The 55,212-nt window shown below is 60.7% G+C and carries 57 protein-coding genes (1 of these 57 only partly in view); 30 read left to right on the forward strand and 27 right to left on the reverse strand.

The window, feature by feature from the left end; translation table 11 throughout:
• From AB9L16_RS15445 to AB9L16_RS15455, 3 genes are all read left to right on the forward strand, one after another.
• Positions 1-209 carry the final stretch of an ABC transporter permease subunit gene (locus AB9L16_RS15445; RefSeq protein WP_024013334.1) on the forward strand. 706 nt of this gene lie to the left of the window's left edge, so the window shows 209 of its 915 coding nt (coding positions 707-915); the start codon falls outside the window, past its left edge; the stop codon is at positions 207-209.
• Complete coding sequence (locus tag AB9L16_RS15450) at positions 206-1,078, forward strand: ABC transporter permease subunit (RefSeq protein WP_150634995.1); 873 nt, start codon at positions 206-208, stop codon at positions 1,076-1,078. Before AB9L16_RS15445 ends, AB9L16_RS15450 begins: the two co-directional genes overlap by 4 nt.
• 195 nt (positions 1,079-1,273) lie before the next feature.
• Positions 1,274-2,371, forward strand: coding sequence for a polyamine ABC transporter substrate-binding protein (locus tag AB9L16_RS15455; protein ID WP_375122347.1), 1,098 nt, complete (start codon positions 1,274-1,276; stop codon positions 2,369-2,371).
• A 244-nt stretch (positions 2,372-2,615) separates the two neighbouring features.
• Here the strand turns inward: AB9L16_RS15455 and thpR are convergent, their stop codons facing one another.
• Positions 2,616-3,155 carry an RNA 2',3'-cyclic phosphodiesterase gene (gene thpR / locus AB9L16_RS15460; RefSeq protein ID WP_375122348.1) on the reverse strand — a complete coding sequence of 180 codons (540 nt, stop codon included), beginning with the start codon at positions 3,153-3,155 and terminating at the stop codon, positions 2,616-2,618.
• A 107-nt stretch (positions 3,156-3,262) separates the two neighbouring features.
• Here thpR and AB9L16_RS15465 point away from each other — a divergent pair, with 107 nt between their 5' ends.
• The gene (locus AB9L16_RS15465; protein WP_024013337.1) at positions 3,263-3,457 is read left to right on the forward strand and encodes a hypothetical protein; all 195 of its coding nucleotides are present in this window, start codon (positions 3,263-3,265) and stop codon (positions 3,455-3,457) included.
• A gap of 124 nt (positions 3,458-3,581) precedes the next feature.
• Here the strand turns inward: AB9L16_RS15465 and AB9L16_RS15470 are convergent, their stop codons facing one another.
• Positions 3,582-4,724 carry an HlyD family secretion protein gene (locus tag AB9L16_RS15470; protein WP_375122349.1) on the reverse strand — a complete coding sequence of 381 codons (1,143 nt, stop codon included), beginning with the start codon at positions 4,722-4,724 and terminating at the stop codon, positions 3,582-3,584.
• Positions 4,721-6,376: an MFS transporter gene (locus AB9L16_RS15475; protein ID WP_056789076.1), complete on the reverse strand. Its 1,656-nt coding sequence runs from the start codon at positions 6,374-6,376 to the stop codon at positions 4,721-4,723. The genes AB9L16_RS15470 and AB9L16_RS15475 overlap by 4 nt, the downstream gene beginning before the upstream one ends.
• 309 nt (positions 6,377-6,685) lie before the next feature.
• Between AB9L16_RS15475 and AB9L16_RS15480 the strand changes: the two genes are divergently transcribed.
• From AB9L16_RS15480 to AB9L16_RS15505, 6 genes are all read left to right on the forward strand, one after another.
• Entirely contained in the window at positions 6,686-7,981 is a 1,296-nt protein-coding gene (locus tag AB9L16_RS15480) for an OprD family porin (protein ID WP_016775185.1), read from the forward strand.
• A 272-nt stretch (positions 7,982-8,253) separates the two neighbouring features.
• Positions 8,254-9,078 (forward strand): NAD(P)-dependent oxidoreductase, encoded by an 825-nt coding sequence (locus AB9L16_RS15485; RefSeq protein WP_236168613.1) that lies wholly within the window; start codon positions 8,254-8,256, stop codon positions 9,076-9,078.
• 44 nt (positions 9,079-9,122) lie between these two features.
• On the forward strand, positions 9,123-10,016 hold the full coding sequence (locus tag AB9L16_RS15490) for an SMP-30/gluconolactonase/LRE family protein (protein WP_252884424.1): 894 nt from the start codon (positions 9,123-9,125) through the stop codon (positions 10,014-10,016).
• 61 nt (positions 10,017-10,077) lie between these two features.
• The gene (locus AB9L16_RS15495; RefSeq protein WP_375122350.1) at positions 10,078-11,049 is read left to right on the forward strand and encodes a TRAP transporter substrate-binding protein; all 972 of its coding nucleotides are present in this window, start codon (positions 10,078-10,080) and stop codon (positions 11,047-11,049) included.
• A 75-nt stretch (positions 11,050-11,124) separates the two neighbouring features.
• Positions 11,125-11,652, forward strand: a complete 528-nt coding sequence (locus AB9L16_RS15500; protein ID WP_056789065.1) for a TRAP transporter small permease — start codon at positions 11,125-11,127, stop codon at positions 11,650-11,652.
• Positions 11,652-12,932: a TRAP transporter large permease gene (locus AB9L16_RS15505; RefSeq protein WP_016775191.1), complete on the forward strand. Its 1,281-nt coding sequence runs from the start codon at positions 11,652-11,654 to the stop codon at positions 12,930-12,932. The genes AB9L16_RS15500 and AB9L16_RS15505 overlap by 1 nt, the downstream gene beginning before the upstream one ends.
• Positions 12,933-13,017: 85 nt before the next feature.
• Here AB9L16_RS15505 and AB9L16_RS15510 read toward each other — a convergent pair whose 3' ends face one another.
• The 3 genes from AB9L16_RS15510 to AB9L16_RS15520 form a co-directional block, all read right to left on the reverse strand.
• Positions 13,018-13,818, reverse strand: a complete 801-nt coding sequence (locus AB9L16_RS15510) for a sulfite exporter TauE/SafE family protein (RefSeq protein WP_236168611.1) — start codon at positions 13,816-13,818, stop codon at positions 13,018-13,020.
• Positions 13,819-13,828: 10 nt separating this feature from the next.
• Entirely contained in the window at positions 13,829-15,073 is a 1,245-nt protein-coding gene (locus AB9L16_RS15515; protein ID WP_375122351.1) for an FAD-dependent oxidoreductase, read from the reverse strand.
• A 166-nt stretch (positions 15,074-15,239) separates the two neighbouring features.
• Complete coding sequence (locus AB9L16_RS15520; protein ID WP_016775194.1) at positions 15,240-15,581, reverse strand: helix-turn-helix transcriptional regulator; 342 nt, start codon at positions 15,579-15,581, stop codon at positions 15,240-15,242.
• Positions 15,582-15,673: 92 nt separating this feature from the next.
• Between AB9L16_RS15520 and AB9L16_RS15525 the strand changes: the two genes are divergently transcribed.
• Positions 15,674-16,537 carry an MBL fold metallo-hydrolase gene (locus AB9L16_RS15525; RefSeq protein ID WP_375122352.1) on the forward strand — a complete coding sequence of 288 codons (864 nt, stop codon included), beginning with the start codon at positions 15,674-15,676 and terminating at the stop codon, positions 16,535-16,537.
• A gap of 87 nt (positions 16,538-16,624) precedes the next feature.
• On the opposite strand, the gene bkdR is transcribed toward AB9L16_RS15525, so the two are convergent.
• On the reverse strand, positions 16,625-17,113 hold the full coding sequence (bkdR, locus tag AB9L16_RS15530) for a Bkd operon transcriptional regulator BkdR (RefSeq protein ID WP_039762201.1): 489 nt from the start codon (positions 17,111-17,113) through the stop codon (positions 16,625-16,627).
• A 185-nt stretch (positions 17,114-17,298) separates the two neighbouring features.
• Here bkdR and AB9L16_RS15535 point away from each other — a divergent pair, with 185 nt between their 5' ends.
• From AB9L16_RS15535 to AB9L16_RS15555, 5 genes are all read left to right on the forward strand, one after another.
• Positions 17,299-18,534 carry a 3-methyl-2-oxobutanoate dehydrogenase (2-methylpropanoyl-transferring) subunit alpha gene (locus AB9L16_RS15535; protein WP_095182010.1) on the forward strand — a complete coding sequence of 412 codons (1,236 nt, stop codon included), beginning with the start codon at positions 17,299-17,301 and terminating at the stop codon, positions 18,532-18,534.
• A gap of 1 nt (position 18,535) precedes the next feature.
• The gene (locus AB9L16_RS15540; RefSeq protein WP_003224000.1) at positions 18,536-19,594 is read left to right on the forward strand and encodes an alpha-ketoacid dehydrogenase subunit beta; all 1,059 of its coding nucleotides are present in this window, start codon (positions 18,536-18,538) and stop codon (positions 19,592-19,594) included.
• On the forward strand, positions 19,595-20,869 hold the full coding sequence (locus AB9L16_RS15545) for a dihydrolipoamide acetyltransferase family protein (protein WP_095182011.1): 1,275 nt from the start codon (positions 19,595-19,597) through the stop codon (positions 20,867-20,869). It abuts the gene before it with no gap.
• A 6-nt stretch (positions 20,870-20,875) separates the two neighbouring features.
• The gene (gene lpdA / locus AB9L16_RS15550) at positions 20,876-22,249 is read left to right on the forward strand and encodes a dihydrolipoyl dehydrogenase (RefSeq protein WP_375122353.1); all 1,374 of its coding nucleotides are present in this window, start codon (positions 20,876-20,878) and stop codon (positions 22,247-22,249) included.
• A 245-nt stretch (positions 22,250-22,494) separates the two neighbouring features.
• Positions 22,495-23,514 carry a branched-chain amino acid aminotransferase gene (locus tag AB9L16_RS15555; RefSeq protein WP_016775201.1) on the forward strand — a complete coding sequence of 340 codons (1,020 nt, stop codon included), beginning with the start codon at positions 22,495-22,497 and terminating at the stop codon, positions 23,512-23,514.
• 185 nt (positions 23,515-23,699) lie between these two features.
• Here AB9L16_RS15555 and AB9L16_RS15560 read toward each other — a convergent pair whose 3' ends face one another.
• From AB9L16_RS15560 to AB9L16_RS15575, 4 genes are all read right to left on the reverse strand, one after another.
• Positions 23,700-24,602 (reverse strand): TIGR03915 family putative DNA repair protein, encoded by a 903-nt coding sequence (locus AB9L16_RS15560; protein ID WP_375122354.1) that lies wholly within the window; start codon positions 24,600-24,602, stop codon positions 23,700-23,702.
• Positions 24,599-25,819, reverse strand: coding sequence for a putative DNA modification/repair radical SAM protein (locus AB9L16_RS15565; protein WP_024013352.1), 1,221 nt, complete (start codon positions 25,817-25,819; stop codon positions 24,599-24,601). The genes AB9L16_RS15560 and AB9L16_RS15565 overlap by 4 nt, the downstream gene beginning before the upstream one ends.
• 167 nt (positions 25,820-25,986) lie before the next feature.
• Positions 25,987-27,306, reverse strand: coding sequence for an Nramp family divalent metal transporter (locus tag AB9L16_RS15570; RefSeq protein ID WP_236168605.1), 1,320 nt, complete (start codon positions 27,304-27,306; stop codon positions 25,987-25,989).
• 80 nt (positions 27,307-27,386) lie between these two features.
• Positions 27,387-27,923: a chalcone isomerase family protein gene (locus tag AB9L16_RS15575; RefSeq protein ID WP_095182013.1), complete on the reverse strand. Its 537-nt coding sequence runs from the start codon at positions 27,921-27,923 to the stop codon at positions 27,387-27,389.
• A 146-nt stretch (positions 27,924-28,069) separates the two neighbouring features.
• Between AB9L16_RS15575 and AB9L16_RS15580 the strand changes: the two genes are divergently transcribed.
• On the forward strand, positions 28,070-28,843 hold the full coding sequence (locus AB9L16_RS15580; RefSeq protein ID WP_041476998.1) for a hypothetical protein: 774 nt from the start codon (positions 28,070-28,072) through the stop codon (positions 28,841-28,843).
• 84 nt (positions 28,844-28,927) lie between these two features.
• Entirely contained in the window at positions 28,928-29,485 is a 558-nt protein-coding gene (locus AB9L16_RS15585; protein WP_252884433.1) for a hypothetical protein, read from the forward strand.
• On the opposite strand, the gene AB9L16_RS15590 is transcribed toward AB9L16_RS15585, so the two are convergent.
• The 3 genes from AB9L16_RS15590 to AB9L16_RS15600 all read right to left on the reverse strand — a co-directional run bounded on the left by AB9L16_RS15590 (position 29,475) and on the right by AB9L16_RS15600 (position 32,490).
• Positions 29,475-30,191 carry an alpha/beta hydrolase gene (locus AB9L16_RS15590; RefSeq protein ID WP_375122355.1) on the reverse strand — a complete coding sequence of 239 codons (717 nt, stop codon included), beginning with the start codon at positions 30,189-30,191 and terminating at the stop codon, positions 29,475-29,477. The genes AB9L16_RS15585 and AB9L16_RS15590 overlap by 11 nt on opposite strands.
• 206 nt (positions 30,192-30,397) lie before the next feature.
• The gene (locus AB9L16_RS15595; protein ID WP_375122356.1) at positions 30,398-31,510 is read right to left on the reverse strand and encodes a succinylglutamate desuccinylase/aspartoacylase family protein; all 1,113 of its coding nucleotides are present in this window, start codon (positions 31,508-31,510) and stop codon (positions 30,398-30,400) included.
• A 200-nt stretch (positions 31,511-31,710) separates the two neighbouring features.
• Entirely contained in the window at positions 31,711-32,490 is a 780-nt protein-coding gene (locus AB9L16_RS15600) for an ABC transporter substrate-binding protein (protein WP_375122357.1), read from the reverse strand.
• 26 nt (positions 32,491-32,516) lie between these two features.
• Here AB9L16_RS15600 and AB9L16_RS15605 point away from each other — a divergent pair, with 26 nt between their 5' ends.
• Positions 32,517-32,762 (forward strand): hypothetical protein, encoded by a 246-nt coding sequence (locus tag AB9L16_RS15605; protein WP_095182018.1) that lies wholly within the window; start codon positions 32,517-32,519, stop codon positions 32,760-32,762.
• 61 nt (positions 32,763-32,823) lie between these two features.
• Here the strand turns inward: AB9L16_RS15605 and AB9L16_RS15610 are convergent, their stop codons facing one another.
• Entirely contained in the window at positions 32,824-33,252 is a 429-nt protein-coding gene (locus AB9L16_RS15610; protein ID WP_041477005.1) for a rhodanese-like domain-containing protein, read from the reverse strand.
• 101 nt (positions 33,253-33,353) lie between these two features.
• Here AB9L16_RS15610 and ftrA point away from each other — a divergent pair, with 101 nt between their 5' ends.
• The 3 genes from ftrA to AB9L16_RS15625 all read left to right on the forward strand — a co-directional run bounded on the left by ftrA (position 33,354) and on the right by AB9L16_RS15625 (position 35,170).
• A complete protein-coding gene (ftrA, locus tag AB9L16_RS15615) occupies positions 33,354-34,343 on the forward strand; it encodes a transcriptional regulator FtrA (protein ID WP_150634978.1) in 990 nt (329 codons plus the stop codon).
• Positions 34,344-34,534: 191 nt separating this feature from the next.
• Complete coding sequence (locus tag AB9L16_RS15620; protein ID WP_095182021.1) at positions 34,535-34,858, forward strand: type II toxin-antitoxin system RelE/ParE family toxin; 324 nt, start codon at positions 34,535-34,537, stop codon at positions 34,856-34,858.
• A 3-nt stretch (positions 34,859-34,861) separates the two neighbouring features.
• Positions 34,862-35,170 (forward strand): helix-turn-helix domain-containing protein, encoded by a 309-nt coding sequence (locus AB9L16_RS15625; protein WP_016775213.1) that lies wholly within the window; start codon positions 34,862-34,864, stop codon positions 35,168-35,170.
• A gap of 133 nt (positions 35,171-35,303) precedes the next feature.
• Here AB9L16_RS15625 and AB9L16_RS15630 read toward each other — a convergent pair whose 3' ends face one another.
• Positions 35,304-35,642, reverse strand: a complete 339-nt coding sequence (locus AB9L16_RS15630; protein ID WP_041477007.1) for an FKBP-type peptidyl-prolyl cis-trans isomerase — start codon at positions 35,640-35,642, stop codon at positions 35,304-35,306.
• 131 nt (positions 35,643-35,773) lie between these two features.
• On the opposite strand from AB9L16_RS15630, the gene AB9L16_RS15635 reads away from it, so the two are divergent.
• Entirely contained in the window at positions 35,774-36,820 is a 1,047-nt protein-coding gene (locus tag AB9L16_RS15635) for a M4 family metallopeptidase (protein ID WP_375122358.1), read from the forward strand.
• A gap of 14 nt (positions 36,821-36,834) precedes the next feature.
• A complete protein-coding gene (locus tag AB9L16_RS15640; protein WP_041477010.1) occupies positions 36,835-37,146 on the forward strand; it encodes a protealysin inhibitor emfourin in 312 nt (103 codons plus the stop codon).
• Positions 37,147-37,167: 21 nt separating this feature from the next.
• Here AB9L16_RS15640 and AB9L16_RS15645 read toward each other — a convergent pair whose 3' ends face one another.
• A complete protein-coding gene (locus AB9L16_RS15645; RefSeq protein WP_056789015.1) occupies positions 37,168-37,476 on the reverse strand; it encodes an RcnB family protein in 309 nt (102 codons plus the stop codon).
• 889 nt (positions 37,477-38,365) lie between these two features.
• Here AB9L16_RS15645 and AB9L16_RS15650 point away from each other — a divergent pair.
• Both AB9L16_RS15650 and AB9L16_RS15655 read left to right on the forward strand, forming a co-directional pair.
• Complete coding sequence (locus tag AB9L16_RS15650; protein WP_016775219.1) at positions 38,366-39,658, forward strand: MFS transporter; 1,293 nt, start codon at positions 38,366-38,368, stop codon at positions 39,656-39,658.
• Positions 39,659-39,670: 12 nt separating this feature from the next.
• Positions 39,671-40,441 (forward strand): substrate-binding domain-containing protein, encoded by a 771-nt coding sequence (locus AB9L16_RS15655; protein WP_375122359.1) that lies wholly within the window; start codon positions 39,671-39,673, stop codon positions 40,439-40,441.
• Here the strand turns inward: AB9L16_RS15655 and AB9L16_RS15660 are convergent.
• Positions 40,431-41,345, reverse strand: coding sequence for a LysR family transcriptional regulator (locus AB9L16_RS15660; protein WP_016775221.1), 915 nt, complete (start codon positions 41,343-41,345; stop codon positions 40,431-40,433). The two genes, AB9L16_RS15655 and AB9L16_RS15660, sit on opposite strands and share 11 nt — an antisense overlap.
• A 249-nt stretch (positions 41,346-41,594) precedes the next feature.
• Here AB9L16_RS15660 and AB9L16_RS15665 point away from each other — a divergent pair, with 249 nt between their 5' ends.
• On the forward strand, positions 41,595-43,403 hold the full coding sequence (locus tag AB9L16_RS15665; RefSeq protein ID WP_024013370.1) for a monovalent cation:proton antiporter-2 (CPA2) family protein: 1,809 nt from the start codon (positions 41,595-41,597) through the stop codon (positions 43,401-43,403).
• A 121-nt stretch (positions 43,404-43,524) separates the two neighbouring features.
• Here AB9L16_RS15665 and hcnC read toward each other — a convergent pair whose 3' ends face one another.
• The 4 genes from hcnC to AB9L16_RS15685 all read right to left on the reverse strand — a co-directional run bounded on the left by hcnC (position 43,525) and on the right by AB9L16_RS15685 (position 47,846).
• On the reverse strand, positions 43,525-44,784 hold the full coding sequence (gene hcnC, locus AB9L16_RS15670) for a cyanide-forming glycine dehydrogenase subunit HcnC (protein ID WP_056789007.1): 1,260 nt from the start codon (positions 44,782-44,784) through the stop codon (positions 43,525-43,527).
• Positions 44,777-46,186, reverse strand: a complete 1,410-nt coding sequence (gene hcnB / locus AB9L16_RS15675; protein ID WP_375122360.1) for a cyanide-forming glycine dehydrogenase subunit HcnB — start codon at positions 46,184-46,186, stop codon at positions 44,777-44,779. Before hcnB ends, hcnC begins: the two co-directional genes overlap by 8 nt.
• Entirely contained in the window at positions 46,183-46,497 is a 315-nt protein-coding gene (locus tag AB9L16_RS15680; RefSeq protein WP_056789002.1) for a (2Fe-2S)-binding protein, read from the reverse strand. Before AB9L16_RS15680 ends, hcnB begins: the two co-directional genes overlap by 4 nt.
• Positions 46,498-46,916: 419 nt before the next feature.
• Positions 46,917-47,846: a hypothetical protein gene (locus tag AB9L16_RS15685; RefSeq protein ID WP_375122361.1), complete on the reverse strand. Its 930-nt coding sequence runs from the start codon at positions 47,844-47,846 to the stop codon at positions 46,917-46,919.
• A gap of 307 nt (positions 47,847-48,153) precedes the next feature.
• Here AB9L16_RS15685 and AB9L16_RS15690 point away from each other — a divergent pair, with 307 nt between their 5' ends.
• On the forward strand, positions 48,154-48,837 hold the full coding sequence (locus AB9L16_RS15690; protein ID WP_016775228.1) for a response regulator transcription factor: 684 nt from the start codon (positions 48,154-48,156) through the stop codon (positions 48,835-48,837).
• Positions 48,815-50,209, forward strand: a complete 1,395-nt coding sequence (locus AB9L16_RS15695; protein ID WP_041477024.1) for a HAMP domain-containing sensor histidine kinase — start codon at positions 48,815-48,817, stop codon at positions 50,207-50,209. The genes AB9L16_RS15690 and AB9L16_RS15695 overlap by 23 nt, the downstream gene beginning before the upstream one ends.
• Positions 50,210-50,340: 131 nt before the next feature.
• Here AB9L16_RS15695 and AB9L16_RS15700 read toward each other — a convergent pair whose 3' ends face one another.
• The 4 genes from AB9L16_RS15700 to AB9L16_RS15715 form a co-directional block, all read right to left on the reverse strand.
• On the reverse strand, positions 50,341-50,751 hold the full coding sequence (locus AB9L16_RS15700) for an SRPBCC family protein (RefSeq protein ID WP_375122362.1): 411 nt from the start codon (positions 50,749-50,751) through the stop codon (positions 50,341-50,343).
• A 21-nt stretch (positions 50,752-50,772) separates the two neighbouring features.
• Positions 50,773-51,570 (reverse strand): SDR family NAD(P)-dependent oxidoreductase, encoded by a 798-nt coding sequence (locus AB9L16_RS15705; RefSeq protein WP_095182032.1) that lies wholly within the window; start codon positions 51,568-51,570, stop codon positions 50,773-50,775.
• 351 nt (positions 51,571-51,921) lie between these two features.
• Positions 51,922-52,590, reverse strand: a complete 669-nt coding sequence (locus AB9L16_RS15710) for an HAD-IA family hydrolase (protein WP_375122363.1) — start codon at positions 52,588-52,590, stop codon at positions 51,922-51,924.
• Positions 52,591-52,646: 56 nt separating this feature from the next.
• A complete protein-coding gene (locus AB9L16_RS15715) occupies positions 52,647-53,060 on the reverse strand; it encodes a response regulator (RefSeq protein WP_056788985.1) in 414 nt (137 codons plus the stop codon).
• Between the two features lie 198 nt (positions 53,061-53,258).
• On the opposite strand from AB9L16_RS15715, the gene AB9L16_RS15720 reads away from it, so the two are divergent.
• Positions 53,259-54,200, forward strand: a complete 942-nt coding sequence (locus tag AB9L16_RS15720; protein WP_375122364.1) for a class I SAM-dependent methyltransferase — start codon at positions 53,259-53,261, stop codon at positions 54,198-54,200.
• 122 nt (positions 54,201-54,322) lie between these two features.
• Here AB9L16_RS15720 and AB9L16_RS15725 read toward each other — a convergent pair whose 3' ends face one another.
• Positions 54,323-55,102 (reverse strand): helix-turn-helix transcriptional regulator, encoded by a 780-nt coding sequence (locus tag AB9L16_RS15725; RefSeq protein ID WP_056788979.1) that lies wholly within the window; start codon positions 55,100-55,102, stop codon positions 54,323-54,325.
• Positions 55,103-55,212: the final 110 nt, after the last annotated feature.

The raw sequence follows: 55,212 nt of genomic DNA on the forward strand, positions 1-55,212 counted from the left end.
TCATTCCGGTGGTCGGCGAGTTCGTGATTCCGGAACTGCTGGGTGGCCCGGAGACGCTGATGATCGGTCGCGTGCTGTGGCAGGAGTTCTTCAATAACCGCGACTGGCCGGTGGCTTCCGCGCTAGCGGTGGTGATGCTGTTGATCCTGATTGTGCCGATTCTGCTGTTCAACCGCAGCCAGGCCAAAGAGATGGAGGCACGGGGATGAAACGCTTCAATTTTTCCAAGTTCATGCTGATCTTCGGCTTGATGTTCATTTATCTGCCGATGCTGATTCTGGTGATCTACTCGTTCAACGCCTCGAAGCTGGTGACGGTGTGGGGTGGCTGGTCAGTGAAGTGGTATGTCGGCCTGCTCGACAACACGCAACTGATGGGCTCGGTGCTGCGCTCGCTGGAGATCGCCTGCTACACCGCGATTGCCGCTGTGGCACTGGGGACGCTGGCGGCGTTCGTGCTGACGCGGGTGACGCGCTTCAAGGGCCGCACGCTGTTCGGCGGCCTGGTGACCGCGCCGTTGGTGATGCCGGAAGTGATCACCGGTCTGTCGCTGTTGCTGCTGTTCGTGGCGATGGCGCAACTGATCGGCTGGCCGCAGGAGCGCGGCATCGTCACCATCTGGATCGCCCACACCACGTTTTGTGCAGCCTATGTCGCGGTGGTAGTCTCCGCGCGCCTTCGCGAGCTGGATCTGTCGATCGAAGAAGCGGCGATGGACCTCGGCGCCAAACCATTCAAAGTGTTTTTCCTGATCACCATTCCCATGATCGCGCCGTCACTGGCCGCCGGCGGAATGATGTCGTTTGCCTTGTCGCTGGACGATCTGGTGCTGGCGAGTTTCGTTTCCGGGCCGGGCTCGACGACGCTGCCGATGGAAGTGTTCTCGGCGGTGCGTCTGGGTGTGAAACCCGAGATCAACGCCGTGGCCAGCCTGATTCTACTGGCGGTATCGCTGGTGACTTTCCTCGTCTGGTATTTCGGCCGCAAGGCAGAGGCGAACCGCAAACGGGCGATTCAGGAAGCGATGGATCAGACGGCGAGCGAGTCGTGGCAACAGCCGGCAACGGCGACTGCCTGAGCAACACCGATGAACAACTGTGGCGAGGGGATTTATCCCCGTTGGGCTGCGAAGCGGCCCCTGCAGTTCTACCTGAAGACTCCGTATTCAGGTTTTGCGACTGCTACGCAGCCGAGCGGGGATAAATCCCCTCGCCACAAGGTTCAAGTGCACCGAGCTTTTGTGTTTTTGAATAAGAAGAAGGGAGTTGTACCGATGAAAATGTTTGGCAGGACTCTGCTGACACTGTCCTTAATGGGCGCAATGGTCATGGGCGCCCAGGCCAACGACAAGGTGCTGCGTGTTTACAACTGGTCCGATTACATCGCGCCGGACACCGTGAAGAAATTCGAAGACGAGACCGGCATTCGCGTGACCTACGACGTCTTCGACAGCAACGAAACCCTTGAAGCGCGCCTGCTCGCAGGCAAATCCGGCTATGACATCGTCGTGCCGTCGAACAGTTTCCTGGCCAAGCAGATCAAAGCCGGCGTCTACCAGCCGCTGGACAAGTCGAAGCTGCCGAACTGGAAGAATCTCAACCCGGTATTGCTGAAAAACGCTTCCGCCAGTGATACGGACAACGCGCATGCGTTCCCGTACATGTGGGGCTCGATCGGCATCGGTTTCAACCCGGCGAAGGTCAAGGAAGTGCTCGGCGCCAACGCCCCGACCAACTCCTGGGACTTGCTGTTCAAACCGGAGAACGCGAAAAAACTCAAAGCCTGCGGCATCAGCTTCCTCGATTCGCCGACCGAGATGCTCCCGGCCGCCCTGCACTACCTGGGCTATCCGGTGAACGACAAGGACAAGGCGCACATCGCCGAAGCCGAAGCGCTGTTCATGAAAATCCGCCCTTACGTGGCGTACTTTCATTCCTCGAAGTACATCTCCGATCTGGCTAACGGCAACATCTGCGTGGCGGTCGGTTACTCCGGCGACGTCCTGCAGGCCAAGGCCCGCGCGGTGGAATCGGGCAACAACGTGGTGATCGACTACAGCATTCCCAAGGAAGGCGCCGGCAGTTTCTACGACATGGTCGCCATCCCCCGTGATGCGGCGAACGTCGACAACGCCTACCTGTTCATGGATTTCCTGATGCGCCCGGACATCATCGCCGAAGTCACCAACAGCATCGGCTACAGCAACGCCAACGCAGCGGCCACGCCACTGGTGGACGAAGCGATCCGCAACGAACCGGGCTCGTATCCGTCGCAAGCGGTGATGGCGACTTTGTATGCAGTGCCGGATCAGCCGATTGCCACACAGCGGATCATGACGCGCGGCTGGACGCGGGTGAAGCTTGGTAAATAAAAACACCGATGATCAAAATGTGGGAGCGAGCCTGCTCGCGAAGGCGTCGTGTCAGGCGATTGAGATGCCGCATGTGCCGACCCTTTCGCGAGCAGGCTCGCTCCCACAATGAAGCAATGCAGTGCTGAAAATTTTCCGTTCACGCAGCGCCTTACCACCGCTGCACCCTGCTCTGAACGGCCTCACCCGGCTCCCTCGGCTCGGGTGAATTTGCAGGCGCCTTCGGGCGCCTTTTTTTGTCCGTTCAGATCAGCGGCCAGTCCTGCACAACTCGATAGCGGCCCTTGTGCGATTCGAATAAGCCGAAGCGTTCAGGGCGCAGGAAAAACTCCGGCGGCGTGCGCGCTTCCGGCTCCGGCGCGCGGTACTCGCGGGCCAGCGTCAAGTGCGGACGGAACTCGTGGGTGGGTTGTTCAAAACCGAACGGCAGCATCGCCTGCTCCAGCGCGTAAACCAGGCGCAACAGCGCCGGCGGTGCCTGCTCGGGCGCCAGCGACAGCACACCGGCGCGATGCCAGACCTGCAAGCGATCCAGCTCAATACGCAACGTTTCGCCCGGAATACGCACACTGCCCGCTGCTTCGCAGACGCCGTGAATCTGCGCCAACGGCACCGCACCGAGGAACAGCAGAGTCAGATGAAAGTTATCCGCCGGCACCGGTTTGCCGCTGCGCAGGCCCAGTTCCGCGCGCCACTGGGCGATTGCCTTGCGCTGCGCTGGCGGGCAGTCCAAAGCGAAAAACAGCCGTTTCGACGGTTCATCCCTGCGCACTTCATCCATCATCGCCCTGCCCCCTTGTTCGTCATGATCGCGCCGATTCTACACAGCCTGTTCTGACGACTCGCGACAGGAAGCTATAGTTCAGGGATTGCCATCAACCGGAGGCTGCCATGCGCGAGATCCTCAGCAAAGAACCTTGGTGGGCCCGGCCACCACATCCCGGACAGGACGAAAGCGAACTGGAATGGGGTTGGCTGGTGCATTACAGCGAAGGCGAACCGCGTTTCGAATTCGTTCGCGAGAGGCCCAGCGACGAGCAGATTCGCAACCGCAAAAGTTGCCGGGTCACCCCCTCGCCCGAGTGAATAGAGCCCGTGAGCGCTACCCTGTGGGAGCGAGCCTGCTCGCGAAAGCGGTGTGTCAGATAAAGAAATGTTACTGATACGACGCTTTCGCGAGCAGGCTCGCTCCCACAGGGTTATGCATTGATCAGTGGGGTTGGGTGTCGCCGGCGGCGGTGTCGATGCTGACAACAACTGACATCCCCGGCCGCAAGCGTTCTGCTTCCTGCTGATCGGGATCGATAGTGATGCGCACCGGCACGCGCTGGGCGATCTTGACGAAGTTGCCGGTGGCGTTGTCGGCCTGCAGCAAGGCAAATTCCGAGCCGGTGCCCGGCGAAATATGCTGCACATGGCCGGTGAATCTGCGGTGGTTCAAGGCGTCGACGGTGAAGCGCACCGGTTGCCCGACACGTACGTTGGCCATCTGGGTTTCCTTCATGTTGGCGATCACCCATTTCTGGTCCGGGACCAACGCCATCAACTGCGCGCCGGAGTTGACGTAGGCGCCGAGGCGCACGCCGATCTGCCCGAGCTGGCCGTCGCGCGGGGCGACAATCCGCGTGTTCGACAGATCGATGCGTGCCAGTTGCACCGCCGCTTCGGCACTGGCCACGGCGGCCTCCAGCGAGCCGCGATTGACGATCACCGTTTGCAGATCCTGCCGGGCGATTTCCAGATTGGCCTTGGCCTGCGCCACAGAAGCCGTGCTCTGCGCGTTGGCAGCAAGGGTCACGTCGAACTCGCGCTTGGACACCGAGCCGTCGCGCACCAGTTCCTGATTACGCCGCAGATCGGCCTCGCTCTTGCGCAACTGCGCCTGGCTGTCGGCGAGCACCGCCTGGCGCAATTTGATCATCGCTTCAGCGCTGTTGCGTTGCTGCACGACGTTGGCCAGCCCGGCCTTCTGCACCGCCAGTTGTGCCAGGGACTGGTCGAGGCGTTGCTGATAAATGCGGTCGTCCAGACGCACCAGCAGATCCCCGGCCTTGACGTACTGGAAGTCCTGCACCGGCACCTCGAACACATAGCCGCTGAGCTGCGGGCCGATGATCGTCACCTGCCCGCGCACCAAGGCGTTTTCGGTGGTTTCGACCGCACTGCTGAACGGCGGCAGTTGCCACGCATACAGCACGATCAGGACACCGACGATGGCGATTGCGGCAAAGCCCAGCGAAGATATGATCCGCACCCGCAGCGAACGCGGCGCAGTGTTCGGCGACGATGGCGGCGCTTCCCCTTCAGGCGTGGCGGCGATGGCATTGGTGGTTGTGGTGGTCGGTTCGGTCATGAAGAAGTGGCACCGCTGGGTGGTACGGAAGGTGTCGGTTCAATGGCTTTGGTGGTGCTCATCAGCCACAACGCGCGAATCGAAAGCCAGATCATGGTCAGGACGGCAATGACCGCGATCAGCATGAAGACATCGTTATAGGCCAGCACGTTCGCTTCGCGTGTCGCCGCATTGGCGAGGCTGCGCATGCCGGCCAGATTGCGCAGGCTCGGATCGGCGAGCAAACCGCCGTAGGCCGAACCGCCGCTCTGCACGCGCGCCGCCACCAACGGATCGGACATCACCAGATGATCGACGATGTGGCTGGAATGGTACTTCTCCCGCACGATCTGAAAAGTGCCAAGCAACGCCGCGCCGAGCAGCCCGCCGAGGTTATTGCAGATCCCGAACAGCACGGAAAAACTCACCAGGTTGCGCGGATTGGTCAGCACGTTGCGCGTGCCGAAGACCATGGTCGGGCCGAGAAAAAACGTACTGCCGAACGCCAGCAGGAACTGGCTGAAGTAGAGATTTTGCGGGCGTGTCAGGTTGTTGGAAAAACTGTCCATCACCGAACCGGTGGCCATCAGCGCCAGCGAGATGATCAACGGCATCAGCAAGTGTTTGGGGTCGATGGTCAACGCGCTGGTGGCAAGCCCGGCGATACTGCCGATCAGCATCACCACGTACAGACTGTGCAACTGCTCATAGCCCATGTTGAGGTTCTGCATGAAACCGACCGCGCCGGTGGATTGCTCCGAGGTGACCATGCGAATCAGGGTCACCGCCAGCGCCAGGCGAATCATCGTTCCGCTGCCCAGCCAGCGGGTCATCAACATCGGGTTGCTGCGATTGTGCTCAATGGCCAGGCCCATAATGATCAGCGCGATCGAACAGGCCAGCGCCACGCCGATCCAGTCCGCCTCCAGCCACCAGTCGATCCGCCCCAGCGACAGCACCGCGCACAACAACGCCACACCGGTGGCGAGAATGGCGAAGGTCAGGAAGTCGAGTTTTTCGAAGGTCTTGAAGCGGTCACCGGGCGGCAGCTTCAGCAGCAACACACAGCCGAGTGACAGCAGGGCCATGCCCAATTCGAACAGGTACAGACCGCGCCATTCGGCGATCTGCAACAGGTCTTCGGAGAACAGCCGCGCCAGCGGCAACGCCAATTGCGACGTGCCGAGGCCGAGCACCAGCGCTTTGAGCCGCCACTTCGCCGGGAACGCCTGGACCATGTAATACAGACCCAGCGAGCTCAGCGCCGCACCGACCATGCCGTGGGCAGCCCGCACCGCCACTGCCGAGTTGAGATCGTTGACGAACAAATGGCCGAAGGTCACCAGCGCATACAGCACCAGAAACACTTCGGTGAACGCGCGCAAGCCGAACTGCTGGCGAAACTTCACCAACAGCAGGTTCATCGACACGTTGGTCATCACGTACGCCGCCGGCAACCAGGCCATTTCCGCCGTGGTCGCGCCGAGCGAGCCTTGCAGGTAAGGCAGGTTGGCAACCACCAGCGAGTTTCCCAGCCCACCGGTCACCGCCACCAGCACGCCAACCGCCGCGTACGCCAGGCGCTTGGGCGTGGAGTGCAGCGGTGTCGACGGAGAACCGGGCAGGCTGGGCTTTTCGTGGGGTTGCCAGTTGCGCGGGGCGTATTTATCCATGAATCGGCCTGGTGCTGGGGGTGGAGGAAGTTTGCCGCAATTTCACGGGCAACACACGACTCGACAGACACCAAGGAACCCTGTGGGAGCGAGCCTGCTCGCGAAAGCGCTGTGTCAGTCGACAACTTCATTGATTGAAAGTCCGCATTCGCGAGCAGGCTCGCTCCCACATGGGTTCGGCGTCGCATGGGAGGTCATCGTATAACTTCCAGTTGACAATCCCTGAAAATCTGGGAAATATCCGCATCGATGTTGTACGACGACGTATGACAAATAATAAAAACAACAAACGATCCAGGGAGCGTCACAGTGAGCCCACTCGCCCGCAATTCCGTCCGCCCTTCACGTTTTGCCCATTTCAAGCCGCGTTCGACCCTCAGCCTGATCGGTTGCAGCAGTCTAGCCCTGGCCCTGCCCATGAGCGCTGATGCCGAAGGCTTCCTCGACGACAGCAAAGCCACGCTGAACCTGCGCAACGCCTACTTCAACCGCAACTTCGTCAACCCGGCCTATCCGCAGGGCAAGGCTGAAGAGTGGACGCAGAGCTTCATTCTCGACGCCAAATCCGGCTTCACCCAAGGCACCGTCGGCTTCGGCCTCGATGTGCTCGGGCTGTATTCGCAAAAGCTCGATGGCGGCAAAGGCACTGGCGGTACGCAGTTGTTGCCGATTCATGATGACGGTCGCCCGGCCGACAATTTCGGTCGCCTCGGCGTGGCGCTGAAAGCCAAGGTCTCGAAGACCGAATTGAAGGTCGGCGAATGGATGCCGGTATTGCCGATCCTGCGCTCCGACGACGGCCGCTCCCTGCCGCAGACCTTTCGCGGTGGCCAGATCACGTCCACTGAAATCAACGGCCTGACCGTGTACGGCGGCCAGTTCCGTGGCAACAGCCCGCGCAACGACGCGAGCATGGAAGACATGTCGATGAACGGCCGCGGTGCGTTCACCTCCGATCGTTTCAACTTCGGCGGCGGCGAATACAGCTTCAACGAAAAACGCACGATGGTCGGCGTGTGGTACGCCGAGCTCACCGACATCTATCAGCAGCAGTATTTCAACCTCAGCCACAGCCAGCCGATGGGCGACTGGACGCTGGGCGCCAACCTCGGTTTCTTCACCGGCAAGGAAGACGGCAGCGCTCAGGCCGGCGACCTCGACAACAAGACCGCGTTCGCCCTGCTCTCGGCGAAATATGGTGGCAATACCTTCTACGTCGGCCTGCAGAAACTCACCGGCGACGATGCCTGGATGCGCGTCAACGGCACCAGCGGCGGTACCTTGGCCAACGACAGTTACAACGCCAGTTATGACAACGCCAAAGAGCGCTCCTGGCAGGTGCGTCACGACTACAACTTCGTTGCGCTGGGCGTGCCTGGCCTGACCCTGATGAACCGCTACATCAGCGGCGATAACGTGCACACCGCCACCACCAATGACGGCAAGGAATGGGGCCGCGAATCGGAACTGGCCTACACCGTGCAGAGCGGCCCGCTGAAGAACCTCAACGTGAAATGGCGCAACGCGACCATTCGCCGGGACTTCAGCACCAACGAATTTGACGAGAACCGGATTTTTATCAGCTATCCGATTTCGTTGTTGTAACGGTTGGCGGTTTGCCCTGTGGGAGCGAGCCTGCTCGCGAAAGCGCCGGACCAGTCGACTTGTTCTGACTGGCACACCGCCTTCGCGAGCAGGCTCGCTCCCACAAGGGGATTGCATTGCAAGTCAGGTATAGGGTGTTGAGAAAATGAATCGCCCCTTCCGTCATCTACACCAAAAGTCGCGTTGACAAGATCCGGAAACCCTACCGATACTTCAGCGCAGTCATACGACAACCTACAACAAACCTAATAACAATGTGTTCAGGGATTGCCATGACGTCTATTTCTACCCCCCGCGCTCCTTTCAATCGCCTGCTGCTGACCGGTGCCGCCGGCGGCCTGGGCAAAGTGTTGCGCGAACGCCTGCGCCCTTACGCTAACGTGCTGCGCCTGTCCGACATCGCCGCCCTCGCCCCGGCCGTCGATGATCACGAAGAAGTCGTGCTCTGCGACCTCGCCGACAAGCAAGCCGTGCATCAACTGGTCGAAGGAGTCGATGCGATCCTGCATTTCGGCGGCGTTTCGGTTGAGCGGCCGTTCGAAGAAATCCTCGGCGCCAACATCTGCGGCGTGTTCCACATTTACGAAGCGGCACGCAAGCATGGTGTGAAGCGGGTGATCTTCGCCAGCTCCAACCACGTCATCGGTTTCTACAAACAGGACGAGAAACTCGACGCCATATCTCCACGCCGCCCCGACGGTTACTACGGCTTGTCCAAGTCCTACGGCGAAGACATGGCCAGTTTCTACTTCGATCGCTACGGTATCGAAACCGTCAGCATCCGCATCGGCTCCTCGTTCCCCGAACCGCAGAACCGCCGGATGATGCACACCTGGCTGAGCTTCGACGATCTCACGCAACTGCTCGAACGCTCGCTGTACACCCCAAATGTCGGCCACACCGTGGTCTACGGCATGTCCGCCAACAAAGACGTCTGGTGGGACAACCGCTACGCCAGCCACCTCGGTTTCGAAGCCAAGGACACCTCGGAAGTGTTCCGCGACAAGGTCGAAGCGCAACCGATGCCAGCCGACGATGATCCGGCGCGGATCTATCAGGGCGGCGCCTTCGTCGCAGCAGGCCCGTTTGGCGATTGATCGCTCGACTTGATCCCCCTCCAATAAAAACCAAGGGAATGAGTATGCAAGCCGAATTGATCGTCGACGCCCGCAACGCGGTCGGTGAAAGCCCGGTCTGGGTGCCGCAGGAAAACGCCCTGTACTGGGTCGATATTCCCAACGGCGGGCTGCAACGCTGGAGCGCTGACACCGGGCACGTCGCCTCGTGGAAAGCCCCGCAAATGCTCGCCTGCATCACCCGCCACCGCAGTGGCGGCTGGGTCGCCGGCATGGAAAGCGGTTTCTATCGCCTGCACCCGCACAGCGACGGCAGCCTCGACAGCGAATTGCTCGCCACCGTCGGGCACAGCCGCGCGGACATGCGCCTCAACGACGGTCGCTGCGATCGCCAAGGGCGTTTCTGGGCCGGCAGCATGGTGCTGAATATGGGCCTGAACGCGCCTGAAGGCCGGCTCTATCGCTACGGCGCCGGGCAGACTGGCGTGATCGAAGCGCAGCTGGATGGCTTCATCGTACCCAACGGCCTCGCCTTCAGCCCCGACGGCAAAACCATGTATCTGTCGGATTCGCACCCCAATGTGCAACTGATCTGGGCCTTCGATTACGACACCGAGACCGGCACGCCATCGAATCGCCGAATCTTCGTCGACATGAATCACTTCCCCGGCCGCCCCGATGGCGCTGCCGTGGATGCCGAAGGCTGCTACTGGATCTGCGCCAACGACGCCGGCCTGATTCACCGCTTCGCTCCGGACGGTCGTCTGGATTTTTCACTGGAAGTACCGGTGAAGAAACCGACCATGTGTGCCTTCGGCGGCAGCAACCTGGACACCTTGTTTGTCGCCTCGATTCGCCCCGGCGATGACCACGATCCGCAATCCCTGGCCGGCGGCGTGTTCGCCCTGAAGCCAGGCGTCAAAGGCCTCGCCGAACCGCAATTCAACGATTTGCTTTAGACCCTCTGCTGCACCGCTGCGCCTTGAACACAAAAATAACAAGACTGGAGACTCACCCCTCATGAACTTCAAACGCACCTTGCTCGCCGCTGCACTCCCGCTGATGTTCACCTTTGCTGGTGGCGCTCAGGCACTGGAACTTAAAGTCGCCGACATCCACCCCAAGGGTTATCCCACCGTGGAAGCCGAAGAAAGCATGGGCAAGACCCTGACCAAGGAAACCAACGGCGAGCTGACCTTCCAGTACTTCCCGGGCGGAGTGCTCGGTTCCGAGAAGGAAGTCATCGAGCAGATGCAATTCGGCGCGATACAGATGTCTCGCGTCAGCCTGGGTATCGTCGGCCCTATGGTGCCGGATGTGAACGTCTTCAACATGCCGTTCATTTTCCGCGACCAGCAACACATGCGTAACGTCATTGATGGCCCGGTGGGCGATGAGATTCTCGACAAGATCACCAACTCCGAATTCAAATTAGTGGCCCTGGCGTGGATGGACGGCGGTACGCGCAACATCTACACCAAAAAACCGGTGCGCAAGCTCGAAGACCTCAAGGGCATGAAAATTCGCGTGCAAGGCAACCCGATGTTCATCGAAATGATGAACGCCATGGGTGCCAACGGTATCGCCATGGACACCGGCGAAATCTTCAGCTCCCTGCAGACCGGCGTGATCGACGGCGCGGAAAACAACCCGCCGACCCTGCTCGAACACAACCACTTCCAGAACGCCAAGTTCTACAGCCTGACCGGTCACCTGATCCTGCCGGAGCCGATCGTGATGTCGAAAATCACCTGGGAAAAACTCACTCCGGATCAACAGCAACTGGTGAAAAAAGCCGCCAAGGCTGCCCAGGCTGAAGAGCGCGTACTGTGGGACAAGAAGTCCGCTGCCAGTGAAGAAAAACTCAAGGCCGCTGGCGTCGAGTTCATCACCGTTGACAAGAAACCCTTCTACGAAGCCACCGCCTCGGTTCGCGAGAAATACGGCGCGCCTTATGCCGATCTGATCAAAAAGATCGAAGCCGTTCAGTAACACTTCCCGCTCCGTACTCATGAAAAAGGCCCGGCGCGCCAGCGGTTCAGGCGCGCCCGGTTACGGTGGAACCCGATGAAGAATCTGCTGCTGCGTATCAACGACAAGATCTACATGACGTGCATCTGGGTCGCCGGCCTTTCCGTCCTGGCGATTTCCCTGATGATTCCCTGGGGCGTCTTCGCCCGCTACGTGCTCGGCACCGGTTCGAGCTGGCCTGAGCCCACGGCGATCCTGCTGATGATGGTGTTCACCTTCATCGGCGCCGCCGCCAGTTACCGCGCCGGTGCGCACATGGCCGTGGCCATGCTCACCGACCGCATGCCACCGCAGCTGAAATCCGCAGCAGCGATTTTTTCGCAACTGCTGATGGCGGCAATCTGCATCTTCATGACCATCTGGGGCACCAAGCTGTGCATCTCCACCTGGAACCAGTTCATGGCCGCCCTGCCCGATCTGCGCGTTGGCGTGACCTATCTGCCGATCCCCGTGGGCGGCCTGCTGACGCTGATTTTTGTTCTGGAAAAACTCTTGCTCGGTGACCAGAGCAAACGGCGGGTCGTGCAGTTCGACCTGGTTGAAGAAAGTGAAGGTGCCGCTTAATGGACGCTCTGATTCTGCTGGGCAGTTTTATCGTATTGATCCTGATCGGCATGCCGGTCGCCTACGCGTTGGGCGCCGCTGCGCTGATCGGCGCATGGTGGATCGACATCCCGTTCCAGGCGGTGATGATCCAGGTCGCCTCGGGGGTGAACAAATTCTCGCTGCTGGCCATTCCGTTCTTCGTCCTCGCCGGTGCGATCATGGCCGAGGGCGGCATGTCACGGCGGTTGGTGGCGTGTGCCGGGGTACTGGTGGGATTCGTCCGCGGTGGCCTGTCCCTGGTCAACATCGTTGCCTCGACGTTCTTCGGCGCGATCTCCGGTTCTTCGGTGGCCGACACCGCGTCGGTAGGCTCGGTGCTGATCCCGGAAATGGAACGCAAGGGCTATCCACGGGACTTCTCCACCGCCGTGACCGTCAGCGGTTCTGTGCAAGCCCTGCTGACCCCGCCAAGCCATAACTCGGTGCTCTACTCCCTGGCCGCTGGCGGTACGGTGTCGATCGCTTCGCTGTTCATGGCCGGCATCGTCCCGGGCCTGCTGATGAGCGCCTGCCTGATGGTGCTGTGCCTGATCTTCGCGAAAAAGCGCAACTACCCCAAGGGCGAAGTGATTCCGATGCGCCAGGCGCTGAAGATCGTCGGCGAAGCCCTGTGGGGCATGATGGCGATGGTGATCATCCTCGGCGGCATTCTCTCGGGTATTTTCACCGCCACTGAATCGGCGGCCATCGCGGTGCTGTGGTCATTCTTCGTGACCATGTTCATCTACCGCGACTACAAATGGAGCGAGCTGCCCAAGCTGATGCACCGCACGGTGCGCACCATCTCCATTGTGATGATCCTGATCGGTTTCGCCGCCAGCTTCGGCTACATCATGACCCTGATGCAGATCCCGGCGAAGATCACCACGCTGTTCCTGACCCTGTCGGACAACCGCTACGTGATCCTGATGTGCATCAACGTGATGTTGCTGCTGTTGGGCACGGTGATGGACATGGCGCCGCTGATCCTGATCCTCACGCCGATCCTGATGCCAGTGATCATGGGCATCGGTGTCGATCCGGTGCAGTTCGGCATGATCATGCTGGTCAACCTGGGGATCGGATTGATAACACCGCCGGTGGGCGCTGTGCTCTTCGTCGGCTCGGCGGTGGGCAAGGTCAGTATCGAAAGCACCGTAAAAGCGCTGCTGCCGTTCTATGGCGTGCTGTTCCTGGTGCTGCTGCTGGTGACCTACGTTCCAGCGATTTCGCTGTGGCTGCCGCACCTGGTGTTGTAACCCGCTGAAAAGATCGCAGCTCCTGCAGGAATCGCATACCCCTGTAGGAGCTGTCGAGTGCAACGAGGCTGTGATCTGTTGATCTTCACGCCCGCACCAACATGTACCCCGCCACCACCAGACAGACACTGGCAAACCCCACCTGCAACGCCCGCGCCGGCACCTGCGCGCACAGCCTGCGACCGACGATCATGCCAACGATGCTGGCGACAATGAACGCCGCACCCTGGCTGTCAATGCGCACACCCGCATGAAACGCGCCGATCACCCCGATCGCGGAAATCAGACTGATCACCATCAACGACGTCGCAACGATGCCGCGCATCTGCACATCGGTCAGTTGCTTGAACGCCGGCACGATCAGAAAGCCGCCGCCGACGCCGAGTAAACCCGAAACCACGCCGGTAATCGCGCCCAGTGCAGCCAGAGTGGCGGTGCATTTGGCGGTCCAGTCGAAGCGCCCGGTCTGCTCGTTGAGCATGCAGTTTTTCTGGCCCCAACTGGCGTGGCCGTGATCGCTCGGCCCCGCTTGCTGACGGTCCTTTCTGAACATTCGCCACGCGACCAGAACCATCAGCAGGCTGAACAGCATCATCAGAATCTTTTCCGGCAACTGATGCGCGAAGTAGATCCCCAGCGGCGAAAACACTGCGCCCAACGCGGCGATCAACAGCGCCGCGCGGTAACGGACCAGGCCATGGCGCAAACCGTCGATCGCACCGACCGCTGCCGCGCTGCCGACCGCAAACAAGGCCACCGGCGCCGCTTGCGTCATCGTCCAGCCGAGCCCGAGCACCAGCGCCGGCACCGCGAGAATCCCGCCGCCCGCGCCGGTCAGGCCGAGGACCAAACCCATCACCACTCCAAACAGACTTGCCAGCAACATAGGAGTTTTCTCAGTCGACCCTGGACAGACGCGTCAGCCACTCGCGGCCCTTGAGCATGCCGTGCCAGTAGAACCACGGCAGCAGCGTCGCCTTCAGCCACCATGCCGAACGGCGGGCCACGGTCGGGTCCAGCGGGAAGGTCGGCAGCAGTTTGCCGCCATAGCCGAACTCGGCGAGGATCACCTTGCCCTTCTCCACCGTCAGCGGGCAGGAACCGTAGCCGTCGTACCTGAGCGGCAGCGGCTGTTGTTTGCGCGCTGCCAGCAGGTTCTGCGCAACGACGACAACCTGCTTGCGCACCGCTGCGGCAGTTTTCGCATTGCTGGTGCCGCAGATATCGCCCAGTGCGAACACCTCGGGATAGCGCGGATGCTGCAAGCTGTGTGGATCGACTTCGCACCAACCGCCGGCATCGGCCAGCGCACTCTGTGCGATGAAATCCGGCGCGACTTGTGGCGGCACGACGTGGAGCAGATCAAAGGTTTTCGCGACCCGGCTGATGTTGCCATCGGCGCCCTTGACTTCAAACCACGCGGTTTTTGCCGGGCCGTCGACCTTGACCAGATTCGAGTTGAACGCCAGTTGCGCGTCGTACTGTTCGATGTACTTCATCAACGGCGGCACGAAGGTCGGCACGCCAAACAGCGCAGCGCCAGCGAGATTGAATTCAACCTTGATGTCTTTCAGCACGGCGGATTTGCGCCAGTGATCGCAAGACAGGTACAGGGCTTTTTGCGGCGCGCCGGCGCATTTGATCGGCATCGCCGGCTGGGTGAACAGCGCCCGGCCATCGCGCAGTTTCTGCACTTGATCCCAGGTGTACGGGGCGTGTTGATAGCTGTAGTTGGAAGTGACGCCGTGCTGACCGAGGCTTTCCTGCAAGCCTTCGATTTTCTCCCAGGCCAGGCGCAGGCCGGGGCAGACGATCAGGTTTTGATAGCTGACGGTGCGCTGGTCGTCGAGGGTGAGTTGGCGGCTTTGCGGGTCGATGGCGCTGACACTGGCCTGAATCCACGTCGCCTGACGCGGCATGACTTTGCTCATCGGCCTGACGGTGTCTTTCACATCAAACGCACCACCGCCGACCAGCGTCCACGCCGGTTGATAGTAGTGCTGTGAACTCGGTTCGATCACGGTGACTTGGAGCTGCGGGTCACGCTTGAGCAGGCTGGCGACAAAACCGATGCCGGCCGTGCCACCGCCGATGACCACGATGTCCGCACTGATGGATAGGCCCCAGTGTTGATCGTTCATTGCTTGTTCCTTTTGCTGCACGCAAGGATTTTTTGGCTCACCACAACAACCAATGTGGGAGCGAGCCTGCTCGCGAAAGCGGTGGCTCAGTCAACTATTCGTCGGCTGACACGCCGCCTTCGCGAGCAGGCTCGCTCCCACAGGAGATGTTTGTGAGGGCTGGCATTTATGGCTGTTCCCAGCTCTTGAGTACCGCTCCGCAATACAGCCCCGAGAGGGTTTTCATCACCTGGATCACTTCGTGACTGGCCAGGCCATAGAAAATGTATTTGCCTTCGCGGCGGGTCGCGACCAGGCCTTCATCGCGCAAGATGCCCAGTTGCTGGGACAGCGTCGGCTGGCGTACGCCGGTCATTTTTTCCAGTTCGCCGACGTTGCGTTCGCCTTGGGTCAGTTGACAGAGGATCAACAGGCGATCCTCATTGGCCAGGGCTTTGAGCAAGGCGCAGGCTTTGGACGCCGAGGCGCGCAGTTGGGCGACTTCACATTCGGTCAGACTGGATTGCATTTGCACGAGGCCTTGAAGGTCACTTAAGCTGCGAACATTATGTTTTTACATAAAGTGTTGCAACCCGAAATTACCCAGCACAGGTTTTCGCCATGCCCGCCCTGATTGAAGCGTTCCTCGACCCCGCCTCCTCGACCTACAGCTACGTGGTCTACGAAGCCGACGGCGGCCAGTGCGCGATCGTCGACCCGGTGCTCGATTACGATGGCGCCGCCGGGCGCACCGGCACGGCGCAGGCGGACAAGATCATCGCCTTCGTCCGAGCGCATCGCTTGCAGGTGCAATGGCTGCTGGAAACCCACGCCCACGCCGATCACCTCTCCGCCGCGCCGTACCTGCGTCGAGAACTGGGCGGCAAGATCGCCATCGGTGAATCGATCAGCAAAGTGCAGAATGTGTTCAAGGCGCTGTTCAATCTGGAGCCGGAATTTTGCGTCGATGGCTCGCAGTTCGATCACCTATTCGCGCCGAACGAGTCGTTCATGATCGGCAATCTCAAGGCCACCGCCCTGCACGTCCCCGGCCATACGCCAGCGGACATGGCCTACCTGGTCGACGGCGAACAGATCCTCGTCGGCGACACGCTGTTCATGCCCGATGTCGGCACCGCGCGCTGTGATTTCCCTGGCGGCAATGCGCAGCAATTGTTCAAGTCGATCCAGAAGCTGTTGGCTTTTCCGGCGAGCGTGAAGCTTTACGTTTGCCACGATTACCCACCCGAAGGCCGCGCCTCGCAGTGCCAGACCACTGTCGGCGAACAGCGCAAAAGCAATATTCATGTGCATGACGGGATCGATGAAGCGGCGTTCGTCGAGATGCGCACGACACGTGACGCTGGGTTAGGCATGCCGACGTTGCTGCTGCCGGCGATTCAGGTGAACGTACGGGCGGGGAATCTGCCGGCGCCTGAGGACAACGGCGTGGTTTACCTGAAGATTCCGCTCAACAAACTTTAACGTCAAAAGATCGCAGCCTTCGGCAGCTCCTACATTTGGAATACGGTGCAACTGTAGGAGCTGCCGAAGGCTGCGATCTTTTGATCTTCAGGTTCCCAACGTCAATCCATTAGCCGGCAACGGCAACGCGGTCTTATAACGCACCTGCTTCAGCGCAAAGCTCGATCGGATGTTCGCCACCCCCGGCACCTTGGTCAGAAAATCCATCATGAAGCGTTCCAGCGACTGGATGCTCGGCACAAGCACGCGAATCAGATAATCCGGATCACCCGCCATCAAGTAGCACTCCATCACCTCAGGCCGATCAGAAATCGCTTCCTCGAAATGCTGCAACGCCTCCTCTACCTGCTTTTCCAGGCTGACGTGAATGAACACGTTCACGTGCAGCCCCAGCAGATCGGCATCCAGCAGCGTGACCTGCTCGCGAATCAGACCCAATTCTTCCATGGCCTTGACCCGGTTGAAGCATGGCGTGGGTGACAGGTTCACCGAGCGGGCGAGGTCGGCGTTGGTGATGCGCGCATTCTCCTGAAGGCTGTTGAGAATGCCGATGTCGGTACGGTCCAGTTTGCGCATGAGACAAAACCACCTGTTTTTTATGTTTATGCAGAATTTCTATCTGCAAATGGTCGCCAGCGCAACGAAACACAGAGAAATATTCTTCTTGGCCACGCCTATGATTGTTGTAGGACAAGATTTCCCCTACCCGGGAATGACTGCCAGCTCACTACAAGAAATTCACAAGATCGAGCGTAGAAGCCATGACCCAAGCGTATGAACCGCTGCGCCTGCACGTCCCTGAACCCTCGGGCCGTCCCGGCTGCAAAACCGATTTTTCCTACCTGCATTTGACCGATGCCGGTACGGTGCGCAAACCTCCTGTCGATGTAGAACCTGCCGATACCGCCGACCTCGCCCGTGGCCTGATTCGCGTGCTCGACGATCAGGGCAACGCCCTCGGCCCGTGGGCCGAAAACGTGCCGGTCGAGATCCTGCGCAAAGGCATGCGCGCGATGCTCAAGACGCGCATCTACGACAACCGCATGGTTGTCGCCCAGCGGCAGAAAAAGATGTCGTTCTACATGCAGAGCCTTGGCGAAGAAGCCATCGGCAGCGCCCAGGCGTTGGCGCTGAACATCGACGACATGTGCTTCCCGACCTACCGCCAGCAAAGCATCTTGATGGCCCGTGATGTGCCGCTGGTGGACCTGATCTGCCAGTTGCTGTCCAACGAGCGCGATCCGCTCAAGGGCCGCCAGTTGCCGATCATGTACTCGGTCAAGGACGCTGGCTTCTTCACCATTTCCGGCAACCTCGCCACCCAATTCATTCAGGGCGTCGGCTGGGGCATGGCCTCGGCGATCAAGGGCGATACGAAAATCGCCTCGGCGTGGATCGGTGACGGCGCCACTGCCGAATCGGACTTCCACACCGCCCTCACCTTCGCCCACGTTTATCGCGCGCCGGTGATCCTCAATGTCGTGAATAACCAGTGGGCGATTTCCACCTTCCAGGCCATCGCCGGCGGTGAAGCCACGACTTTCGCCGGACGCGGCGTCGGTTGCGGCATCGCCTCGCTGCGTGTCGACGGCAACGATTTCTATGCGGTCTACGCCGCTTCCGCCTGGGCTGCCGAACGCGCCCGGCGTAACCTCGGCCCGACCATGATCGAATGGGTCACCTACCGCGCCGGCCCGCACTCGACCTCCGACGACCCATCGAAATACCGCCCTGCCGATGACTGGAGCCACTTCCCGCTCGGCGATCCGATCGCGCGTCTGAAACAGCACCTGATCAAGGTCGGTCACTGGTCGGAGGAAGAGCACACCGCCGTCAGCGCTGAACTTGAAGCCGAAGTGATCGCCGCGCAGAAACAGGCCGAACAGTACGGCACCCTCGCCGGCGGTCAGATTCCAAGCGCCGCGACCATGTTCGAAGACGTCTACAAAGAGATGCCGGAGCACTTGAAGCGCCAGCGTCAGCAGTTGGGGATCTGACATGAACGATCACAACAACAATATTCAGTTGGAAACCGCCATGACCACGACCACCATGACCATGATCCAGGCCCTGCGCTCGGCCATGGATGTGATGCTTGAGCGTGATGACAACGTCGTCGTCTTCGGCCAGGACGTCGGTTACTTCGGCGGTGTGTTCCGCTGCACCGAAGGCCTGCAGACGAAGTACGGCACCTCGCGGGTGTTCGACGCACCGATTTCGGAAAGCGGCATCGTCGGCGTGGCTGTCGGCATGGGCGCTTACGGACTGCGCCCGGTCGCCGAAATCCAGTTCGCCGACTACGTCTACCCCGCCTCCGACCAGATCATTTCCGAAGCGGCGCGTCTGCGTTATCGCTCGGCTGGCGAATTCACCGCACCGATGACCCTGCGCATGCCTTGCGGCGGCGGCATCTACGGCGGCCAGACCCACAGCCAGAGCATCGAGGCGATGTTCACTCAGGTCTGCGGTCTGCGCACGGTCATGCCGTCCAACCCGTACGACGCCAAAGGCCTGCTGATCGCCTCCATCGAAAACGATGACCCGGTGATCTTCCTTGAGCCGAAACGCCTGTACAACGGCCCGTTCGATGGCCATCACGACCGCCCGGTAACCCCGTGGTCGAAACATCCGCAAGCCCAGGTGCCGGACGGTTACTACACCGTGCCGCTGGACGTTGCCGCGATCACTCGCCCGGGCAAGGACGTGACCGTGCTGACCTACGGCACCACCGTCTACGTATCGCAAGTCGCTGCCGAAGAATCCGGCGTCGATGCCGAAGTCATCGACCTGCGCAGCCTGTGGCCGCTGGACCTGGAAACCATCGTCAAGTCGGTGAAGAAAACCGGCCGCTGCGTGGTGGTACACGAAGCCACCCGCACCTGCGGTTTCGGCGCCGAATTGGTGTCGCTGGTGCAAGAGCATTGCTTCCATCACCTGGAAGCGCCGATCGAACGCGTCACCGGTTGGGACACTCCCTACCCGCACGCGCAGGAGTGGGCGTATTTCCCAGGGCCGTCCCGCGTGGGCGCGGCGTTGAAACGGGTCATGGAGGTCTGAATGGGCACGCACGTTATCAAGATGCCGGACATCGGCGAAGGCATCGCAGAAGTAGAACTGTCGCAGTGGCACGTTAAGGTTGGCGATCTGGTGGTTGAAGACCAGGTGCTGGCGGATGTCATGACCGACAAGGCGATGGTCGATATTCCGTCGCCGGTACACGGGAAAGTGATTGCGCTCGGTGGTCAGCCGGGTGAAGTCATGGCGGTTGGCAGTGTGCTGATCAGCATCGAGGTTGAAGGTGCCGGCAACCTTAAAGAGTCCGCCGCACCCGCGCCTGTCACACAAGCACCGGCTGCGCCGAAAGTTGAGACCGCTGTCGAAAGCAAACCCGCCGCAGCCGCCGCACCACGTCCGGCTGCCGTTTGCCAGGGTCCGATGGTCGCTCGCGAAGCGGATGAACGCCCGCTAGCCTCGCCAGCCGTGCGCAAACATGCGCTGGATCTGGGCATTCAATTGCGCTTGGTGCGCGGTTCCGGCCCGGCCGGTCGCGTGTTGCACGAAGACCTTGAAGCCTATCTGGCGCAAGGTCAGTCGAACGCTTCGGCGCCGGCCGCTGCCGCTTATGCCCAGCGCCACGACGAAGAACAGATTCAAGTGATCGGCATGCGCCGCAAGATCGCCCAGCGCATGCAAGATGCTACTCAGCGTGCCGCGCACTTCAGTTATGTCGAGGAAATCGACGTCACCGCGATCGAAGAACTGCGTGCGCATCTGAATGAAAAACATGGCGCCAGCCGTGGCAAGTTGACCTTGTTGCCGTTCCTTGTTCGCGCGCTGGTGGTGGCCCTGCGCGACTTCCCGCAAATGAACGCCCGATACGACGACGAAGCGCAAGTCATTACCCGCCTGGGCGCGGTGCATGTCGGCGTCGCCACGCAAAGCGATGTCGGCCTGATGGTGCCCGTGGTGCGTCACGCCGAAGCGCGCAGCCTGTGGGACAGCGCCGCGGAAATTTCGCGTTTGGCCAACGCCGCGCGCAATGGCAAGGCCAGCCGCGATGAGCTGTCCGGTTCGACCATCACTCTGACCAGCCTCGGCGCATTGGGCGGCATTGTCAGCACGCCGGTGCTGAACCTGCCGGAAGTGGCCATTGTCGGCGTGAACAAAATTGTCGAGCGGCCAATGGTGGTCAAAGGCCAAGTGGTGATCCGCAAGATGATGAACCTCTCCAGCTCCTTCGATCACCGCGTGGTCGACGGCATGGACGCGGCGCTCTTCATTCAGGCCATTCGTGGCTTGCTCGAACAACCCGCTACCTTGTTTGTGGAGTAAGCCCGAATGCAGACTTTGAACACCACGCTGCTGATTATCGGCGGCGGCCCCGGCGGTTACGTCACGGCGATCCGCGCCGGGCAATTGGGTATTCCTACCATTTTGGTCGAAGGCCAATCGTTGGGCGGTACCTGCCTGAATATCGGCTGCATTCCGTCGAAAGCGCTGATTCATGTGGCTGAGCAGTTCCACCAGACGCAGCATCACAGCCAGCATTCGGCGTTGGGCATCAGCGTTGCCGCGCCGACTCTGGATATCAGCAAAAGCGTCGAGTGGAAGGATGGCATCGTTGATCGCCTGACCACTGGCGTCGCCGCGCTGCTGAAGAAAAACAAGGTTCAGGTCATCAATGGCTGGGCGAAAGTCATCGACGGCAAAACCGTGGAAGTCGCCGATACCCGCATCCAGTGCGAGCACTTGGTACTGGCCACCGGTTCGACCAGCGTCAACCTGCCGATCCTGCCGATTGGCGGGCCGATCATCTCCTCCACCGAAGCGCTGGCGCCAACGGCTGTGCCGAAGCGTCTGGTGGTGGTCGGCGGTGGTTACATCGGCCTGGAGCTGGGCATCGCTTATCGCAAGCTCGGCGCCGAGGTCAGCGTGGTCGAAGCACAGGACCGCATCCTGCCGGCCTATGACGCGGAGCTGACACAACCGGTCCACGACGCGCTGAAGCAGTTGGGCGTGAAGCTGTACCTCAAGCACAGCGTGCTCGGTTTCGACGGCACGTTGCAGGTGCGCGATCCCGAAGGCGAAACCCTCAATCTGGAAACCGATCAGGTACTGGTTGCCGTCGGCCGCAAACCCAATACGCAGGGCTTCAATCTCGAAGCGCTGAATCTGGACATGAACGGTTCGGCGATCAGGATCGACAGCCGTTGCCAGACCAGCATGCGCAACGTCTACGCCATTGGCGATGTGAGCGGCGAACCGATGCTGGCCCACCGCGCCATGGCTCAGGGCGAAATGGTTGCCGAGTTGATCAGTGGCAAGAGCCGTGAGTTCAACCCGACCGCCATCGCCGCCGCGTGCTTTACCGACCCGGAACTGGTGGTGGTCGGCACAACCCCGGACGAGGCCAAGGCTGCGGGGCTGGACTGCATCGTTTCCAGCTTCCCGTTCGCCGCCAACGGCCGGGCGATGACCCTGGAATCGAAAAGCGGCTTCGTTCGCGTGGTCGCACGTCGCGACAATCATCTGATTGTCGGTTGGCAAGCGGTGGGCGTTGGGGTTTCCGAACTGTCGACGGCTTTTGCGCAGAGCCTGGAAATGGGCGCGCGACTGGAAGACATCGGCGGCACCATTCATGCGCACCCAACCTTGGGCGAAGCGGTGCAGGAAGCGGCGTTGCGGGCGCTGGGGCATGCGCTGCATCTGTGACAGTTGCAGCTGAATGCCGCTGTGGCGAGGGGATTTATCCCCGCTGGGTTGCGCAGCAACCGCAAAATCTGCCACCGCCGGGCGTCAGATATCTGAGCCAAAGGGGCCGCTTCGCAGCCCAGCGGGGATAAATCCCCTCGCCACAAGCTGCGAAACCGCTCAAGAATGAAGTATTGTTGTGCCCATCCAAAAAAACGTCAGAAGCCTTGAACCGTTTCGGCGGTTGTTCAGTGATAGAGGGTGTCATGGGTAACGAAAGCATCAATTGGGACAAGCTGGGTTTTGACTACATCAAGACCGACAAGCGCTATCTGTCGTACTTTCGCGATGGCGAGTGGGACAAAGGCACCCTGACCGAAGATAACGTCCTGCACATCAGCGAAGGCTCCACCGCCCTTCACTATGGTCAGCAGTGCTTCGAAGGCATGAAGGCCTATCGCTGCAAGGACGGCTCGATCAACCTGTTCCGCCCGGACCAGAACGCCCTGCGCATGCAACGCAGCTGCGCGCGTCTGCTGATGCCGACGGTCGACACCGAGCAGTTCATCGAAGCCTGCAAAGCCGTGGTCCGCGCCAACGAGCGTTTCATCCCGCCTTACGGCACTGGCGGCGCGCTGTACCTGCGTCCGTTCGTGATCGGCGTGGGTGACAACATCGGCGTGCGCACTGCGCCCGAGTTCATCTTCTCGATCTTCTGCATCCCGGTCGGCGCCTACTTCAAGGGCGGCCTGACCCCGCACAACTTCCAGATCTCCAGCTACGACCGCGCGGCCCCGCAAGGCACCGGTGCGGCCAAGGTCGGTGGCAACTACGCCGCCAGCCTGATGCCGGGCTCGAAAGCCAAGAAGGCCAACTTCGCCGACGCGATCTACCTCGATCCGATGACCCACACCAAGATCGAGGAAGTCGGTTCGGCCAACTTCTTCGGGATCACCCACGACAACAAGTTCGTCACCCCGAACTCGCCATCGGTCCTGCCAGGCATCACCCGCCTGTCGCTGATCGAACTGGCCAAATCGCGTCTGGGCCTGGAAGTGGTTGAAGGCGACGTGCTGATCGACAAGCTTTCGGACTTCAAGGAAGCCGGTGCCTGCGGTACCGCTGCGGTGATCACGCCGATTGGCGGCATCAGCTACAACGACCACCTGCATGTGTTCCATAGCGAAACCGAGGTAGGCCCGGTAACCCAGCAGCTCTACAAAGAGCTGACTGGCGTGCAGACCGGCGACATCGAAGCGCCAGCGGGCTGGATCGTCAAGGTTTGATCTGACGACTGCTGATGCTCAAAAGCCCTCCACCGAGTGATTGGTGGGGGGCTTTTTTGTAGGGCTGGGCTCTGGTGTCGTATTGAAGAACGTCACCCCCTCACCCCAGCCCTCTCCCCCAAGGGGGCGAGGGGGAAAGGGAGCCGATTTTTGTGCTTTTCAAAATCCGAGTTCGACGCGAACTTTCAGGTCGGTGTAGTACGGGAGAACACCTGGGTCGGCTCCCTCTCCCTCCGGGAGAGGGCTGGGGTGAGGGTTTGCTTTTGATTTTTGGAGGCAATGCGCTTGCCCGTCCGATCCGAAATCCCGCTCGCCTGCCCATTCTGCTGTTTGCCCATCCGCGCCTGGGTGATCAATCCCGGTATCAACTCCCCCTCCGGCAGATTCTTCCAGAACCGCACCGGCAGATGCCCTTGCATGACCTTCGGGTTCAACCGCGCCGGGTTGAAGATGTGGCTGTAATAGGTCAACCACAAATCGCCGTGGGGGTCGTCGACGTTCTGCGCCAGTTGCTGCCATTCAATCGGGCACTGCCGCTCGTGAATCAATTGCTCACCGTCGTAATAAACGCCGTCACGCGGTGTGGCGATCAACCAGCGATGCTGGCCCATGCGCCCGATAAAGTGCTCGCTGGCGCTGTGCAGAATGTCATGGGCCGGCTCGTGCCACGCCACGTATTGTGGACCGGGCAGATCCTTCGACCGCTCGATGAAACGCACGAATGCATGCAGATGATGGGCCTCGCGGCTGACCTGCTTGATGCGCCGCTGCAATTCGCTGCCGAGCTTGTCGCCCGCCATCATCGCCGTGCGGTCGCCGTGACTGACGCGCCAGAGCACTTCATACAACAGGCTCCAGCGCTGTTCGCCGCGATAGCGCGCCGCTTGCTCAAGGGTGGCGAGCAGCGCGCGGGGAATACGCGCCTGAAACGGCCCCTGCCCTTCGGGCACCTGTTCATCACTGGCAAACAGATCGCCCGCCCCTTCCGCCGCCCAGCTCACCAGACTCGGATCGATTTCATGGCTGAGCAACCAGCGCGCCTGCTGACGCCATGTGTCGAACAGGTCATCGCAATCAAGACTGATCATCCCCACAACCCCATCTGCTGCGGCATCGGTCGGTCGCGCAATTGCTGATAGAGCATGTGGCTGGTGACTTCCGCCTGTTGCGGGTGGTAATCGCTGGTGATGATGAAAGGCTTCGCCTTGGCCAGCACGCAGCGCATCCGCGCCACGTCTTCGTAACGGATTCGCCGCTGACGGCGCAACTCGACCAGGCGCTCGGTGGTGCGCAAGCCAATGCCCGGGATGCGCGCGATCAACGTCGCGTCGGCACGGTTCAGGTCCAGCGGAAACACTTCGCGATTTTCCAGCGCCCAGGCCAGCTTCGGGTCGATATCAAGCGCCAGATTGCCCGGGCCTTTAAGCAATTCGTCAGCGCTGTAGCCGTAGCTGCGCAGGAGGAAATCAGCCTGATACAAACGGTGCTCGCGCATCAGCGGCGGCGCGGCGAGCGGTACGCTTTTCGGGCTGTCGGGGATCGGGCTGAACGCCGAGTAATAGACCCGGCGCAAACGGAAGTTGCCGTACAAGGATTGGGCGCTGTGGAGGATGGTGCTGTCGTCGGTGTCATCGGCACCGACGATCAATTGCGTGCTCTGCCCGGCCGGGGCGAACTTTGCCGAGCGCGGCTCGTTCAATACCGTCTGCACGCCGGTGTAGATGGTGTTCATCGCTTGCTTGATGGAAGTTATGTCCTTCTCCGGCGCCAGTGTCTGCAGGCTGGCATCGGTGGGCAATTCTATGTTGACGCTGAGGCGGTCGGCGTAACGCCCAGCCTCCTCGATCAAGGCCGGATCGGCTTCCGGAATGGTCTTCAAATGGATGTAGCCGCGAAATTCGTGCTCTTCTCGGAGCAACTTCGCCACCCGCACCAGTTGCTCCATGGTGTAGTCCGCCGAGCGGATGATCCCGGAGCTGAGAAACAGGCCGCTGACGCAGTTGCGGCGGTAGAAATCCATGGTCAGCGTCACGACTTCTTCCGGGGTGAAGCGCGCACGCGGCACATCGCTGGAACGGCGGTTGACGCAGTACTGGCAATCGTAAAGGCAGAAGTTAGTCAGCAGGATTTTCAGCAACGACACACAGCGCCCGTCCGGCGTGTAGCTGTGGCAAATGCCCATGCCGTCCGTCGAACCGAGCCCGCTCTTGCCCTCGGAGCTGCGCTTGGGCGCACCACTGCTGGCGCAGGAGGCGTCGTACTTGGCGGCGTCGGCGAGGATGCTGAGCTTGTCGATGATTTGCATGGCACGGACTCTTTACTGTGTGCATATACAGTATAGGCTCGCCCGCCGCGAAACAAGTTGATGGATGACCCCTCGTCGGCTGGCCAGCTGAATTGTGGCGGCCCGCGAAAACCTGTGGGAGCGAGCCTGCTAGCGAAGAGCCCCTGCCAGTCACCGCAACTCAGTGATCAAACCGCCCACTGCAATATCAACCAGCTGTTCGCCCCGCTGATCAACACAAACAGCCCCCAGGCCAGCACCCGCGTGGGCCAGCGGTTGACGAACGGCCCCATCAACTGCCGGTCGTTGGTCATGCGAATCAGCGGGTACAAGGCAAACGGCAGTTGCAGGCTGAGCACGACCTGGCTCAACACCAGCAACTTGCCGATCGCGTTATCGCCCATGAGCCAGACGCCGATGAACGCCGGAATCAGCGCCAGCCCGCGAGTGATCAAACGCCGCTGCCAGCACGGGATGCGCAGGTTCAGATAGCCCTCCATGATGACCTGCCCGGCGATGGTCCCGGTGAAGGTCGAACTTTGCCCCGACGCGAGCAGCGCCACGCCGAACAGCACACTGGCCAGCGCACCGCCAACCAGCGGGTCGAGCAGGTGATACGCGTCCTGAATATCGACCACATCGGTGTGTCCGGACTGGTGAAACGCCGCCGCCGCGAGAATCAGGATCGCCGCGTTGACCAGCAGCGCCAGGGCCAGCGAACCGATGGTGTCGATACGTGCCAGTTTCACCGCGTCCTGCTTGCTCGCCAGATCCTTGCCGATCATCCGCGTCTGCACGATCGAGGTGTGCAAGTAAAGGTTATGCGGCATTACTGTGGCGCCGAGGATGCCAATGGCCAGATACAGCGGCGCGGCATCGCCGATGGCCGCCAGCGAAGGTTTGAAGCCCAGCGCCACGTCTGGCCAGTACGGTTTGATCAACAACAACTCGACGAAGAAACACACGCCGATGGTCGCGACCAGCACCAGCATGATCGCTTCGAGACGGCGGAAGCCCCGGTTTTGCAGGGCCAGCACCAGCAACGTGTCGAACGCCGTCAGGGCGATGCCGAAGGTCAGCGAGCAACCGAGCAGCAAGTGAAACGCGAGAGCGCAGCCAAGCACTTCGGCGAGATCGGTGGCGATGATCGAGATCTCCGCCAGTATCCATTGCAGGCGCGCTGTCGGGGTGCTGTAGCGCTCGCGGGACAACTGCGCCAGATCGCGCCCGGTGGCGATGCCCAGCCGCGAGCACAGACATTGCACGACCATGCCGGCCAGACTCGCCAGCAACACCACGAACAACAGGCTGTAGCCAAAACGCGAACCGGCCTCGATCGCGGTCGCCCAGTTGCCCGGGTCCATGTAGCCGATCGACACCAGCAAACCGGGACCGGCGAAACGCAGCACACGTTTGAAGAACGAGGCAGTCGGATCGACCGCAACACTGCCGGCCACTTCCGGCGGGCAAAACGGCGCGGTGGCGATTTTGGGCAGACTGAATTTCACGCACACATCCAGAAACAAAAACGGGAGCCCGGCAGCTTAGTCGTTTCGCCTGATGCCTTGAAGCGCAAAGATCACTGAACCTATGGATTCACCCCCAGCAACTGCTCGCGCAACTCGGGACTGCGTGTTCGCGGATCCAGCCAGATATCGAAAAACGCCTTGGCAAACTGTGGATCCTCAATCTCATGCTGCAGCTTCTGGCCGACAAAAAACCGCGCGCCCTGCCCCGGCAGATACACGCCGGTAATCCGCGTGCCGGCCTGAACGTCGACAAACGATTGCTGCATCTGCGTCTGCCAGCCGGCCAATTGCGCTGAAGTGACCCGGGGACCGGCAAGGCGTTTGATCTCATCGACGCTGGTGCTGACCAGATCGTCTCGCGAGATATTGCGCCGGTAGATCAGCTCCAGAGCAAACGGCTGGCCGTCCGCCAGAGGCCGCGCGGCACTCCACAAGCGCGCGCTGTAAACGTCGAAGCCGAACACGCTGAAATCGCCGCTGCCGATAATTTGCGCGCCCGGGACTGCGTCCTGCCAATTGGCCCATGTCGGTGTGAGCAACAGCGCCCATAAACCGATGCCACAACAGCCACGAACGAGCTTGGGTGTTCTGTTCATCGCCGTATCGTCTCCACTGCATTCTGATGATCAAAGCATAGCCGGATTCGCGCCTGAATTTTTGTATACAAAAATTGCGAACATAGGCAGCAATCTTTAATCGGCAGTGCTAACGTGGCTCATCCTGACCCGATGGAGACACCCGCGTGCTGATCCTCAAACTGCTGCTGATTCCCGGTTTTCTCCTGCTGATTTCCCTGGCGGGCAAACGCTGGGGGCCGAGCGTGGCCGGGTGGCTGTCGGGATTGCCGGTGGTGGTCGGGCCGATTCTGTTTTTTCTGGCGATCGAACAAGGGCCGCAGTTTGCCGCGCAATCGGCGGTCGCGGCGCTGTCGGCAATGTTCGCGATGATCGCTTTCTGCATCACCTATGCGCAGGTGGCGCAGCGGGCGAACTGGCCGTGGGCGTTGACCATTTCACTGGCGGTGTGGGCCGCGCTGGCGGCAGTCTTGTCGGTGATCCCGGCGTCCTTGCCGTTCTCGGTGATTGCGGCAGCGGTGGCACTGCTCGCTTCGCCTTATCTGTTCCCTGAGGTGCATCCAGTATTGAACGGGCCAGCACCGAAGTCGGACAAACTGATCTGGCGGATGATCGCCGGTGCGGCGCTGACGCTGGTGGTGACGATGCTGGCCAGCACCGTCGGCGAACGCTGGAGCGGCCTGCTCGCGGTGTTCCCGGTGCTCGGCAGCGTCATGGCGGTGTTCTCGCAACAAACGCGCGGCCCGGCGTTTACCGCTGCGTTATTGCGCGCAACGGCAACCGGCATGTATTCGTTCTCGGCGTTCTGCCTGGTGTCGGCCTTGACGCTGCCGACCATGGGCCTCAGCGGCTTCGCAGTGGGAGTGGCAGTGTCGGTGGCGATGCTCGGGGTGACCCGGCGTCTGCTGGCGCGGCCAGTGGCCAAGGCGCAAGCACAATAACCGCCTGGACGAATCGCGCTGGAACGGCCGGCACGCTCCGTGGGATGATCGCCCGCCTCGCGCGACCATTCACCGGAGATTCACATGTCATTGTTGAGCAAAAAAGCCGTTGTTCTGATGCTGGCGGCCGTCGCTGGTTTCGCCGCGATCAACGCGCACGCCGCCAAGGAAAAAGTCAAAACCGAGAAGGTCTCGCTGCTCGACGGCAAGTTTGCCTTTGTCCTGCCCAAAGGCTTTGTCGCCGACCCACTGCCCGCCAGCCCGAGCGGGGCCAAGGGCACGATGTACACCAACCAGACCACCAAAACCGTGGTCATCGCCGCCGAAAACCAGATCCCGGCTGGGCAGAACGTCAAGGACAACGACGGTGAGTTTCTCGACGGCAGCGTGTCGAGTTTCATCGACGATCAGCGCAAGGCCCTGCCGGACTTCAACAAGCTCAGCGAAAAAAGCCTGACCCAAAAAGGCACCGGCCTGGGGCTGCGTCAGGTTGACAGCACCGCCACCCAGGGCGGTGGCCAAACCCTGAACACCACGCTGCTGGCCGGCTCGGGGACGAAGATGGCGCTGGTGCAGGTGATTTCCCGCGTCAGCGACAAGAAAGCTCACGATGCCTTGATCAAAGCCATCGTCAAGGATTGAGCCGCTGCAACCAGCCATTCAGATCGCGCAATTCGGCCGCACTGATGCTGTGGCCGACGCCCGGATAAGCGTGAAACTCGGGCTTGTAATCGAGTTTTTGCAATAGCGCGTTGGCCTCGGTGCCGTGACGGTAAGGCACCGGATCATCAGCGGTGCCGTGGCCGATAAAAATGCTCAGCGGCAGTGGCGCTTGCCCGGGCTTGAGTTCCGCTTTGAGCACCGGCAACAAGCGCCCGCTCAACGCGGCAAACCCGCCCACGACCACCGGCGCGCGCAGGCCCACTTCGTAGCTCATCATCGCGCCCTGGCTGAAGCCGATCAGGTACACCTTGTCCGGCGCGGCGTGATATTTCTTCGCCGCCTGGGCGACAAAGTCGCGCAGCTTCTGGCCGCTGACCTTCAGATCATCGGTCTCGCCGTTGTAGGCGCCTTCGCCCTTCTTGCGAAACCACTGGAAACGTCCTTCACCCAACGTCATCGGCGCGCGCACGGAAAGGTAGTTGTACTGCGCCGGCAGCTGAAACTTCATACCTATCAGATCGGCCTCGTTACTGCCGTAACCGTGCAGGAAAATCACCAGCGGACGTGGTTCAGAGTCGGCGTGGACCTGTTCGAGGTATTTGAGCGGCAAGTCGGATTGCAGGGTGGTTTGCGCGTGGACGGCGGTGGATGCGAGCAGGGTCAGCAGGGCGAACAATTTCAGCATTGCAGCGTTCCTTCACAGAGTGTCGGGTTCGCGGGGGAGCCTAACATTCTCGGCTGAGGATCCAAATTTTGTGGTGCGGCTGATGCCGCTATCGCTGGCAAGCCAGCTCCCACAAGAATTACGGCGTCTACAAAATCTGGGATCAACCGCAACCCTGTGGGAGCTGGCTTGCCAGCGATGGGGTCAGCAAATTCAGCGAAGAGCCATCAGTCGTTGGTGAGCTTCCCGGTTCTAAAAGGCACCCGCCCCGCCACTTTCGCCTGCCAGATCCCCGGCTCGGTATAACGCCCGCGATCAATCGCAAACAGCACCCCGCTGATGCCGGCGCGCACGGTGGTCACGCGATCCTGCAACGGGTCAACAACCTCGAACAGCGCATCGCCCTGCTCTACCCACTCGCCGGCATTGCGCAAGAAACTGACCACGCCGTGGTGCGGGGCGAACAGGTATTCGGTGCCTTCAAACGGCAGACCTTCACAACATTCGCTCGGCGCCGCCGGCCATTCGCCGCTGATGAAACCCTGCTCGGCGAGAAAGCCCAGAATCGCTTCGCAATTGGCCTGAGCCTGTTCGACGCGGGTGTCGCCCATACTGCCCAGCTCCAGCGTCGTCGCCAGATTCGCCGCCGGAATCGCCGCGTTCGGGAATGCTTTGGCCAGACGCAACCATGGCGTCGAGCAGGACTCATCGAACGAGCTGCCACCGGAGTCTTCGCAGAGCAATGCCACGCCCGCCTTCAGCCGCGCCGCCAGCGATTGCCACTGCGGCCAGTGTTGCGGCAGCGCATAGAGGTGAATCGCAGCGTCGAAGTCGCAATGCAGATCGAGGGTGATGTCGGCGTCGCAGGCGTGGCGCAGCAACAAGCGGTGCAAGGCCTCCAGTTGCGAGGCCGGTGCCGGCAATTCTTCGAAGACTTGAGCCATGGCCTGGCGAATCAGCGCGACGTTGGCCTCGGCATCCGCGCCCAGACGCTCGCCCACCAGCGCTGCCACCGGGGCGCTGAGTTCGACGAACGCGCGGTTGAAATTCTTGCCGCTGCCCAGTTCGAAGCGGCCCATGTGATTGCCTTGCAGATGCTGTTCCAGGCCGATCGGATTGGCCACCGGCACCAGCTCGATAACGCCCTGCAAACGGCCCTGCTGTTCCAGTTCGTTCAAGCGCAGCTTGAGTTCCCATGCGGTACGCATGCCCGGCAATTCATCGGCGTGCAGGCTGGCCTGGATATACACCTTGCGGCTGCCGGCGCCGTAGCGAAAAACGCTGAGGGAGCGCTCGCTGCCCAAGTGGCTCCAGGGCAGAACGTGGTCGATGCGTTGCATGAAAAACTCCTGAATAGCTGGATTACGCAAATCCCTGTGGGAGCGAGCCTGTTCGCGAATGCGTCAGGTCACACGATGACGATGTCGAATGTCAGACCGCTTTCGCGAGCAGGCTCGCTCCCACAGAGAATTTCCATCAATAAAAGAACATAAAAAAAGTGGCCACCGCGCAAACGGGGCCACTTTTTTTTCACGGCGTATTAATGGCCGTATACGTCAAAGTCGAAGTACTTGTCCTGGACTTTCTTGTACTCGCCATTGGCGCGGATTTCGGTGATGGCTTTGTTGAACTGCTCAGCCAGTGCGGTATCGCCCTTGCGCACCGCGATGCCAGCGCCGCCGCCGAAGTACTTGGCGTCTTCGTAGGTCGGGCCGACGAATTCGAAGCCTTTGCCGGCGTCGGTTTTCAGGAAACCGTCGCTGAGGTTGACCGAGTCAGCGAGCATCGCGTCGATACGCCCGGACACCATGTCGAGGTTGGCTTCCTGCTGCGAGCCGTAGCGCCTCAGTTCGATCCCGGCCGGAACCAGCACTTCGGTCGCGTAACGGTCGTGAGTACTGGCGCGCAGCACGCCGACTTTCTTGCCCTTGAGTTCGGTCAGCGGGTCTTTCACGCCCGAGCCTTCCTTCATCACGAAACGTGCCGGGGTGTGGTAGTACTTGATGGTGAAGTCGACGTTCTTCTTGCGATCGTCAGTGATGGTCATCGACGACAGGATCGCGTCGATTTTTTTCACTTTGAGTGCCGGGATCAGGCCATCGAACTCTTGCTCGACCCACGTGCATTTGACTTTCATCTGCGTGCACAGTGCGTCACCGATGTCCACGTCAAAACCAGTGAGTTTGCCGTCAGGGGTTTTCATCGAGAATGGCGGGTACCCGGCTTCGATACCGATGCGGAACGGCTCGTCGTCTTTGGCCACAGCGGTCAGGGACAACATCGACAGTGCCAGGGCACCGAACATCACTAGCTTTTTCATTTATTACTCCCGTGCGGAGGCTTTTATTGGCAGCTTTCGAGTCAGCGTTCGGTCATGGCGTTCTAACGGCAAAAACCGAAGTGGCCGGCAGTCTATGGCGGCGCGCACGGAGGCAATTGTTTTTAAGCGACAAATACTTACAGAACATCGGCGATCACTTTGACGAGAGTAAACGCGTGCGCCGTGTTGGTGCGAAGGATGTAGAACAAGACTGTTTTCAGAGCAAGAAACGCCGATCCCCCGTAGAGCTGCTGGAGGCTGCGATCTTTTGATCTTGTTTTTTTTGAGATCAAGATCAAAAGATCGCTGCCTCCGGCAGCTCCTACAGAAACGTCAGCATTCGCAGGCCACAGGTGTATTGGCGACTGACGCCGCGCTCAGTTCGAAACCTTCATCGAGCCATCCGGTGACGCCGCCGATCATCTCCTTGACTGGATAGCCCAATGCCGCCAGCTTCACCGCAGCCTTGTTCGCCCCATTGCAATGCGGCCCGGCGCAATAGACTACGAACAAAGTGTGTTTCGGGTAATCGGCCAAGCGCTCCGCCGTGAGCAAGCGTGTCGGGATATTGATCGCGCCGGGCACATGGCCGCGCTCGAACGCCAATGGGCCGCGCACATCCACCAGAACGAAGTCGACCTCCCCGGCCTCTTGGCTACTGAACACGTCGGAACAATCGGTTTCGAAGGTCAGACGATTGCTGAAATGCATCAGGGCAATCGCCGAAGGTGCGGCGGGGATTTCGCGAACCAGGCTGGTCATGTTGTGTTGCTCCTTTGTCTGTGGGGGATGAACAGACTTTATCGAGACGGCGCTTGCCGCTACAGTGGCGCGCAAGACACCGACCGGGAGTTTTCCGCCAAATGCTCACTCAGCCCAATCTGGTTGCCATTCTGGCCTACGATGGCCTCTGCACATTCGAGTTCGGCATTGCCGTGGAGATCTTCGGCCTGGCCCGACCAGAGTTCGATTTCCCTTGGTACGAGCATGCGATTGCCGCAGTCGATCCAGGCCCGATGCGCGCCATGGGTGGCATTCAGGTGCTGGCCGATGGCGGCCTGGAATTGCTCGCCGAAGCGCGCACCATCGTCATTCCGGGCTGGCGCGACCGCAACGCCCCGGTACCGCCTGCGCTGATCGACGCATTGCGTCGGGCGCATGACCGAGGCGCGCGGTTGCTGTCGATCTGCTCGGGCGTGTTCGTCCTCGCCGCCAGCGGCCTGCTCGACGGCCACCGCGCTACCACGCACTGGCGCTACACCGGTGAACTGGCGCAACGCTTCCCGGCGATCGAGGTCGATCCGGACGTGCTCTACGTCGACGCCGGTCAACTGATCACCTCCGCCGGCAGCGCCGCCGGCATCGACGCCTGCCTGCATCTGGTGACACGTGACTTCGGCACGCAGGTCGCCAACGCCGTCGCGCGGCGACTGGTCATGTCGCCACAACGCACCGGCGGCCAGGCCCAGTTCATCCCCACCCCGGTCAGCCCGACGCCCCGCAGCGACCTGTCGCGCGTCATGCAATGGGCCCGCGAACGCCTGCACGAACCACTGGAAGTCCGCGACCTGGCCAGTGAAGCGGCAATGAGCGAGCGCACGTTTCTGCGGCGCTTCACCGAAGCCAGCGGGCAAACGCCCAAGGCGTGGCTGCAACATGAACGCTTGGCGCGAGCGCGGGAGCTGCTCGAGAGCACCCATCAACACACCGAGCAGATCGCGCAGCGCTGCGGCTATCGCTCGGTGGAAAGTTTTCGTGTGGCGTTCCGCAGCGTGGTGGGCGTACCGCCGTCGGTTTATCGGGAGCGGTTTGGGCGAAGCAACAAGCTTTCGCTCCATCCCGCAGCGTTTTAAGCGCTGACGTTGACGGCGAGGCCGGCAGAAACGCTCGCGGTGAAAATTGTGAAACGGAAAATGCGGCTTGCTTTATATTGATTCTGATATAACCTGAAAATCAAACGGGCACTGGCATTTCTTGCAATAAAACTCACCGTCGCCGCTTACGTTCAGCTATTACGCTTTTCCTTTTGACACAGGACAAGCCGATGCCGAAACACAAGGATGTGGTGTTCGTGGGAAGCGCGTTGAAAGATCTCAAAGCGTTCCCGGTTGATGCCCGAAGAGCGGCGGGGTTTCAGCTGGACCTGTTGCAACAGGGTGATGCCCCACTCGATTGGCGCCCTGTGAAAACCGTAGGACGCGGTGTTAACGAAATCAGGATCACCGAGGACTCAGGGGCGTTTCGCGTGTTTTATGTAGTCAATCGACCTGAAGCAATCTATGTGCTTCACGCCATGCACAAAACCACACGTAAAACGGAAATTAGAGACATCGAACTGGCCCGGGCCAGATATCAGGAAATAGGTTAAGCCATGAAGGAACATCAAGACTCATCCCAACGATTTTCCAGTGTATGGGATGCATTGGAGGACACGCCTCAGGAAGCTGCCAACATGCGTCTGCGAGCCAAGCTCATGCGTTCGCTTTGCGAGACCATTCGAGCGTGGGAGCTCCCTCAAAAGGACGCGGCACAGAGATTGGGAATCTCGCAGCCGCGCCTCAATGATGTACTCAACGGGAAAATCGACAAATTCTCGCTCGATGCATTGGTCAACCTGTCAGCTGCTGCAAGGCTGGAGGTGGACATTTGCTTTCCGTCAGGCCCGTTGCAATGGGCCTGACGCTGGCTTTGCGTGGCAATGTCCACCCTGCATTCCGAGTTTTGAAATCGAGGGAGTTGAATAGCATTCAACTTCGCAGTTAACCATCGACATCATCCAGCTGCACAGGAGTTCCGCTGGATGATTCCCCCCTTCAATCCTCCCGCGTCAAAACCTCCAGCAACTCAATTTCAAACACCAGATTCGAATTCGGCGGGATCTTGCCCATGGTCCGCTCGCCGTAGCCCAGATGCGCCGGTACCAGCAATTTGCGTTTGCCGCCGACCTGCATGCCCATCAGCCCCTGATCCCAGCCTTTGATCACGCGGCCAGTGCCGATCACGCACTGAAACGGTTTGCCTCGGCTCCAGGACGAATCGAATTCAGTGCCGTCTTCCAGCCAGCCGGTGTATTGGGTGGTGATCAGCGCGCCTTTCACCGCGGCTTTGCCGTCGCCCGGTTGCAGGTCGATGATTTGCAGTTCGTCTGTCATGTCGTTGGCTCTCGAGATGTTCGCAGGCGGCGTTTTTCGCAGAATCCGGCGTCGATGGCAATCCATGGAACCGAAAACGCGCCTTGCCGCTCACATGTGTATCGACATCGTATGACGACAAGGATGCTTAGATGACCGACTCTCGATTGCTGCGCAGTTTCATCCCGCCCTACATCCTCAACCGCATCATCGCCCACGGTTCCGAGCCGCAGCGCAACGCCGCGATGCAGACGCTCAACCATGTGCGCAGCCTGCTGCCCAACCCCGGCCGCCCTTCGCAGCCGCCGGCGCGCGCGATTCTGCCGGAAGCGAGCAAGCCTGGCCTGGCGCGGCGCAGTGTGCATGATGCGCAGAACAAAATGCTCTTGCCGGGCATGCCGGTGCGCCTTGAGGGCCAGCCGGCGTCGGGGGATCCGGCGGTCGACGAGGCTTACGATGCGCTGGGCGCCAGCTATGATTTCTTTTGGAAGGTGCTTGGTCGCGACTCGATCGACAATCAGGGATTCGCGCTGATCGGCAGCGTGCATTATGGCCAAGGCTACGAGAACGCATTCTGGAACGGCGCGCAGATGGTCTTCGGTGACGGCGATGGCGAAATCTTCCAGCGCTTCACCCGCTCGCTCGACGTCATCGGCCATGAACTGGCCCACGGCGTCACCGAAAGCGAAGCCGGGCTGATTTATGCCAACCAGTCCGGCGCGCTGAACGAGTCGCTCTCGGATGTATTCGGCGTGTTGATCAAGCAATACATCCTCGGCCAAACCGCCGAGCAGGCAGACTGGCTGATCGGCGCCGACCTGCTGATGCCACAGATCCAAGGCAAGGGCCTGCGCTCGATGTCGCACCCCGGCACGGCATACGACGACCCGATGCTGGGCAAGGATCCGCAACCGGATCACATGCGCAAGTTCGTCATCACCAGCGAAGACAATGGCGGCGTGCACATCAACTCCGGCATTCCCAACCGCGCGTTTTACCTGGCAGCGCGAGCGTTTGGCGGCTTCGCTTGGGAAAAGGCCGGACACATCTGGTACGACACGCTGTGTGATGACCGTTTGAAACAGGACGCAACATTCGACGCGTTCGCGAAACTGACGATCGACCATGCTGACCAGCGCTTCGGCGCCGAAGCAGCCGACACGGTGCAGCAAGCCTGGGCACAGGTCGGTATCGAATAATCTGAGGAGACCGTATGAAAACGCTACCCGAGCTGGATAAAGATTCCGTTTTGCGCGTATCTCGCCAGGGTGGCGTTGCAGCGATTCACAGCCTGAGCCGCCCACGGGAAATCGAATTCGCGCAATGCGACATCAGTCAGCGTTCGAGAATATGCTCGGTGCTCGAAGGTTGCCTGCCACTGGACAGCAGCGAATCCGGCCGTGGGGATCAGCGCTTCTACCAGATTGAGGTGCGCTACCCGTCAGGGGAAATGGTGTTGAAGGTGCCAGAGGATCGGGCGCCTGGCGAGCTGGTGCAGCTTTGGGACAAGGGGGAGCTTCTGTAAACGCTCCCCCCGATGTTCAGGCTATTTCTCGACGGGATGCATCTCGACAATCGTGCCGTTGGTGATCATCACCATCACGTACTTGTCATTGATCTGCACCCACTGCGCCTGCTCGATCGGCGCTTTCAGACCTTTGGCTTTCCAGTTCTTAAGCGCCTTGTCTTCGCGCTGGTACATTTCCGGTGCGCGGTCGTTGACCTTCAACTGGCGGTCGCTGGTCGGCGATTGCACGGCGGGTTCGCTGGAGGTTTGCGCCGCTTGAACAACGGGCGTGATCCCGGCAATGCCGGCAACGAGGGCCAGGCTGGCGATTAGGGTTTTGCTGTTCATCGGTGAACCTCTTTCAGATGAGTAGTACCTGAACTCCGACTGCGTGGCGCAGGAAACATTCCTTGTTTTTTGCCGGAGGTGGCCGTCAGAAGGCTTTGTCCATCAGACCACCATCGCTGGCAAGCCAGCTCCCACAGGGTTTTGTATTACAGCGCAATTATTGACCTGAGCTCCGGTCCTCTCCTACAAAACCAAGCAAAGCAAAGCAAGATCAAAAGATCGCAGCCTTCGGCAGCTCCTACAGTTGGATCGCGTGAATTCGATGGAAACGGGTTCACCTGCAGGCCGTCGTCGCGATCAGGCTCGCCCCCACCAGAAAAGCAAAGCAGCGCAGCTGCCCGCGGCGAAGCCGCCCCACTCAACAATGAGCGCAAGCTCGAGTGCTTTTGATCCTGCTTTTGATCCACCGGCGACGTCGGAAGGCTGAGTGGAGGGATTGATCCGGGGGTGGGAGCGCAGCGACCGTCTGGCGCAGCCAGACACAGCGGAAGGAGGTGCAGCGAAGCAAACCGTAGCCGCTGCGCCCGGATCGATCCCGCAGCGAAGGAACCCGAGCCTGCGAGGGCCGAACGCAGGAGCAAGCGTTTTTTTGCTTACTTTTTTTAGGCGTTTGTAAAAAAAGTGAGTCGCCGTAAGGGCGAAACCCTAAGCGGCCATGACCGCAGCAACGGATATGTACCCGGTCAGCCAGAACAAATCATCGCCCGACGCGACGCAGGCTTGCTCCCACAAATGCGCCAGGCACTGAAGCCATTGATCCGCCCCACGCATCAATCCATGCCAACAATGCAATTAACAGATTGTTACATCTGCGCCACCATCCACCTCAATAAAAACCGTGCGCCGCCTCTCCGTAGCGCACGTCATAAAAGCGGTGGAGTACTTTTCAATGACAGCCTCAATCCCAACCAACGGCTCGCGGGCCGGTGCCATCTTCCGGGTGACCTCGGGCAACTTCCTCGAACAGTTCGACTTCTTTCTGTTCGGCTTCTACGCCACGCAGATCGCGGCGGTGTTCTTCCCGGCGAGCAGCGAGTTCGCCTCCCTGATGATGACGTTCGCGGTGTTCGGCGCAGGCTTCCTGATGCGTCCGCTGGGCGCCATTGTGCTCGGCGCCTACATCGATGACGTCGGACGGCGCAAAGGTCTGATCGTCACCCTGTCGATTATGGCCAGCGGCACGATATTGATCGTGCTGGTGCCCGGCTACGAAACCATTGGCCTGTTCGCCCCGGCACTGGTACTGATCGGGCGGCTGCTGCAAGGCTTCTCGGCCGGTGCGGAATTGGGCGGTGTCTCGGTGTATCTGTCCGAAATCGCTACGCCGGGCCGCAAAGGCTTTTTCACCGCTTGGCAGTCGGCCAGTCAGCAAGTGGCGATCATCGTTGCTGCCGCGCTGGGCTACGGTCTGAACCAGTGGATGGAGCCGCAAGCCGTGGCCGCCTGGGGCTGGCGCATTCCGTTTTTCGTCGGCTGCATGATCGTCCCGTTCATCTTCTTCCTGCGCCGCAACCTGGCGGAAACCGAAGAGTTCGCCGCACGCAAACACCGTCCAAGCATGCGCGAAGTGTTCCGCACCCTCGGCCAGAACTGGGGCGTGGTGCTCGGCGGGATGTTGATGGTCGCGTTGACCACTACCGCGTTCTACCTGATCACCGTGTACGCACCGACCTTCGGTAAAACCGTGCTGCACCTGAGCACTTCCGACGCGCTGCTGGTGACGCTGCTGGTGGGTGTGTCGAACTTCTTCTGGCTGCCGATTGGTGGTGCGTTGTCCGACCGGATCGGCCGTCGCCCTGTGCTGATCGGCATGGCCTTGCTGGCGCTGGCCACGACTTATCCGGCGCTGTCGTTCCTAGTGCAGGCGCCGAGCTTCACCAACATGCTGCTGTCGCTGCTGTGGTTGTCCTTCATTTACGGCTTGTACAACGGCGCGATGATTCCGGCGTTGACCGAAATCATGCCGGTGGAAGTGCGCGTCGCCGGTTTCTCCCTGGCTTACAGCCTGGCCACCGCGATTTTCGGCGGTTTCACCCCGGCGATGTCGACCTTCCTGATCCAGTACACCGGCGACAAAGCCGCGCCAGGCTACTGGATGAGCATCGGTGCCCTGTGCGCCCTGTGCGCCACTCTTTATCTGTACCGCCGTGCCGGTGGTCGTCTGCAACCTGTCGCGGCCTGAGGAAAACTCGCCATGAAAAAACTTTTTACTGTCACCGCCCTGCTCGCCGGTCTCGCGTTCAACTTCGCGGCCCAGGCCGAAGAACTGAGCGTGATGACCTCCGGTGGTTTCACTGCCGCCTACAAGATCCTCGGGCCGAAGTTCTCCGCCGCAACGGGCAACACGCTCACCACCAGCCTCGGCCCGTCGATGGGCAAGGCGCCGGAAGCGATTCCCAATCGTCTGGCACGCGGTGAGCACGCCGACGTGGTGATCATGGTCGGTTACGCCCTCGATGAGCTGATCAAACAAGGCAAGGTCGACCCGGCCTCCCGCGTTGAACTGGCGGACTCGCGGATCGGCATGGTGGTGCGTGAAGGCGCGGCGAAACCGGACATCAGCAGCGTCGACGGCCTGAAGAAAACCCTGCTTGATGCGCAGTCGGTGGCCTACTCCGACAGCGCCAGCGGCGTGTACATCGAGCAGCAGCTGTTCAAGAAACTCGGCATCGAAGATCAGTTGAAACCGAAAGCCAAGATGATCGCCAGGATCCCGGTCGGTTCGGTGGTTGCCACTGGCGACTATCAGTTGGGCTTCCAGCAGGTCAGCGAATTGCTGCCGGTGCCGGGCGTTAGCTTCGTCGCGAAGATTCCGGAATCGGTGCAGTCGGTGACACGTTTTGCCGCTGGCATTCCGGTCAAGGCCGAGCATCCGGAAGAGGCCAAAGCCCTACTCGCCTACCTCGCTGCACCGGCCGCTCAGGCTGATGTACAGGCCACCGGGCTGGATTCGGTCAAGCGTTGATCGTTGGCGGCTGGACGCGCATCTCCACGACCAGCCGCTCCAGTTCCAGTGCCGCCGGGGTCAACGTGCGATCCCGGCGCTTGATGATGCCGACACTGCGCATCACCTGCGGCTCAATCAGCGGCACCCGCGTCAGGATCGGATGATCCGGGCCGGGCATCGCCATCAACGGCACCGCCGCCACGCCCAACCCCGCCTCCACCAGACCGATCATCGTCGTCACATGCCGCGTCTCGCAGATGCTTTGACGCTGCGGCACCACCCCGCCCAAGGCCTGATCGAGCAGAAAGCGATTGCCCGAGGTCTTGTCCAGCGCGATGTAATCCTGCTGATAGAACTCGTCCCAACTGACGCTGCTGCGCCCGGCCAGCGGATGATCGCGACGACAGGCGACAACGTAGCACTCCTGCACAAGCGGTTCGAACTCGACTTTGGCATCCTGCGTGCCGAGAAAACTCAAACCGAAATCCGCCTCGCCATTGACCACCGCACTCAACACATCGTGAGCGCTGGAATCGAGGACTTTGACCTTGATCCGCGGAAACTGCTGGTGATAGCGCGCGACCACGCGGGGCATGAAGTAGTACGCCGCCGAGGGCACGCAGGCGACGGTGACATGGCCCAGACGGGTCGAGGCGACTTCGCTGATGCCGAGCAAGGCAATGTCGAGATCATCCAGCAAGCGCTCGACGCTGGGCATGAAGCCGCGCCCGGCCTGGGTCAGGCTGACCTTGCGCGTGGTGCGCTCGAACAGTTTCACGCCGAGGGCGTCTTCGAGCTTTTCAATGCGCCGGCTCAGCGCCGGTTGTGACAGGCGCACGGTGTCGGCAGCCTTGCGAAAACTGCCCTGCTCGACCACCGCGCGAAAGGCTTGCAAGTCGTTGAGGTCGAAGTTGATGGCCATGGCGTTTCCGGAAATTGATGCGCAGGGGTTATAAATGTAACCAGTTGATGCAAATTATTACAGACCTGATGGAAGCTGCCCTTGTGGGAGCGAGCCTGCTCGCGAACGCGGGGCATCAGTCAATGGATAGGTGGCTGACCCGGCGCATTCGCGAGCAGGCTCGCTCCCACATTGGTTCTCGAATGGTCTGGAGACCGCGTAACCTTTATCCTCGTCACCCCCGCCGTAGCCGTAGTCAGGAGTCGTTCCATGCCCCATGAAGGCAATTTGTTGCAAGCCGCCGTCGTGTTTCTGTTCGCGGCCGTGCTCACCGTGCCTTTGGCCAAACGTCTGCAACTGGGCGCGGTGCTCGGTTATCTGTTTGCCGGGGTGATCATCGGCCCGTCGGTGCTCGGTCTGATCGGCAACCCGCAAAGCGTTGCGCATATTTCCGAGCTGGGCGTGGTGTTGCTGCTGTTCATCATCGGCCTCGAATTGTCGCCGCGGCGCTTGTGGGTGATGCGCAAATCGGTGTTCGGCGTCGGTCTGGCGCAGGTGCTGTTGACCGCTTCGGTGATCGGCGTGCTGGCACTGTCGGTGTTCGGCCAGCCGCTGAACAGCGCGATTGTGCTGGGCCTCGGTCTGGCGCTCTCCTCCACGGCGTTCGGCCTGCAAAGCCTCGCCGAACGCAAGGAACTGACCAGCCCCCACGGGCGTCTCGCGTTTGCGATTCTGCTGTTCCAGGACATCGCCGCGATTCCATTGATCGCCCTGGTGCCGATGCTCGCCGGCGTCGATCATCACACCAGCACCGCCGACGATATTCGTCACAGCTTGCAGGTGCTCGGCGGCATTGCCGTGGTGGTGATCGGCGGACGGTATCTGCTGCGTCCGGTGTTCCGCGTGGTGGCAAAAACCGGGCTGCCGGAAGTGTCCACCGCCACCGCGTTGCTGGTGGTGATCGGCACAGCATGGCTGATGGATCTGGTCGGTGTGTCGATGGCGCTGGGTGCGTTTCTCGCTGGTCTGCTGCTGGCGGATTCGGAATACCGGCATGAGCTGGAAGCGCAGATCGAACCGTTCAAGGGCCTGCTGCTCGGGCTGTTTTTCATCAGCGTCGGCATGGGCGCCAACCTCAGCCTGTTGTTGAGCGCGCCGATCACCGTATTGGGCCTGACCTTGTTGCTGATCGGTCTGAAATTGCCGCTGCTGTTCGTGGTTGGGCGCTTGGCAGGAGGATTGAACAAGATCAGCGCAATCCGCCTCGGCATCGTCCTTGCCGCCGGCGGTGAGTTTGCGTTCGTGGTGTTCAAGATCGGTCGCGATCAGGGCCTGTTCGAGCCGCGTCTGTACGACCTGCTGGTGCTGACCATCACCCTGTCGATGGCGCTGACGCCGTTGTTGCTGTTGATCTGCGCGCGTCTGGTCAGCCCGAAAGTGCAGCCGGTGGAAGTGCCGGAGAAATTCCGCGAAATCGACACCGAAGCGCCGCGCGTGGTGATTGCCGGCATGGGCCGGATGGGGCAGATCGTGGCGCGGATTCTGCGCGCGCAGAACATCAAGTTCGTTGCGCTGGACACCTCGGTGGAAACCATCGAACTGTCACGCAGCTTCGGCGGCGTACCGGTGTTCTACGGCGACCCGATGCGCCCGGAAATCCTTCACGCGGCGAAGGTCGGCGAGGCGGAGTATTTCGTCATCGCCACGGACGATCCGGAGACCAACATCAAGACTGCCGAAGTGGTGCACAAGCTGTATCCGCACATGAAAATCATCGCCCGCGCGCGTAACCGTCAGCACGTGCATCGCCTGGTGGATGTCGGCGCGGAAGCGATTCGTGAGACCTATTACTCGAGCCTGGAAATGAGCCGGCGCACGCTGGTCGGCCTCGGTCTGACCCAAGCCCAGGCCGATGCGCGGATCAAGCGTTTCAAGCATCACGACGAACAGGTGCTGGAGGCGCAACACGCCGTCTACGACGATGCCGCCAAAGTCCTGCAGACCGCCCAGGAAGCCCGGGCGGAACTGGCCAAATTGTTTGAATCGGATCAGCTCGAAGAGGAAGCCCGAAAATCCTGATCGTGCCTTGCCCAGAACCAACTGTGGGAGCGAGCCTGCTCGCGAAAGCGTCGAATCAGTCACCCAATACTTCACTGACAGATTGCATTCGCGAGCAGGCTCGCTCCCACAGGGGATTGGGTCAGACCAGTTCCAGCGCGGGTGCTGGCTCGACGGCTGCCACCGCAAACCGATCCGCCAGAAACGGCGTGATATCCAGCGGCAAGGGCTCGTCATTCACCAGTTTATCCAGCAGCACACCGGTAATCGCCGAGGTCAGAATGCCGGTGCGGAAGTGCCCGCAAGCATTCAGATAACCCTCGACCCCACGCATCGGGCCGAGGATCGGCAACTCATCCGGCGAGCCCGGGCGCAATCCCGCCCAGGTGCGCTTGAGGTTGACGTCCGCCAGCTCCGGCAGACAGCGCACCGCGCCCTGCACCAGCCCGGCGATTTCCGGGTAGGTGGTGGTGACGTCGAAGCCTTTGTCTTCGGTGGTGCTGCCGATAAGGATTTCGCCGTTGTCCTTTTGCGCCACGTAGCAATCGCTGGTGGTCAGGCAGCCGTTGAGGATTTTCGGCATGCGTTCGGTCAGCAGAATCTGTCCTTTCACCGGTTTCACCGGAATGCGAATCCCCGTGGCCCACTCACTCAGATCCGCCGCCCAGGCACCGGCGGCGTTGATCAGCGTCTTGCAGTGGAACACCCCCGCCTCCGCCGTCTGCACGCCGGTCACGCGAGTGCCGTGATGCAGCACGCCGGTGACGTTGGTGTTGACGAAGATATCGACGCCGTTCTGCCGCGCGCCTTCCATATAGGCATCAGCGAGGCGGAACGGGCTGACCTGATGGTCGCAGAGAAACTCCAGCGCCCCGCGCGCCTCATGGCTGACGCTCGGCTCCGCCGCGCGCAACGCCGCCTGATCGAGCCAGCGCACTTGATCAGCCAGATGCGGAATGCAGCCGACGATGTGCTCGGCGTAGAGCCGGTCTTCATCGTCATAGATCACGAATTTCAGCCCGGTCTTCTCGAACTTGCAATCCATGCCGTGATTGTCTTTCAACTCGCGGTGCAACGCCGGATAGAGCGCGTTGGACTGCAAGGCAAAATCGAAAAACGACGCCGGCAAGATATGCGGCGTACTGGCGTCGACCGCCACCGCTGCGCCCTGGGTTTCGCGCTTGCGGTTGGCCGACATCATGCGAAAGAAAATCACCCCGCAGCCGAGGCCGACCGACTCGCCGATCGCCCACAAACCGCCAGCCGAAGCGCGGGTCGCGTTGCCGGGGCGCTTGGCGTCGATCAGCGCAACTTTCAGATTTTTGCGCTTGGACAATTGGTAGGCGCAGGAGGCGCCGATCACTCCGCCACCGGCAATGACCACGTCGTAGAACTTACTCATGGCAAGCGCCCTCCTTGCCGAGGGACTGGAACGCGGAAAACGGCACCGGATCAATCGGGAAGCGCGGGCGCAACCAACCGACATCCTGACGTCCGGTGGCCTGGCGCAGGCGATCGCTGCAATAGCCGACGCACATCCGCCCCTGGCAATCGCCCATGCTCACGCGGGTGCGCATTTTCAGACTGGCGATGTCTTGCACACCCTGCTCCAGCGCCAGATCGATGTCGGCGCGGGTCGCATGTTCGCAGCGGCAGATCACTGTGTCGGCCGCAGGCAAAGCAATCTGCCCGACACCGCGCTCGGTGTAGCGATCCACCGCCGCACGAAAGCGCACGATGGCTCTGAGCTTGCTCGCGTAACGATCGCGGCGCACCCGGGCCAGCTCGGTGTCGAGCACACCGCGTTGCAGCAGGATCGAAGTGGCGGCGATCTTGCCGGCGAGCATCGCCGCTTCGCCGCCGCGGATCCCGCCCATGTCGCCGGCCAGATGCACATGCGCCACGCTGCTTTGCTGCCAGACATTGGCATTGGCACGCAGGTAGCCATCGGCGCTGAAGCCGTGATCAAGGCCCATCTGCTGGCTCAATTGCGTGCGCGGAATAAAACCGTAACCCACCGCCAGCGTCTGCACTTCGAAACGCTCGACCCGCGACAGATCCGCCTCCCACGTCGACGAATACGGCGCGACGCTGACGCTTTTCAGCTCGCCGTCGCCATGGGCTTCAACCACGCCCCAGCCATAGTTCATGGGGATGCCGTGCAGCTTGAGGTAAGCGAGCATGCTCAAGCCGTCGAGGAACAGCTGCGGTTTGTTCAGCAGCGCCAGACTCTCGCGGGCGATCTTGCCGAACGCACACGCCTCGTAGACGCCAGCGACACGCACGCCGGAGGCATGCAACTGGGTCGCAACCAGCGGCAGCAACGGCCCGGTGCCGGCGATGATCACCGGCCCCCGCGGCTTGACCACACCACTCTTGATCTGCAATTGAAGACCACCGAGCAGAATCACTCCCGACAACGTCCAGCCGGGGAACGGCACACTGCGTTCGTGACATCCAGCGGCTAACAGCAGTTGCGGATAAGCGATCTCGTGCAGTTGCTCATCACCGTCGAGCACCACCACTGCGCGGGTGCCTTCGGCGCCGACCACGCGATGGTTGAGGCGCACGTCAATCAGCCCCGATTGCTGCTGAAATTCGCCGTGCAGTTTGTCCAGTGCTTCGGAATAACGCGGGCCGAGATAATCCAGTTGCACACCATCACGCAGCGGCCCGCGATAGACCACGCCGCCGAGGCGCGAAGCCTCTTCGAGCAAGGTGCAGCGCACGCCGTGGCGCGCCAGTTCGATGGCCGCCGCCATTCCCGCCGGCCCGCCGCCGACAATCAACGGTTGCAGGCTCATACAACCTCCTGCCCGACGACGCGGTTGACTTGGGTTTCAATCAGCATGCCGTCGCGCACCACGGTCTGGCAGGCGCGGCGCTTGTGCCGACCGTTGATTTTCACCAGACAGCACTGGCATACGCCCATGCCGCAATAGGCGCCGCTGATCTGATCGTGATCGTTGCGTGCGATCTGGCGCACGCCGAGGGACTGGATGACGCTGAGAACGGTTTCGCCGATGGCGGCGCTGACCGCTTGGCCATTGATGTGCACGGTCATGTCCGCCTGCACCAAGGGCTGGATATCGAAGGTTCTTTCTAGGCAGTTCATTACGGTATTCGTCCGTGAAGATTCAGTTGAGGTTGTGACAGCTCCTTGCTGCACTACGCCTCGTCGACGCTTTTTTATTGCTGTGTTTTCAACGTCGACGCGGATACTTCGTCAGCGCAACAAGGTGCGCGACAAGCACTGTAGCTCATACCTCAGCAAAGGCCTGGATCATTTACGGTAGGCGATATCGCCAGGGGAAATATTGATCCAGGCCAGTGAAGATGGCGGGATGGAAACGGTTAGTTGGAGAAGACGAACTGGCCCCGCAGAATGCAAAAAGCCGCTTTCACCCGAAGATGAAAGCGGCAGAGGCATCCTGCCTCAGAGGGATCAGTGTACGAACAGGGCGATCAGGATGATGATCGGGATCGGTACGCCGAGGAAAAACAGCAGTAATGAGCGCATGGTGACTCTCCTTTTTAACGGACCGGAGTGGTAGTGGTGTAGGTGTCGACTTCAACGTACTCGACTGCATCGCGACGACGACCGCCGAAGGTGGCTGCCAGGCTGGCGAAGAACGCACCGGCCAGCAGCGCGACGAACATCCACAGCGAGGTGTAGGCCGCGACTTTGGCGGCGGTATCGGCCGCTTGCTGAGCTTTCAGTTTGGCGTCAGCGATGGCTTTCTGGGTGTTGGCGTAGATTTCGTCGACACGACGTTCAGCATCGGCCTGGCTCAGATTGGTACGTTGCGATACCAGTTGTGCGAGGTAGGTACGGTCTTCGGCGCTGAGCTGACCGTTGGCCAGGCTTTGCGTGAAGATGCGGGTCACAGTGCCGCGTGCAGCGTCATCGCTGACGGCAGCAGGACGATCATCGCGGAACAGGCTGTCGACGAAGTAGCCGTACTGATCGCTGTTAGTATTGGCTGCGGCAGAGCCGGCGGCCTGGCTCATCGCACCGGCAGCACCGCCGACTACGTTGGCACCCGCCTGCACACCGCCACTTACGACGCTGCTGACCGAACCGACCACCAGCACAGCGGTCACCAAAGTAGCGACGCACCAGGCGAGGAAACCATGTGCGGTGTCGCGGAAGTAGACTTCGTCACCGTGCATGTTGGCCCACTTAACGCGCAGACGGCCGGCAATGTAGCCGCCCATGCCGGAAGCGATGATCTGCGTCACCGCCAGCCAGACGATCGTTGAAATGCCCAGGCCCTTGGCGCTGACGCCTTCTCCGGCCCACGGTGATACAGCCGAAAAGCCCAGGCCAAACCCGAGCAGCACCAGAATCATCGACAGCGCGGCGGCAGCCGCAGCACCGGCGAAGATCGCGCCCCAGGACACGCCTGACACGCTGCTCGACTCTTCCAAGGCAGGATAATAGCCATCAGGGGATCTATTCATTGTTGTAGTGCTCCAGGCATGAAAAATGGTGTTACAAGTCGTCGTGTGAGGAATTGCAGTGACCGTGCCAGTCGCACACTTTTAATAACTTCTTTTCTTTCAATGAGTTACAAAACTTGAACTTCCTCGGACCGTGCAACTTGCAATAAAGCGCATCCGATTGCGGGTTTTCTGCATTAACCAAAGCGTGGCAAATCCGATCAGTTCTGATTCACCAGGCGACGAAGATGAAAGTTAATTTAAAGCGCCACGGCAAATTCTTGGCAAAATGCTGCCATTCCGTTTGAACCGATCAGCAGGCCTGCCTATGACTCGTATCTTGACCATCGAAGACGACGCCGTGACCGCGCGGGAAATCGTTGCCGAACTGAGCAGCCACGGGCTGGATGTCGACTGGGTCGACAATGGCCGCGAAGGCCTCGACCGCGCCGTGAGCGGCAACTACGACCTGATCACCCTCGACCGCATGCTGCCCGAGCTGGATGGTCTGGCCATCGTCACCACCCTGCGCACCATGGGCGTGGCGACGCCGATTCTGATGATCAGCGCCCTCTCCGATGTCGATGAGCGCGTGCGCGGTTTGCGCGCCGGTGGCGATGACTACCTGACCAAACCGTTCGCCACCGATGAAATGGCCGCGCGGGTCGAAGTGTTGCTGCGCCGACAGAACAGCGTCGCCACCCAGGCCACGACATTGAACGTCGCCGACCTCGAACTCGACCTGATCAGCCATGAAGCCCGCCGCGCCGGCCAGGTGCTGACGCTGCTGCCGACCGAATACAAACTGCTGGAGTTTCTGATGCGCAACAGCGGCCAGATTCTCTCGCGGATGATGATTTTCGAAGAGGTCTGGGGTTATCACTTCGACCCGGGCACCAACCTCATCGACGTGCATATCGGCCGGCTACGCAAGAAGATCGACGCAGCCGGCAACGTTCCGCTGATCCGCACGGTACGGGGCTCGGGCTATGTCATTGCCGAACCCGTCTGACGGCTGGCGCTCCTCCAGCAGCCGCTTGCTGGCGCTGTACAGCTCGCTGTTCGTGGCGTGGAGCGCGATCCTCATGGGGGTCATGTATTACGAGGTGTCCGGCTACCTCGACAAACTGGCCAAACATTCGTTGATGCAACGCCAGCACCTGTTCTCGCATTTTCGCGGCGAGCAACTCGAAGACGCGCTCGCGGCCAGCATGACCTTCGATATTCGCGGTATCGACGCCTATGGTCTGTTCAGCGCTGACGGTGTTTACCTGGGCGGCGCACTCCAGCAAATTCCCGAAGGACTGCCGCTGGATGGCAAGATCCATATGCTCGCCGAGTGCGCCGATTCCGATGACCCGACCCTGCCGAGCGACAGCTGCGATGCCGTAGCCACGCAAACCCGTGACGGGCGCTGGCTGGTGCTGCTACGTGACAATGGCTCGCTGTTCGCGGTGACGCGGATCATTTTGCACGCGCTGTTCTGGGGGGTGTCGCTGACGATTATTCCCGGGGTCGCCGGTTGGCATCTGCTGCGGCGTCGACCGTTGCAGCGCATCCGCGCGATCCAGAATAGCGCGCAGGCCATCGTTGCCGGCGACCTGACGCACCGCTTGCCGCTGTCCAATCGCCGCGATGAACTGGACATGCTCGCCGCCATCGTCAACGCCATGCTCGAGCGCATCGAGCGCTTGATGAACGAGGTCAAGGGCGTCTGCGACAACATCGCCCACGACTTGCGCACGCCGCTGACCCGTTTGCGCGCGCAGTTGTATCGCATGCAGCAACAGGCGGGTGAAGGTTCGCAAGAAGCGGCGCAACTGGACTTGGTACTGGCTGAAGCGGATACGCTGATGGCGCGCTTTCGCGGTTTGCTGCGGATTTCCGAACTGGAAGATCGCCAGCGTCGTTCAGGTTTCGTCGAACTTGATCCGGTGCGTTTGCTGGAGGAGTTGCACGAGTTCTATCTGCCGCTGGCCGAGGAAGGCGATCTGCGCTTTCAGTTGAACATGCCGGAGACGCTGCCGCCGCTCAATGGCGACCGCGCGTTGCTGTTCGAAGCGTTGGCGAACCTGCTGAGCAACTCGATCAAATTCACCCCGCCCGGCGGCACGGTGATGTTGCGTGGGGTCAATGCCGGTGGGCAGACGCGGATCGAGGTGCACGATTCAGGGCCGGGGATTCCCGAGGCGGAACGTGAGGCGGTGTTCCAGCGGTTTTACCGCACCGAGGGTGGCCAGCCGCAGAGTGGTTTTGGTCTGGGGTTGTCGATCGTTGCGGCAATAGTCAGCCTGCACGGCTTCAGTCTTGAAGTCGGCAGCAGCGATCTGGGCGGGGCGAAACTGGTGCTGGATTGTCGGCAGAGTTTGATCAGTCAGGCCTGACGTCTCGCGCCGATCGTTCCCACGCTCCGCGTGGGAATGCCTCAAGGGACGCTCCGCGTTCCGGCTTTCGAAATGGGACGCAGAGCGTCCCGGGCTGCATTCCCACGCAGAGCGTGGGAACGATCTGCGTCTCAGGTTGGGTAATTGGCCCGCAAGGCTTCGAGCCCGCCCTGGTAGATGCCGTTGAACAGCGCCACCACTTCTTCATCGCTCACGCCGACCGCATTAAATCGCCCCGACCACGTCACACGCGAGCCCTGCCCCTGGGCTTCAACCTTGATCGTCGCCAGGTAATCGCTGGCCGGAAACGGTGCCTGTTCAATCGAATAGCTATAGGTTTTTGCGGCGTTATCGAAGGTCTGCAGACGTTCGACCACTACGCCGCCGTCAGCGGTGTGCAGGGTGCGCACTCGCCCGCCTTCGCTCAGTTCACTGTTGGTGATCAACGGCAGCCAGTCCGGCAGCGTGTTGAAGCCGCCGATCAATTGCCAGACCTGATCGGCCGAGGCCGGGATGTCGATGGTTGCGGATGCAGTTGGCATAAAACCTCTCTTTTGGAAAATTCAGATAGTCAGGCTGTCGACCACGCCGCCATCAACGCGCAAGGCTGCGCCCGTGGTGGCCGAGGACAGTGGTGAAGCAATGTACGTGACCAGATGCGCCACTTCCGAAACATCCGCCACGCGCTGGATGATCGAGGTCGGACGGGCCTTGCGCACAAAGGCGTCGGCTTCGTCGCGCAGCTCCCGCCCGGACTCGGCGGCCGCGTCTCTGAGCATGTCCTGCAGACCGTCGGTGAAGGTCGGCCCCGGCAGGATCGCATTGACCGTAACACCGGTACCAGCCAGACGTTTGGCCAGGCCGTGGGACACCGCCAGGTTGGCGCTTTTGGTCACGCCGTAATTGAGCATGTCCGCCGGCGTCGCCACCCCGGATTCCGATGACAGGAAGATCACCCTGCCCCAGCCCTGCTCAACCATCGCCGGCACATAATGCCGCGCCAGGCGCACGCCGGAAATCACGTTGACCTCGTAGAAGCGCGTCCACTCACTGTCGGGAGTCTCGAAGAAATCGACGTCGTTGAAGATGCCGAGGTTGTTCACCAGAATGTCCGCGCGCGGTTCGGCGGCGAACAGCTTTTCCGCACCCTCGGCCGTGCCCAGATCAGCGGTCAGCCCGCGCAACTGCGCGCTGGGCACGGCTTGGCGTATGCTCGCCAGCGCCTGCTCGACCTTGGCCGTGTCACGACCGATCACCACCACCGTCGCCCCGGCTTCGGCCAGCGACTGGCTGATGCCCAGACCGATGCCGCCGGTACTGCCGCTGACGATGGCCAGTTTTCCACTCAGATCGATCTTCATGCGTTTACCTCATTAGCAAGGAGTTCCACCGCGCTCGACTTTAGCGACGATTTCAGAAGCATGGATCAGCGTAGTTGCGATATTGCCGGCATGGTTGAGCTGCCGACCGGTGACGGGGATGTTGTTTGATCGACGATCCCCTGTGTCTGGCAGACCGTAGCCCCTCACCCTAGCCCTCTCCCGGGGGAGAGGGAACCGATCGAGTTGTGCTGAATTTGACGTCGACCTGAAAGACCATAGCGATTATGGATTCAGAGAAGACTTTTCAAGTCGGCGTATTACCTGAATATCCCCCGGTCAGTCCCCTCTCCTTTCGGGAGAGGGCTAGGGTGAGGGGCATTTCGGAACAGATCAGATTTCCGTCAGACGAAGCAGACCATCGGCGCCGACGCTGACGCTGATCGCATCGTAACTGGCCAACGTCGCATGCGCCGTTTCGATCGGATGCTGGTGCGTGGTGGTGATGATCATCAACGCGGCGCCCGCCGCTTCCGCAGCCTGAATACCAACCGTGGCGTCTTCAAAAATGAGGCAATCCGCTGGCTCGACACCGAGCTTTTTCGCCGCCAGCAGATAACCCGCAGGATCAGGCTTGCCAGCCTTTACATCTTCAGCCGTGATCATCACCGCCGGCTCGGGGATACCCGCCGCCGCCATCCGCCGCAACGCCAGATCGCGAGGCGCAGACGTCACCATTGCCCAGCGATCTTTCGGCAGAGCATTGAGAAATGCCGCCGCCGCAGGAATCTCGACAATGCCTTCAACGTCATTGATTTCCGCTGCGGTGATGAACGCCGCTTGTTCCTCAGCATCCAGCCCCGGCAGATTCAGCCGGGTGATGGTGTCGATCGCCCGTGCGCCATGGATGGTCGGCAAAAACGTCTCGACATCAACACCATGGCGCACCGCCCACGCTGACCAGATGCGCTCGGCGGCGGCGATGGAATTGAGGACGGTGCCGTCCATGTCGAACAGGAACGCGCCGAATACGCGATCAAAAACCGATGCTTGTGCAGACAAAAGAACAAATCCTCTGACAGTTGGCCGGGCAGCCTGGCCCGGCAATGTAGCACTTGTCAGTGCAACTGCGGGGCCTTGGATTTGAACGCACTTTCCACACAGTCGAGCAATTGACCGATCGCCCACGGCTTCTTGATGAACGCCACCGAATGCTTGACCCCGGAGGTCTCCGGCGTTTCATAGCCGGACATGACCATCACCGGTTTTTCCGGCCAGCGATCGCCGACCAGATTCGCCAGGTCGGCGCCGTTAAGCGTGCCGGGCATGGTGATGTCGGTCAGCAATAGCGCGACGTTCGCCGCGTGTTCTTCCAGATACAGTGAGGCGGCGTCGGCGCTGGTTTGCGGTTCGACCTTGAACCCTTCCTCCTGAAGAATTTCGCAAAGAAACTCCAGAATCAACGGATCGTCCTCGACAACCAGAATCAACCCGCCAGGAAGGTGCGCGCTCGACGTAGGTGTAGGGCACATGAACAGCACTCCCCCGAATTACATTTTTGATAAGCGGTTTTGAATCCGCTGCTTATCTGGTATGAGCAGCGCGCCCTGTAGAAATTCATTTTTGATACAGAGGATTTCGCCAAGGTGTTGTTTTTCGAAGCGCGGCGCCCATCGAATCCCCTCATTTGTGGTTAAAATGCCGGCCCTTTGCCTGGCCGATCCTGATCCATGAACCCTGAAGCCCTCGCTACCCTCCACGCTCATTTGCTGCCCGCACTGGCAACGGCGCCCAGCGAAACCCGCCGTTTGTTTCACGGGCGCGGACGCTGCTGGCCGGGGCTGGAGCAACTGACCGTGGACTGGTTGCAGGGCGTGGTGCTGGTGTCGCTGTTCAAAGAACCGGCGCCTGAGCAACTGCAGGATCTGCGGGATTCGCTGCTGCAACTCGCCGCCTCGCCTCAATGGCAGCAGTCCGGTGCACATACCCTGCTGATCCAGCACCGTCACCTGCCGCAGAGCACGGCCGAATGGCTGATCGGTGAGGAAATCGAAGAAATGACCATCGTCGAGGGCGGCTTGCAGTACCGCGTCGACCTGGGACGCAAGCAGAACACCGGACTGTTTCTCGACATGCGTTACGGCCGCAACTGGGTGCGCGAACAGGCAGCGGGCAAGCGGGTGTTGAACCTGTTCGCCTACACCTGCGGCTTTTCCGTAGCGGCAATCGAGGGTGGCGCCAGCCATGTGGTGAATCTCGACATGTCCCGTGCGGCCCTGAGCCGAGGGCGTGACAATCACCGCCTGAACGGCCACGACCTGAGCAAGGTCAGCTTTCTCGGCCACGACCTGTTCAAATCCTGGGGCAAAGTGATCAACAGCGGCCCGTACGATCTGGTGATCATCGACCCGCCGTCGTTTCAGAAAGGCAGCTTTTTGCTGACCAAGGACTATCAACGCGTATTGCGCCGCTTGCCGGAACTGTTGACTGCGCAAGGCACAGTGCTGGCGTGCATGAACGACCCGTCGTTCGGTTCCGACTTTCTCATTGATGGCGTGACCCAGGAAGCGCCAAGCCTGCGCTTCGATCATCGGCTGGACAATCCGCCGGAGTTTCCCGATATCGATCCAGAGAGCGGCCTGAAAGCCCTGGTCTTCCAGCGCAGCCACTAACACAGCGTAAGTTCACCTGTGGGAGCGAGCCTGCTCGCGAAAGCGCAGTGTCAGATAACAATTTTGTTGACTGATACACCGCTTTCGCGAGCAGGCTCGCTCCCACACAAGTTCTGCGTTGATCAAAAAGCCGTCGGCCGCAGCACCAGTGCAAACAACTCACCATGCCCGGTGACGTTGAGCTTGTGATAGAGATTGCGTCGATGCACTTTCACGGTCTCCGGCGAAATCCCCATCTGCTGGGCCATCGCCTTGCTGGAAAAGCCCTGCAGGATCAGACGCGCCGTGTCGATCTCGCGCGCGGTCAGCCGGGCATCGAAACGGTCCAGCAGCGTCGCCAGATCACCTACCACCGCGTCAGCCACCGGCCCTTGCGGCGGCAGCAACTGCATGTGGCGATGCATCGCCGCCAATACCCAATCACGAATGCACAACAGTCGGCCCTGCTCGGCCATGCCAAACGCGGTCGAGCGGCCCAGGGACAAGCCGAGTACCGCGCCTTCGACGTTGATCAGAAACTGCAATTCATCCTCGCCCACCACGGCACGAAAATAGCTCTGGTAATACTCGCTGTGCAGAAACTGATCCGGCGCAACAGAGGCCAGGCTGTGCAGGCCGTCGCTGATCCCGCTGACAGCGGCTTGATAGAACGGATCGAGCAGGTACATGCCGGCGGTATAACCGGCCAGCTCCTGCTGGTCGTCCACGCCCCCCTTGCTGTCGAAGTCGATCAGCAAACGCGGCGGCTGGCCGGGCTGCATCAGGGCGACGAGGGCATTGTCCAGCGGCACCAGCAGGCGCAGGGTGTCGACCAGCGCGCGCCAGAAACCGTCCTGCCCGAGGTGGGAAAATACCCGCGCCAGACTCTGATGCACCGGCAATTCCTGCAACAACGCGTCCACGCACTACCCCTTTCGAGTAACCCATGATGGGAATGGGGCTGGTGTGACCGGCCCGTTAGCCTGACCACTCCAGTTCATCACCGGCCTGCGACAGGCCAGGAGTGCCGCAT

Source organism: Pseudomonas sp. LW8 (genome assembly GCF_041956865.1).
GTDB lineage: Bacteria > Pseudomonadota > Gammaproteobacteria > Pseudomonadales > Pseudomonadaceae > Aquipseudomonas > Aquipseudomonas siliginis.

Excerpts from the sequence above, each read along its gene's own strand:
- AB9L16_RS15535 (WP_095182010.1), top strand. The coding sequence starts at position 17,299 with ATGACCCAAGCGTATGAACCGCTGCGCCTGCACGTCCCTGAACCCTCG.
- AB9L16_RS15455 (WP_375122347.1), top strand. The coding sequence starts at position 1,274 with ATGAAAATGTTTGGCAGGACTCTGCTGACACTGTCCTTAATGGGCGCA.
- AB9L16_RS15685 (WP_375122361.1), bottom strand. The coding sequence starts at position 47,846 with ATGAATAGATCCCCTGATGGCTATTATCCTGCCTTGGAAGAGTCGAGC.
- AB9L16_RS15510 (WP_236168611.1), bottom strand. The coding sequence starts at position 13,818 with ATGTTGCTGGCAAGTCTGTTTGGAGTGGTGATGGGTTTGGTCCTCGGC.
- AB9L16_RS15610 (WP_041477005.1), bottom strand. The coding sequence starts at position 33,252 with ATGACCAGCCTGGTTCGCGAAATCCCCGCCGCACCTTCGGCGATTGCC.
- AB9L16_RS15475 (WP_056789076.1), bottom strand. The coding sequence starts at position 6,376 with ATGGATAAATACGCCCCGCGCAACTGGCAACCCCACGAAAAGCCCAGC.
- AB9L16_RS15715 (WP_056788985.1), bottom strand. The coding sequence starts at position 53,060 with ATGTGCCCTACACCTACGTCGAGCGCGCACCTTCCTGGCGGGTTGATT.
- AB9L16_RS15525 (WP_375122352.1), top strand. The coding sequence starts at position 15,674 with ATGCCCGCCCTGATTGAAGCGTTCCTCGACCCCGCCTCCTCGACCTAC.
- AB9L16_RS15645 (WP_056789015.1), bottom strand. The coding sequence starts at position 37,476 with ATGAACAGCAAAACCCTAATCGCCAGCCTGGCCCTCGTTGCCGGCATT.
- AB9L16_RS15490 (WP_252884424.1), top strand. The coding sequence starts at position 9,123 with ATGCAAGCCGAATTGATCGTCGACGCCCGCAACGCGGTCGGTGAAAGC.
- AB9L16_RS15465 (WP_024013337.1), top strand. The coding sequence starts at position 3,263 with ATGCGCGAGATCCTCAGCAAAGAACCTTGGTGGGCCCGGCCACCACAT.
- AB9L16_RS15655 (WP_375122359.1), top strand. The coding sequence starts at position 39,671 with ATGAAAAAACTTTTTACTGTCACCGCCCTGCTCGCCGGTCTCGCGTTC.
- lpdA (WP_375122353.1), top strand. The coding sequence starts at position 20,876 with ATGCAGACTTTGAACACCACGCTGCTGATTATCGGCGGCGGCCCCGGC.
- AB9L16_RS15565 (WP_024013352.1), bottom strand. The coding sequence starts at position 25,819 with ATGCAAATCATCGACAAGCTCAGCATCCTCGCCGACGCCGCCAAGTAC.
- AB9L16_RS15720 (WP_375122364.1), top strand. The coding sequence starts at position 53,259 with ATGAACCCTGAAGCCCTCGCTACCCTCCACGCTCATTTGCTGCCCGCA.
- hcnB (WP_375122360.1), bottom strand. The coding sequence starts at position 46,186 with ATGAGCCTGCAACCGTTGATTGTCGGCGGCGGGCCGGCGGGAATGGCG.
- bkdR (WP_039762201.1), bottom strand. The coding sequence starts at position 17,113 with ATGCGCAAACTGGACCGTACCGACATCGGCATTCTCAACAGCCTTCAG.
- AB9L16_RS15665 (WP_024013370.1), top strand. The coding sequence starts at position 41,595 with ATGCCCCATGAAGGCAATTTGTTGCAAGCCGCCGTCGTGTTTCTGTTC.
- AB9L16_RS15575 (WP_095182013.1), bottom strand. The coding sequence starts at position 27,923 with ATGAACAGAACACCCAAGCTCGTTCGTGGCTGTTGTGGCATCGGTTTA.
- AB9L16_RS15560 (WP_375122354.1), bottom strand. The coding sequence starts at position 24,602 with ATGATCAGTCTTGATTGCGATGACCTGTTCGACACATGGCGTCAGCAG.
- AB9L16_RS15450 (WP_150634995.1), top strand. The coding sequence starts at position 206 with ATGAAACGCTTCAATTTTTCCAAGTTCATGCTGATCTTCGGCTTGATG.
- AB9L16_RS15620 (WP_095182021.1), top strand. The coding sequence starts at position 34,535 with ATGCCGAAACACAAGGATGTGGTGTTCGTGGGAAGCGCGTTGAAAGAT.
- AB9L16_RS15555 (WP_016775201.1), top strand. The coding sequence starts at position 22,495 with ATGGGTAACGAAAGCATCAATTGGGACAAGCTGGGTTTTGACTACATC.
- AB9L16_RS15500 (WP_056789065.1), top strand. The coding sequence starts at position 11,125 with ATGAAGAATCTGCTGCTGCGTATCAACGACAAGATCTACATGACGTGC.
- AB9L16_RS15625 (WP_016775213.1), top strand. The coding sequence starts at position 34,862 with ATGAAGGAACATCAAGACTCATCCCAACGATTTTCCAGTGTATGGGAT.
- AB9L16_RS15660 (WP_016775221.1), bottom strand. The coding sequence starts at position 41,345 with ATGGCCATCAACTTCGACCTCAACGACTTGCAAGCCTTTCGCGCGGTG.
- AB9L16_RS15680 (WP_056789002.1), bottom strand. The coding sequence starts at position 46,497 with ATGAACTGCCTAGAAAGAACCTTCGATATCCAGCCCTTGGTGCAGGCG.
- AB9L16_RS15630 (WP_041477007.1), bottom strand. The coding sequence starts at position 35,642 with ATGACAGACGAACTGCAAATCATCGACCTGCAACCGGGCGACGGCAAA.
- hcnC (WP_056789007.1), bottom strand. The coding sequence starts at position 44,784 with ATGAGTAAGTTCTACGACGTGGTCATTGCCGGTGGCGGAGTGATCGGC.
- AB9L16_RS15700 (WP_375122362.1), bottom strand. The coding sequence starts at position 50,751 with ATGCCAACTGCATCCGCAACCATCGACATCCCGGCCTCGGCCGATCAG.
- AB9L16_RS15600 (WP_375122357.1), bottom strand. The coding sequence starts at position 32,490 with ATGAAAAAGCTAGTGATGTTCGGTGCCCTGGCACTGTCGATGTTGTCC.
- ftrA (WP_150634978.1), top strand. The coding sequence starts at position 33,354 with ATGCTCACTCAGCCCAATCTGGTTGCCATTCTGGCCTACGATGGCCTC.
- AB9L16_RS15590 (WP_375122355.1), bottom strand. The coding sequence starts at position 30,191 with ATGCTGAAATTGTTCGCCCTGCTGACCCTGCTCGCATCCACCGCCGTC.
- AB9L16_RS15520 (WP_016775194.1), bottom strand. The coding sequence starts at position 15,581 with ATGCAATCCAGTCTGACCGAATGTGAAGTCGCCCAACTGCGCGCCTCG.
- AB9L16_RS15690 (WP_016775228.1), top strand. The coding sequence starts at position 48,154 with ATGACTCGTATCTTGACCATCGAAGACGACGCCGTGACCGCGCGGGAA.
- AB9L16_RS15635 (WP_375122358.1), top strand. The coding sequence starts at position 35,774 with ATGACCGACTCTCGATTGCTGCGCAGTTTCATCCCGCCCTACATCCTC.
- AB9L16_RS15470 (WP_375122349.1), bottom strand. The coding sequence starts at position 4,724 with ATGACCGAACCGACCACCACAACCACCAATGCCATCGCCGCCACGCCT.
- AB9L16_RS15585 (WP_252884433.1), top strand. The coding sequence starts at position 28,928 with ATGTCATTGTTGAGCAAAAAAGCCGTTGTTCTGATGCTGGCGGCCGTC.
- AB9L16_RS15495 (WP_375122350.1), top strand. The coding sequence starts at position 10,078 with ATGAACTTCAAACGCACCTTGCTCGCCGCTGCACTCCCGCTGATGTTC.
- AB9L16_RS15595 (WP_375122356.1), bottom strand. The coding sequence starts at position 31,510 with ATGCAACGCATCGACCACGTTCTGCCCTGGAGCCACTTGGGCAGCGAG.
- AB9L16_RS15485 (WP_236168613.1), top strand. The coding sequence starts at position 8,254 with ATGACGTCTATTTCTACCCCCCGCGCTCCTTTCAATCGCCTGCTGCTG.
- AB9L16_RS15650 (WP_016775219.1), top strand. The coding sequence starts at position 38,366 with ATGACAGCCTCAATCCCAACCAACGGCTCGCGGGCCGGTGCCATCTTC.
- thpR (WP_375122348.1), bottom strand. The coding sequence starts at position 3,155 with ATGATGGATGAAGTGCGCAGGGATGAACCGTCGAAACGGCTGTTTTTC.
- AB9L16_RS15695 (WP_041477024.1), top strand. The coding sequence starts at position 48,815 with ATGTCATTGCCGAACCCGTCTGACGGCTGGCGCTCCTCCAGCAGCCGC.
- AB9L16_RS15515 (WP_375122351.1), bottom strand. The coding sequence starts at position 15,073 with ATGAACGATCAACACTGGGGCCTATCCATCAGTGCGGACATCGTGGTC.
- AB9L16_RS15705 (WP_095182032.1), bottom strand. The coding sequence starts at position 51,570 with ATGAAGATCGATCTGAGTGGAAAACTGGCCATCGTCAGCGGCAGTACC.
- AB9L16_RS15540 (WP_003224000.1), top strand. The coding sequence starts at position 18,536 with ATGAACGATCACAACAACAATATTCAGTTGGAAACCGCCATGACCACG.
- AB9L16_RS15505 (WP_016775191.1), top strand. The coding sequence starts at position 11,652 with ATGGACGCTCTGATTCTGCTGGGCAGTTTTATCGTATTGATCCTGATC.
- AB9L16_RS15640 (WP_041477010.1), top strand. The coding sequence starts at position 36,835 with ATGAAAACGCTACCCGAGCTGGATAAAGATTCCGTTTTGCGCGTATCT.
- AB9L16_RS15545 (WP_095182011.1), top strand. The coding sequence starts at position 19,595 with ATGGGCACGCACGTTATCAAGATGCCGGACATCGGCGAAGGCATCGCA.